The organism is Bradyrhizobium sp. Kon69, assembly GCF_055807515.1.
Window position 1 is genome coordinate 1 of sequence record NZ_JBVVOS010000004.1, and the last position, 56,048, is coordinate 56,048.

Here is a 56,048-nt window from a genome sequence, read left to right on the forward strand (position 1 = left end):
AATCGACCAGACCAGCCCATTTTGATGTGTCAGCTATGTCTCCGAACACCTGTCAGTGATCTGCCCGGTCTAAACATCAAGCCGGGCGATGACGGCGGAGTATGCGGCGACGACCGAGAAAGTCGCCCCTACCCCGCGGCGCCCGCGACCTTCGCCTGCTTCACTGGAGCCACCTCGGTGGTCGCAATCAGGCGCTTCAGCTCGGGGATGCAGGAGCCGCAATTGGTGCCGGCCTTGAGCTTTGCGCCGATCTCGGCGGCCGTGCGCGCGCCTGCGACGATGGTGTCGCAGATGGTGCCGCGGCCGACGCCGAAGCAGGCGCAGACCACCGGACCGGTCGAAGCCGCGCCCTCGCTCGACTTGCCCGACAGCAGCATACGCCGCTGCTCGTCGGTGACGTGGTCGGCGACGAACAGGCTCTTCACCACCTCCCAGTCGCCGGCATCATGCGCGGGGCCGACGAACAGGCAGGTTTCGATGCGGTCGCCGGCAAACGACGCCGCGCGATAAACGCCGCCGCCGAAGTCGCGATAGTCGGCGACGTCCTCGCCGGCAATGCCACCGAGCCAGGTCGGCCAGCGCGACAGGTCCGCATTGTCGGCGAAGAGATAGCCGAAGCCGCCGGTAACAGTGACGCGGGTCCACATCAGGTTCGGCGGCAGCTCCAGCTGCTTGCGCGACAACGCAAAGCCGCGGAAGACGTATTCATAAGGCACGATCGCGGCTGGTGTCGCCTTGGACTCCGGCTGCCCCGAGAACGGATCGGTGAACGGTGCAACCAGCGCCCCGACGCGACCATGCGAGGCGTTCATCGCACTCCAGTGGATCGGCGCGAACAGCGTGCCGCGCTGCTGGCGGTCGCTGACGACGGCCTTGAGAGTGCACTGGCCATAGTCGGTCGTGATGCGGGCATAGCCGTCATGGACAATGTTGTATTTGTTGGCATCGTCGGGATGAATCTCGACGAACGGCTCGGGCAGATGCGCGCCGAGCCGCTGGCTGAGGCCCGTGCGCGTCATTGTGTGCCACTGGTCGCGGATGCGCCCGGTATTCAGCCGCAGCGGCCGCGACGGTCCGGTCTCGCCACGCAGCGCCGGCACTTCCGGCGCGACGAAGCGGCCCTTGCCGTCGTTGGTGAAGAAGCCGCCGGCCGCGAAGAAGCGCTCGCCGGGCGCCTCGCCTTCGCGCGCGGGCCACTGCACGGGCTTCAAGGCGTCGAAGCCCTCGTCGGAGAGCGAGGTCAGCGCGCCGATATCGAAATCGCGGCTGGCATCGTTCTCGAACGCCGAGAGCGCGGCGTGCTCGCGAAAGATGTCGGCTGCGGATTTGTAATTAAAACTGTCGCCGAAGCCGAGGCGTTTTGCGGTTTCGCTCACGATCCACCAGTCCGGCCGCGCCTCGCCGGGCGCCGGCAGGAACGAGCGCTGGCGCGAGATGCGGCGCTCGGAATTGGTCACGGTGCCCGACTTCTCGCCCCAGGCCAGCGCGGGCAGCAGCACATGCGGGCCGGCATCGACCGTATCGTTGGAGAGCACGTTCTCGGAGACCACGAACAGCTCGAGCTTCTTCAGCGCCTCGCGCACGAAGTCCGCGTCGGGCAGCGACACCGCGGGGTTGGTGCCCATCACCCACAGCGCCTTGACCTCGCCGCGGTTGATGGCTTCGAATAGCTGCACCGCCTTCAACCCTTCATGGGTGGCGATGCGCGGCGCCTTCCAGAACCGCCGCACGCGATCGATGTCCGGCGGCGTGAAGTTCATGTGTGCGGCGAGCTGGTTGGCGAGGCCGCCGACCTCGCGACCGCCCATCGCGTTGGGCTGGCCGGTGAGCGAGAACGGCGAGGCGCCGGGCTTGCCGATGCGGCCCGTGGCAAGATGGCAGTTCAGGATTGCATTGACCTTGTCGGTGCCCTGCGCCGACTGGTTGACACCTTGCGAGTACAGCGTGACGACGCGGGGCGTGTCACGGAACATCTTGAAGAAGGTGGCAACGTCCTGCTCGGAGAGGCCGGTCGCCAGTGCGGTGGCGGTGACGCTGCCGGCGATGCTGCGTGCGCGCGCCAGCGCGTCGTCAAAGCCCGAGGTGTTTTGCGCGATATAGTCCTGATCGAGCGCACCATTGTCGGCGAGGTGGACGAACAGGCCGGAGAACAGCGCCGTGTCGGTGCCGGGCTTGAGGCCCAGGAACAGATCGACATCGGTCGCGGTGTCGGTGCGGCGCGGATCGATCACGATCATGCGCGCGCCGCGCTCCCCACGGTTCTTCAACATACGCTGGAACAGCACGGGATGGCACCAGGCGGCATTCGAGCCGACGAAGACGAGAAGATCAGCCTGATCGAGATCCTCGTAGCAGCCGGGCACGGTGTCGGAGCCGAAGGCGCGGCGATGACCGGCGACCGAGGACGACATGCAGAGCCGCGAATTGGTATCGACGTTGGCCGTGCCGACAAAGCCCTTCATCAGCTTGTTGGCGACGTAATAGTCCTCAGTCAGGAGCTGGCCGGAGAGATAGAATGCGACCGCGTCGGCGCCGTCGCGCGCGACGATGTGCTGCATCCGGTGAGCGACGTGATCGAGCGCATCGCTCCAGACCACGCGTTCGAGCACGCCCTTGCAGCGGATCATCGGATAGAGCAGCCGGCTTTCCAGCCCGACGGTCTCGCCGAGCGCCGAGCCCTTGGAGCACAGCCGGCCGAAATTGGCAGGATGATCGGGATCGCCCGCGATCGCCGCGCCGCCCTTGCCGTCCGGCGTCGCGAGCACGCCGCAGCCGACGCCGCAATACGGACAGGTCGTCTTGGTGGCACGGAGCGTGGGATCGATCGCCGTCATATCAAGCCGCCTCAATCAAGCCGCTTTGGAAGGACGCGCGAGCGCGCGGCCGAACATCATGTCGGCGCGGATCGTCGCCACCTTTTCGCGGTTGCGGATCAGTTCGAGATACCAGAGCGCATCAACGGTATCGCCGATCAGCAGGGCGCCGGTGAGCCGGCCCTCGGCGATGACGAGCTTCTTGTAAGTGCCGCGCCTGCGGTCCGACAGCACGAGGCTCTCGCTGCCCTCCCCGCCCATGAAGTCGCCGGCGGAGAACACGCTGACGCCCGACACCTTCAGATTGGTCGAGACCACACTGCCCTGATAGGCCGCGGGACGGCCGGCGAGATGTCGCGCCAGCACGCGCGCCTGCTCGTAAGCAGGCTCGACGAGGCCGTAGCAGGTGCCGCGATGCTCGGCGCATTCGCCGAGCGCGTAGATACCGGGTGACGCCGTCTGCATCTCGTCGTTGACGACGATGCCGCGGTTGACTGCGATGCCGGCGTCCTTTGCCAGCGCAATGTTGGGCCTGATGCCGGCGGCGAAGATCACGGCATCGGCCTCGATGCGGCTGCCGTCGGCAAGCTCGACCGCTTCGACATGGCCCTCGCCGTGGATGCGCGCTGTGGATGCATTGAGCAGGATGCGAATGCCCTTGCGCTCGACCAGCGCCTTGAGCAGGTCGGCAGCGGGCGCATCGAGCTGGCGCTCCATCAGCCGATCCATCAGGTGCAGCAGTGTCACGGGCGCTCCGGCCTTGGCGAGCCCGTAAGCCGCTTCGAGTCCGAGCAGACCGCCGCCGACCACGACGACGCGCTTCCTTGCGGCAGCGAGCGTCAGCAGCAGATCGACGTCGCGGGTGTCGCGGAAAGTGTGCACGCCGGCGAGATCGGCGCCCGGCACGTTGAGCCGCAGCGGCGTCGAGCCGACGGCGAGCACGAGCTTGGAATATTCCATGCTCTCTTCGCCTTCGATCTTGAGCTCGCGTCGGCCGGTGTCGATCTCGGTGACGCGATAGCCGTAGCGCACCGTGACGCCGCGATGGCGCCACCAGTCGGCAGGACGAAGCTCGATCTCGTGCGAACCGGTCTCGCCGGCCAGCACGGAGGAGAGCAGAACGCGGTTGTAAGCGAGCCGTGGCTCTTCGCCGATCACGGCGACCGCGTAGCGGCCGAGCGAAGTCTTGGCGAGCTCGTCGACCAGACGCGCGGCCGCCATACCGTTACCGACGATGACCAGCGGTTCACTCACAACGCATCTCCTATTCGGCGGCCTGCGACTGTGCGCCGTAGGCCTCGGACATCATGTAGCCGGACAACACGCCGTAGGCGTCAGTCCAGGCGGTGGCGAGTTCGGGCGTCCAGGCTTCGCCGAGGCCCTTCTCCAAGGTCCACAGCAAGGTCGCGCCGACCACGGGGTAGTGCTCGGCCTTGGCGCCGTAGCCGACGTGACGCTTCGCAAGCGCCGAGGCCGCGGGAAGAATCGAGTCCAGGTTCGACAGACCGCCGACGACGGCGGCGAGCATGCCCATCAGCTTCTTGCGCTGCTCGGTCATGTCTTCGGGAAACATCGCGCGCACGGATGGCGCGACCTCGAACAGGCGATCGTAGAACAGCACCGCGGCCTGCGCGGAAATCGGCGCGACTTTGGCAAAGCTCTGCTGGACGAGGGTGATCTGTTCTGGCGTCATGATGTTCTCCTGCCTGTTGGGTTTGCCTTGGTGCGCGCCATTGCGAACCAGGTTCATTGTCAAACTGTCGGGCAATGCTTCTCCCCGCGTACGGGGAGAAGCGAGATTCGTACCAAGTATTAGACACGCGCTCCCGCGAGGTTTGACGCGCCTTCACCCTGCGGGCTGCGACGCAGATAGAACCACCAGGTCAGCGCGAGGCAGGAGGCGTAGAAGCCGAGATAGATCGCAAGCGCGAGCTGCGGCCCACCGGTCAGGGCGATCGACTTGCCGAAGCCGGTCGGGATCAGATAGCCGCCGACGGCGCCGACCGCACCGATGAAGCCAACCGCAGCACCACTCTCGATGCTCCCGGTCTTCAAGGCGACCGCGCGCTCCGCATCGCCCTTGCCGCGCACCCTGAACAAGTTCTGCTCGCGGAAGATCGAGGGGATCATGCGATAGGTCGAGCCGTTGCCGATGCCCGTCGTCACGAACAGGACCAGGAACATCGACAGGAAGCCGATGAAATCCTTGTGCCCGACGAAGTAGAGCACGCCGATCGTCGCGCCTGCCATCACGATGAAATTCCAGAACGTGATGACCGAGCCGCCGATCCTGTCGGCGAGCCAGCCGCCGAGCGGCCGCGACAGCGAGCCGACCAGCGGTCCCAGGAAGGCGATCGCAATCGTGACTTGCGGGAACTGGGTCTTTATCAGCAGCGGAAATGCAGCCGAGTAGCCGATGAAGGAGCCAAACGTGCCGATATAGAGATACGCCATGATCCAGGTGTGCTTGCGCTTGACCACCGCGAGCTGGTTCTTGATCGACGACTTGGCCGTGGTCAGGTTGTTCATGAAGAACACTGCGCCGAACACCGCGATCGCGATCGGCAGCACCCACATCAGGCCGGCATTCTGAAGAAAGACACCATCGACCGGCGTTGCCTGGAACAGGTTGATGACGGCGAGCGTCATCAGGATCGGGGTCAGGAGCTGCACGCTGGAGACGCCGATATTGCCGCCGGCTGCATTCAGTCCCAGCGCCCACCCCTTCATCCGGTCGGGGAAGAAGAACGAGATGTTGGTCATGCTGGAGGCAAAATTGCCGCCGCCGAGACCGGCGGTCGAAGCAATCAGCAGCATCAACCAGAACGGCGTGTCGGGCTGGCCGACGAAATAGGCCAGCGAGAGCGTCGGAATGAACAGGATCGCCGCACTGAAGATGGTCCAGTTGCGACCGCCGAAGGTCGTCACCGCGAAGGTGTAGGGAAAGCGCATCAACGCGCCGATCAGCCCGGGCACCGCGACGAGCTGGAACAGCTGGTCGGTGGTGTAGTGGAAACCCGCCTGCGGCAGCTTGGTGGTGACGATGCTCCAGATCAGCCAGACCGAGAAGCCGATATGTTCGGCCACGATCGACCAGATCAGGTTGCGTCGCGCGATGGTCTTGCCGCCCGCATTCCAGAACGCCTCATCTTCGGGGCGCCAGTCTGAAATCCAAGTTGGATTCTTCGTCATTGAGTATCCCTTCCAGACTCACCGCTGCGTCGTTGCAGGCTCAGCCTCCGGCCACGGAGGCGCGCTCCGAGGCTTCACCCCGGTGGCGAGTTACGATGCTGATTGATGATGTTGAGGGACGTCGTCGTTGGCGTCGCAGTTGGTGTTTCAATTTCCGTGCCAACTGCGCGCATTCCGGAAACGCAAGAAATTCAGGAGCTTGTTCGGAGTGCTCCGAATTTTTGCAGGACTATTTCGCACGCAAATTTTGCGATTCGCTCAATCCCTGTGCGGCGCACAAGGATTGAGCTTGATGATTCAAAATTAGGCGTTGCGTCAGCACCCGTTAGTGACGCGTTTACGCGGCCTCGACGAAGCGATGACGCTCATAGAGGAATTCGAGCACGCGCTGCCGGCACTTCAGGTAAGTGGTGTTGGTCGCGAGCTCGAGCCGCTTTCGCGGGCGCGCCAGCGGCACCTCCAGCACCTCGCCGATGCGCGCGCTCGGCCCGTTCGTCATCATGACGATGCGATCGGACAGCAGCACCGCCTCGTCGACGTCATGGGTGATCATCAAAATGGTGTTGCCGAGCTTCTGATGCAGCGCCATCACCGAATCCTGCAAATGCGCGCGGGTCAGTGCGTCGAGCGCGCCGAAAGGCTCGTCGAGCAGCAACACTTTCGGCTCCATGGCCAGCGCGCGGGCAATGCCGACGCGCTGCTTCATGCCGCCGGAGATTTCCGAGGGCCGCTTGTCCTTGGCATGGGCCATCTGCACGAGGTTGAGATTGTGCATGACCCAGGCGTCGCGTTCGGCGCGTTTCTTGGTTTTGGCAAAGACCTTGTCAACGCCGAGCCGGACGTTCTCGTACACGGTCAGCCACGGCAACAGGCTGTGGTTCTGAAACACCACCGCGCGATCGGGCCCCGGCGAGTTCACCTCGCGGTTCTCCAGCAGCACGCCGCCGGTGGTGGCGTTGGTCAGGCCTGCGATGATGTTGAGCAGGGTCGACTTGCCGCAACCGGAATGGCCGATGATCGAGACGTATTCGCCCTTCTGGATGGTGAGATTGATATCCTTCAGCACCTCCGTGGAGGCAGCGCCGCGGGTAAAAATCTTGTCGATGTGGTCGAGCTTCAGATAAGCGGTCATGTGCTTCCCCTTCAGTTCAGCGCGGTGCCGCGGGTGACGATCTTGCCGGCGCCCGCGATCAGGCGGTCGAGCACGAAGCCGATGATGCCGACATAGAACAACGCCAGGATGATTTCGCTGATATGCGAGGAGTTCCAGGCGTCCCAGATGAAGAAGCCGATGCCGACGCCGCCGATCAGCATTTCCGCGGCGACGATGGCGAGCCAGGAAAGACCGATGCCGATGCGAAGTCCCGTGAAGATGTAGGGCGCGGCGGCCGGGATCATGATCTTGACGAAGAATTCGAGCGGGTTGAGCTGCACCACCGCCGCGACGTTGCGATAATCCTGCGGGATGTTGCGGACGCCGACCGCGGTGTTGATGATGATCGGCCAGATCGAGGTGATGAAGATGACGAAGATCGCGGACGGCTGGCCGTCGCGGAACGCGGCGAGCGACAGCGGCAGCCAAGCCAGCGGCGGGATCGTGCGCAGCACCTGGAATAGCGGATCGAGCCCGCGCATCGCCCAGACCGACTGTCCGACCAGGACGCCGAGCGCGATGCCGGCAATGGCGGAGAGCGAATAGCCGAAGGCGACGCGCTGGAGACTGGCGGAGAGGTGCCAGAACAGCCCCTTGTCGATGCCGCCATGGTCGAAGAACGGATCGAGGATCAGCTCCTTGGTATCCTTGAACACCTTCGACGGCGGCGGCAGTGCCGAGCCGGCGCGGCGGCAGACCAGCTCCCACACCAGAAGCAAGAGCGCGATCACGACCAGCGGCGGGATCACGCGCACGGCGGTCTCCCGCGCCATCCGCGCGTAAGTCTCCGAACGCGGCGGCCGCTTCGGCGTCATCGCGACGACCGGCGCGGCAGCGCTCGCGGGCTTCGCGGTCTCAACCTCGATCTTGGTGGCGGGCATGTTCATTGCAATATCTCTCCGGCTGCAAAAGGCGATGCGGCCGCCCGGAGGCGGCCGCTGGCTCCATCAGACTTCGACGCGCTTGATCGCGAGCGACTTCAGATAGGCAGCCGGATTTTCCGGATCGAACACCTTGCCGTCGAAGAAGGTCTCCTTGCCGCGCGAGGTGGAGGTCGGGATCTCCGCGCTTGCGATGCCGAGCGTCTTGGCCGCGTCGCGCCACATGTCTTCGCGGTTGACCTTGGCGATCAGCGCCTTGGTGTCGAAATTCGCCTCGTACTTGCCCCAGCGGATATCCTCGGTGAGGAACCAGAGATCGTGGCTCTGAAACGGATAAGAGGCGAAGTCGCGCCAGTACTTCATGATATGCGGCGAATTCTCGACCACCTTGCCCGGAAGGCCGTAGTCGAACTTGCCGGCGGTGCGGTCGAGCACGTCTTCGACCGGGCAGTTCATCCACTGCCGCTTACCCATGATGGCGGCAAGCTCGGCCTTGTTCTCGGCCTTGTCGGACCATTGCTGCGCTTCCATCACCGCCATCAGCAGCGCCTTCGCGGCCTTCGGATATTTGTCGACGAAGGCGGCGCGCATGCCGAAGGATTTTTCCGGGTGCTTGTTCCAGAGCTCGCCGGTCGTGATCGCGGTGTAGCCGATGTTCTGGTGGATCAGCTGCAGGTTCCAGGGCTCGCCGACGCAGAAGCAGTCCATCGTGCCGACCTTCATGTTGGCCACCATCTGCGCAGGCGGCACCACGATGGTCTCGATGTCCTTGTCCGGATCGATGCCGCCGGCGGCAAGCCAATAGCGGAGCCAGAGGTCGTGCGTGCCGCCGGGGAAGGTCATCGCGGCCTTCACGGCCTTGCCCGAGGCCTTCTTCTTCTCCAGCGCCGCCTTGAAGGGCGTGGCGTCGACGCCGAGCTTCAAGTCGGCATATTCACTGGCAACGGAGATGCACTGGCTGTCGAGATTGAGCCGCGCCAGGATGTACATCGGCGTCGGTTGGTTGTTCTGCGTCACCTTGCCGGCCGAGATCAGATACGGCATCGGGGTCAGGATATGCGCCCCGTCGATGCCGTTGCCTTCCGAGCCGAGCACGAGATTGTCCCGCGTGGTGCCCCAGGAGGCCTGCTTCTGCACGTCGGTGTCGGGCATGCCGTATTTGGCGAACAGGCCCTTGTCCTTGGCGACGAACAAGGGGCCGGCATCGCTCAGCGCGATGAAGCCAAGCTTTGCGCCCTTGACCTCCGGTCCGGCGTCCTGCGCGAAGGCGCCGGCTGGGAAATTCAGCTTCACGGCGGCCAGGAGTGCGGCGGTCGAACCGGCGGCCTTCAACAATTGACGGCGGCTGAGGCCAGTGTCCGACGGCCGGCGGGTGCGCTTGGTCATAGGCGGTATCGTCCTTTGCGTCGTTGCAGAATGATTGTGTCAGTGCACACGAGCAGCCCGTCCGTCCGGCGACGCCTGAAGCAGCGCATGCGAACGCGCGACGGGGAGACCCCCGTCTGGTGGCGTCGGCAATTCGGATGAGAAGTCTCGCGGGACGGCTTCAATGGCGTCGGCTTGGAACTATTCAAGCTTCATGCCAAGCGCGACGCAGCCGAAAACAAATCGATATCAATAGCTTATGTATGCCGCGCCAGTCTGTCGCAGGTCTGCTCCGCTCGTGAAATTTGCGACCTGCCCAACATTTGTGCGGCGCACAAGAGTTGTGCAGCCGCTTAAGCAACAGGCCACTCAGCCCGCAAAAGCCGGGTCAGGAAAAGTCGTATCTTATTGATATCGCTCAGTTCTTATGAGCCCAACGCGCGGCACGCAATTTGCATTAAATTTCGCGTCAACGAAGACTGCGGCTCGACCGCAATGCTGCAGCCTCAGGCGGCTGCAGCACGGAAGCTCATCTGCTTCGCGGCCCTCCCGGCTTCATCCTCGTGACGCGATTCCCAGAGCTTCCAAATCTCTCCGGCTTACGCGCGGCAACCCAGCCCGCACGGCCAATGATGTTCAGTCGCGCTCAAGCAGAGTGTGTCGATCTCACTAGGAAGCAAAAGGAACCATTGATGTCGTATCTCGCGCCTTCGGAATTCGTCACCAAGATGGTGGATGCGGGCGAGTCCAAAGTCTTCATGTCCACCCGCGATACCATCATCCGCGCCTATATGGCCGGCGCCATCCTCGCGCTCGCCGCCTGGTTTGCCGTCACCATCAACGTGAACACGGGGCAGCCGCTGATCGGCGCGCTGCTGTTCCCGGTCGGGTTCTCGATGCTCTATTTGTTGGGCTTCGACCTTTTGACCGGCGTGTTCGTGCTGGCGCCGCTGGCGCTGATCGACAAGCGCCCGGGCGTCACCTTCGGCGGCGTGCTGCGGAACTGGGGCCTCGTCTTCGTCGGCAATTTCGCAGGCGCCCTGACGGTAGCCTTCATGATGGCCTTCGTCACGACTTTCGGCTTCACGCAGGATCCGGACAAGGTCGGCACGGCGATCGGCAATATCGGCGAAGGCCGCACGCTCGGCTATGCCGCGCACGGCGCAGCCGGCATGGCGACGCTGTTCATCCGCGGAATGCTCTGCAACTGGATGGTCTCGACCGGCGTCGTCGGCGCCATGATCTCGACCTCGGTCCCCGGCAAGGTCATCGCGATGTGGATGCCGATCCTGGTGTTCTTCTACATGGTGTTCGAACATTCCGTCGTGAACATGTTCCTGTTCCCCTCCGGCCTGATGCTGCACGCGAAGTTTTCGATCATGGACTATTTGATCTGGAACGAGATCCCGACGGTGCTCGGCAATCTCGTCGGCGGCCTCGCCTTCACCGGCATGACCCTCTACGCCACGCACGTCTTGACCCAGCCGAAGCGCCAGGCGGGCAAGGCCACGTCGCCCCGCGTCGCGGCCTGATACGTCTCGACAGGAGAGCCTCGCCCGATCAGGGTGAGGCTCCCCTTTTGCCGGTGATGACGATGACCCGCGGACTTCAGATCTCGGTCGGCCAGCATTCCGACAAGGGTCGCAAGCCCATCAACCAGGATTTTCACGGCGTCCTCGTTCCGGACGAACCGATGCTGAGCCTGAAAGGCATTGCGGCCGTCCTCGCCGACGGCATCTCGAGCAGCACGGTGAGCCAGATCGCCAGCGAGTCGGCGGTCAAGAGCTTCCTGATGGACTATTACTGCACGTCGGAATCATGGACGGTCAAGACCTCCGCCCGTCGCGTGCTGGACGCGACCAATTCCTGGCTGCACGCGCAGACGCGCAAGAGCCAATATGCCTATGACCGCGACAAGGGTTATGTCTGCACGCTGAGCGCCATGGTCATCAAGGCGACCACCGCGCACATCTTTCACGTCGGCGACTGTCGCGTCTACCGCGTGGCGGGCAAGGCGCTCGAACAGCTGACCGATGATCACCGGATCATCGTGTCCTCGGAGCAGACCTATCTCGGCCGTGCGCTCGGCATCAATCCGCAGCTCGAAATCGACTATCAGAGTTTCGAGATCGAGACTGGCGACACCTTCCTGCTGGCGACCGACGGCGCCTATGAATTCGTCGACGCGCGTTTCATCACGAGTGCGCTCAGCGAGCATGCAGCCGAGCTCGACGGAGCGGCGAAGGCGATCGTCGAGGAAGCCTACCGGCGCGGCAGCGACGACAACATCACGGTCCAGATCCTCCGCATCGATGCGGTGCCGCAGCGCGAGCCGGCCGGCATCTTCAACCAGACCTCCCAGCTGCCGCTTCCCCCGCTGCCGGAGCCGCGGGCACTCTTCGACGGCTACAGGATCGTCCGCGAAATCCACGCCAGCAGCCGCAGCCACATCTACCTTGCGGTCGACGCGGTGACCGAGGAGCCGGTCGCACTCAAGCTGCCGTCGATCGATTTGCGCGACAATGCCGCATACCTCAAGCGCTTCCTGATGGAGGAGTGGATCGCGCGCCGGATCGACAGCCCGCATGTGCTGAAGCCGTTGTCGCAGTCGAAACGGCGTGGCTATCTCTATGTCGCGACCGAATTCGTCGAAGGTCAGACCTTGCGGCAATGGATGACGGACAACCCACGCCCTGATCTCGAAACCGTCCGCGGACTGGTCGAGCAGATCGCCGCGGGCCTGCGCGCCTTCCATCGCATGGAAATGCTGCATCAGGACCTCAGGCCCGACAACATCCTGATCGACAAGACCGGCACCGCGAAGATCATCGACTTCGGATCGGTCAAGGTGGCAGGCGTCGCGGAGGCGGCCCCGCAGGACGAGACCGACGAAATTCTGGGAACGGTCCAGTACACGGCGCCGGAATATTTTCTTGGGCAAGGCGGCTCGCCGCGCTCCGACATGTTTTCGCTGGCCGTGATCTGCTACCAGATGCTGACGGGAAAGCTGCCCTATGGCACCCAAATCGCGAGGATCCGGCGCAAGGCGGACGTGCGGAGGCTCAAATACCGCCCGGCCGAAGACGACAGCAACGTGCCTGCCTGGGTCGATGGCGCGCTCAGACGTGCGCTGCATCCGGATCCCTACAAGCGGCACGAGGATCTGTCCGAATTCGTGTTCGAGCTTCGCACGCCCAATCCGGCCTATCTCGACACGCGGATCACGCCGCTTTTGGAGCGCAGCCCGCTGATGTTCTGGAAATTGACCACGGCAGCGCTCGCCTGCGTCGTCGTGGTCCTGCTTGCGATGTTGCACGCTCGCTGATCAGGGGTGTCGCCACGCAAGCGTCACCACGTGATGAGCGGAGAGCGATGCAGCCAGGTATCGGCGCGCACCTGATCGAGCACGAACGTCGCAACGTCTTCGCGCGCGATGCTGCCGCCATGGAAGCCCGAAAGATCCGTCAGGGCCCGGACCGAGCCGCGGCCGGGCTTGTTATTCAGGATCGAGGGGCGAACCAGGACCCAGTCCAGCCCGCTGTCTCTGACGATGGCTTCCTGCCGGTTCTTGTCCGCGTACACCTTCTTCAGGAGAAGCGGAAAGATCACATTGTCGGCGACAAAGCCGCCGTGCCCGGCACTGTCGCCGGCGCCCATCCCCGTGATGCAAACCAGCCGCGAGACCTGCTCGGCCTTCATCGCGCTCACGAGCGCGCGCGTCGCGGTCGAGAGAAGCGTCACCTCGCGGAACGGGCTCACCGGTGTACCCAGCGCGCTGACCACGGCATCACGGCCTTTGAGGGCTTCGCGCAGGGCTGTTTCATCGCGGGCGTCTCCGACGATGAGCTTCGCCCCCGTGATGTCACGTGCCTTCTCGGCGGAACGCACCAGCACGGTGACGTCGTAGCCTCGCGCCACCGCCTGGTTGACGATCAGGCGACCGGTGGCACCGGTCGCTCCAAGCACCAATATCTTCGTTGCGCCTTCCGGATCCGCCGGAGAAGTGGCGGTTGAAGAGATCATGATAGCATTCCTCGTTGTCGTGATTGGGACGTGCCCGTGCCGTCAGGCAGTGACCGTGATCTCGGAGACGAAGTCGCGATAGGAGCGCAGCGGACGGCCCAACAGCGCGGTCAACCGCTCGACGTCGCCGGCCTCGGGGACCATTCCCTCGGTGAGGAAACGCTCGCTCATCAACCGCATGTCGAAAGCCATCCAGCTCGGCATGAACTGCCTGAGGTTCTTCTCGAAGCCGGCGGTATCGTCACCGGGATAGGCGATCGTGCGGCCCAGCACCTCCGACCAGACGGCGGCGGCTTTCGCGCCGGTCAGCGTATCAGGGCCGACGAGATTGATGCGCGTGAGCGGAAGCGGTGTTGCGGCGCGCTCACGACGGATGAGCTCGATGGCCGCGATCTCGCCGATGTCGCGCGCATCGATCATGGCGAGCCCCCTGCTCCCGATCGGCATCGGGTAGATGCCGTATCCGGTCACCACGTCCTTGATCGTGACATCGTTGTTCATGAAGTACGCCGGGCGCAGGATGGTGGCGTTGAAGCCCATCTGCTCGATCATCCGCTCGACGCCGAACTTGCCGGCAAAGTGTGGAACGTTGACGTAGCGATCGCTGTGGATCACCGAGAGGTAGACGACCCGCTCGACGCCAGCCTCGCGGGCCACGTTGAGCGCGATCAGCGCCTGCGTGAATTCATCCGGCACCACCGCGTTGAGCAGGAACAGGGTCGAGACGCCCTTGAACGCGCTGCGGAGCGCGTCGACGTCGAGCAGGTCGCCCTGCACGACGGTGACGCCTGCCGGGAGGTTTGCCTTGGCAGGCTCGCGGGCGAGAGCACGGACATCGGCGCCGCGCTTGACGAGCTGTTCGACGACGTGGCGGCCGATGGTGCCGGTTGCACCGGTAACGAGGATGGTCATGGGGATCACTCCGGGTTGGGTCAGAAGACATCCGGGAAATTAGTGATCCACAAAAGAACCGATAGCCGCTATATTTGGACAGGCTGTCTCACTGGTGGAACAATGGACCTGCTCGCACTCGCCGATTTCAATCTCGTCGCCCGGCACGGCGGGTTCGGACGGGCCGCACGGGCCGCCGGCCGCCCGAAAGCCACCCTGTCCCGGCGGGTCGCCGAGCTGGAGGCCGCCCTCGACCTCCGCCTGTTCGAGCGCGGCGCGCGCACCCTGAAACTCACGCAAGAAGGGCGCGCCCTTTACGAGCGGACGGGAGCCTTGCTCACCGAGCTCGACGAGACCGCCACAGCAATCGCGTCGGGTGGGGACAGGCCGCGGGGGCTCTTGCGGATCAGCGCGCCTATGCTGTTCTCGCAGACTGCGATGGGAAACCTCGCGGCCGGGTTCGCGCTCAGATACCCGGAGGTCCGTCTTGAGGTCACGACGGAAGATCGCGCCGTCGACATGGTGGAGGAAGGCTATGACCTCGTCATTCGGGTCAATCCCGATCCGGATGACAGCCTTGTCGGACGAATTTTTCTGCGCGATCGGCTGGTGGTGGTGGCGAGCCCGGACCTGAAACGGCCGAGGGACGGTATCGCTGTGCCGGCTGTCATGCGCGGCACGGGCGATCAGCTGACAAGCTGGGAAGTCACCGTGCCAAGCGGACAATCGCGCATCGCGATTGATCCGGTCCTTCGCCTGTCATCGCTCGTCATGGTCCGCGATGCGGTCCGGGCGGGCGTCGGCGCCGCCCGCCTTCCGGTATCACTGGTCAGTCACGACCTGGCTGCCGGCACGCTGGTGCATTGGGGCGACATCGACGGACCGGAGATCGCATTGTGGACGCTCTATCCATCGCGCCGGCTGTTGAGCGCGCGCGTCTCCGCCTTCCTCGACTTCATGAAAGAAGCCTTTCCGATGGGGACGCCTGACGAGCTGGCGGCCTTTATCGGGAGATGAGAGGGCGGCGCGCGCTGCTCGCGCCTGACGGTCAGGCGTGCTCCTCCGCCTTTGTCCCCAGCGGCTTCGGCGCCATGCCGCCGCCGGGCTTGAGGTGAAATTCGTAGCTCATCAGATGCCACTGCCCGTTCGCCTTGCTGCCGTCGGGCATCGCCGCATCCTTGCGCGGCTCGACCTTGGCGACGAGGTCGTCCTTCACGCCGAACACCACGTCGGAATCCAGATATTTGTCGCCGTCCATGAAGACGTGGGTGATCAGCGGCTCGTAGCCCTTGGCATTGACCAGGAAGTGCACATGCGCCGGGCGCATCGGGTGGCGATTGGTCTGCACGATCATCTCGCCGACCGGGCCGTCGGTCGGGATCGGATAGCTGCACGGCAGGATGGTGCGGAAGAAGAAGCGGCCATCGTTATCGGTGATGAAGCGCGCCCGCGCCGAGGCGCCGACCTCGTCATAGTTGGGCTTCTGCGAGTCGTAGAAGCCGTCATCGTCAGCGTGCCAGACGTCGACGGGGACATTCGCGAGCGGCTTGCCCTTGAGATCGGTGACACGGCTCTGCACGAACATCCGTTCGCCGGTTTGATTGTTCGGAGAGATGTCGGTGCCGTGCGCCGTCACCTTGTGCTCGCCGACATAGAACGGCCCGAGCACGGTGGTCTGGGTGGCGCCCTCGCGCTCGCGATGGTTGACCGCGTCGACCAGCATGGAGACGCCGAGCACGTCGGACAGGAGGATGAATTCCTGTCGTGTGTCCGTACATTTCTGGCCGGTGCGGGTCAGGAAATCGATGGCGTATTCCCACTCCGCGAAGGTGAGGCCTGCCTTGCTCACGTAATCGTGCAGCGACTTCACCAATTCCTGGAGCAGGAATTTCGCGCGCGGGTCAGGTGTCTGGTCAAAGCTCCGGACGACGGCTTCGGTGAGTTCGGTTTCGTTGAACTGGGTCATGGTGCGTTTGCCTGCGTTTTCTCATTGGCCCGTTGGGGATCTTTTGGGCTGCTTGGAGGCGTTCCAAAGTGAAGCCTACACCAAACAGCCGGCCGGCGTTAAGCGCGACCGGCTTGGAATGAGACCGCCTTTTCGGCTATCAACGGCGGACAAAACTGCTCGGAGGAACTGATGCTCGCCCCCACCCCCGCCTCGCCCGAATCCGTGGGCATGTCCAAGGCCGCGCTCGACCGCGTCGATGCGCATCTGAAGAGCCGGTACATCGATGCCGGCCGCTTCCCGGGCACGCATCTCCTGGTCTATCGCCGTGGCAAGATCGCCCACAGTACGGTGCAGGGTTTTGCCGACGTCGAGCGCAAGCTGCCCGTCAAGGACGACACGATCTATCGCATCTATTCCATGACCAAGCCGCTCACCAGCGTCGCCTTCATGATGCTGGTCGAGCAAGGCCTCGTCGCGATCGATGAGCCCGTCGCCAAGTACATTCCGGAATGGAAGGATCTCGGTGTGTTCGTCGCCGGCACTGCGCCTTCCTTCCTGACCCGGCCGCCGTCGCGGCCGATGCTGATCGTCGACCTCCTGCGCCACACCTCCGGCCTCACCTACGGTTTCCAGCAGCGCTCGAACGTCGATGCCGCCTACCGCGCCGAAAAGATCGGCGAGGTCGAGAAATCCGGCACGCTCCAGACCATGATCGAGAGCCTCGCCAAAATCCCGCTGGAGTTCTCGCCGGGCGAGGCCTGGAATTACTCGGTTTCGACCGACGTGCTCGGCTACCTCATCGGCAAGATCTCCGGCATACCCTTCGAGCAGTTCCTGAAACAACGCATCCTCGATCCACTCGGCATGTCCGACACTGATTTCCACGTGCCGGCTTCCAAGGCCCACCGGTTCGCCGCCTGTTACTCGGCCGACCCGGGTGGCGGGATGACGTTCCATGCCGGCCAGCGGCGCGAGGGCCTGACATTGCAGGATGATCCAACCAAGAGCTCGTTCCTGTCGCCGCCGTCCCTGATCTCGGGCGGCGGCGGGCTGTGCTCGACGACGGCCGACTACCTCACCTTCTGCCGCGCGCTGCTCAACGGCGGCGAGCTCGGCGGCGTCAGGCTGATCGGGCCGAAGACGCTGGCGCTGATGACGACCAACCACATTCCGGGTGGACGCGCGCTGCCGGAAGTGTCGCGCTCGTTGTTTGCGGAAGCTGCCTATAACGGCATCGGCTTCGGCCTCGGCTTCGCCGTGACCATGCGCCCGGCCGAGACGCTGGTCGCCGGCAGCCCCGGTGAATACAATTGGGGCGGCGCGGCCACGACGTCGTTCTGGATCGATCCAGCCGAAGAGCTGATCACCATCTTCATGACCCAGGTGCTGCCGTCGAGCGCCTATCCGCTCCGGCGCGAGCTGCGCAGCATGGTCTACGCCGCGATCACCGAAAGCAATCTCTAGACAAACTGCACCGATCCCGCGACATCAGAGCCGCGGGATCAAGCCCCGCTCATTTCAACATCTCCGGCACGATCAGGCGCGGCAGGAACAGCGACACGCTGGGCCAAATGATGAGTGCCGCCAGCACGAGCAGCATGGGAATCAGCATGATCACCGTGTCCTTCAGCGCATAGCGCAGCCGCACCCCGGCGATCGAGCAGGCGATCATCAAGCACAGGCCATAAGGCGGCGTCACCAACCCGAAGGCCAGCGAGACGATCGAGATGATCGCAAACTGCACCGGATGAAGGTCGACCGATTTCGCCAGCGGTTCGAGAACGGTACCGACGATGATGATCGCCGGAATGGCGTCGAGGAAGCAGCCCACCACCAGAAAGCAGAGCGCAATGAAGAAGCCGGCCCCGATCGCGCCCATGCCCCAGGTCGAGACGTTGGCCAGCAGCTCCTGCGGGATCCTGTAGTAGGCCAGCAGCCAACCGAACGCGCTGGCGGTGCCCACGCAGAACAGCGCGACACCCGCGAGACGGCCGGTGTCGAGCAAAGCCTTGTAGAGTTCGCGCGCGCCGGTTTCACGGTAAAAGAATGTCGATAGCGCCACGGAATAAAGCACCGCGACGCAGGCGGATTCGGTCGCGGTGAACCATCCGAGCAGAATGCCGCCGACAATGATGAACGGCGTCAGCAGCGCCGGTATCGAGCGCCAGATGGCGCAGCACATCTCCCTCCAGGTGTCCTTCGGATAGGTCGGGTAACCTCGTCGCACGGCATAGATATGCACTGTGGCCATCTGCGCTCCGGCGATCAGCAATCCCGGCACGATGCCCGCGAGATACATCGCGGCGATCGAGGTCGAGATCAGTCCACCCCACACGATCATCAGGATCGAGGGCGGGATGATGACGGCGAGCACGGCCGAGACCGCGGTAATGGCGATCGAGAACGAGAGGTCGTAACCCTCCTTGGTCTGGGCATCGATGAAGATCTTGGACTGGCTCGCCGCATCCGCGGTGGAGGAGCCGGAGATGCCGGCAAAAAAGACCGACAGCACGACGTTGATCTGCGCCAGCGACCCCGGCCAGTGCCCGACCATCGAGCGCGACAGCGCGACCAGCCGGTCGGTGATGCCGCCGATGCTCATCAAATTGGCGGTGAGCAGGAAGAACGGCACCGCCAGCAGGATGAACGAATTGTAGGCGTTGAAGGTTTCCTGCGCGAGCGTCATCAGCGATAGATGCGGCTCGATCAGCAGGATCGGCACGCAGGCAAGGCCAAGCGCGAAGGCGACCGGTACACGTATGATGAGCAGGCCAACGAAAGTCCCGAACAGGACCATCGCGGCCTGTCCGGCAGAAAGAACATTGCCGCTCATTGATTGGCCCCAACCAGAATCCGCATCTCGTCGACAATCTGTTCACCGGCGAACACGATCCAGGTCACGCCGGCAACCGGCCAGGCGACGTGGATCAGCCAAAGCGGCAGATCGGCCAGCTCCGACGTCCTGTTCCAGGCAAAGCGGGTGAACTCGATGCCGGCGGACACGAACACAAGCGCCAGCGCCAGCACGCCGAGCCGCGCGAGAATCCGCACCATGGCTTCGCTTCGGCGTGACAGGTCAGGCCAGACGTCAACTTCAAAATGCTGCGACTCCCTGATGCCGACCATGGCGCCGATCATGATTGTCCAGATGAACATGAACCGTGCCATTTCCTCGGTCCAGATGTAGGACGGAATCAAAGGCGTGTAGCGCGAGATGATCTGCAACGTCACCGGAATGACCAGAAGGCCGACAGAGGCAGCGAGCAGGATCTCCAGCAGTTTTCCATAGGCCGCCGTTGCTCGGCGCCATAGCGACGGGTTCGGTGGCATCGATATTTCGGTCATTACGACTCCGGGGGATCACAATCACGCAATGGGGCAAGCCGTCCGGCTTGCCCCGACGTCCTGTCGCGAGGGCGGCGACAGTTCTCAGACGACGTTGATCTTCTCGAAAATGCCTTCCGCGCCGATTTCCTTGGCGTAGGTGGCCATCACGGGGTCGGCGAGCTTCTTCATGGCGTCCCGCTCCTCGAACGGAACGCGCTTGAGCTTGCCGGCCTTCTCCAGCGTGTCGAGCTTGACGACCTCTTCGCTCGACTCCAGCTGACGGCCGTAGTCGCCGGCCTCCTTGCCGGCCTTCATGATCGCGTCCTGCAACTCCTTCGGCAGGGTCTTCAGCGTCTTCACCGAAAAGCAGATCGGCCGGATCGACACGGCGTGTTGGGTCAGGTTGAGATGCGGGGCCACTTCGTAGAACTTCATCGCCTCGACGCCGGCCGCCTCGTTCTCGCCGGCCGCTATCACGCCGTTCTGGATCGCGTTGTAGATTTCGTTATAGGCGATCACCGTCGGGCTCATGCCCACGGCCGCAAAGGTCTTCGACCAGATCGGCGCGCCCTGCACGCGCACCTTGAGTCCCTTAAGGTCGGCGAGAGTTTTGAGCGGCTTGTTGGCGAAGATGTTGCGGATGCCACCGCCGGAATAGCCGATCAGAACAACCTCGGCCTTGGCCGCGACTTCGTCGGCGATCGGCGCCAGGATATTGGCTTCGACGACCTTGTTCATGTGCTCGATGCCCTTGAACACGAAGGGCGCGTCGATGAACGGGGCTGCCTTGGCGAAGGTCGACATGTGAGCCGGCGAGACGATGCCGTAATCGACGGCTTTGCCCTGCGACATGTACTCGAAATACTGCTTTTCCAGGCCGAGCGAGGAGTTCCTGTGCAGCGTGAAGTTGACGGGCTTGCCGTAGTACTTCTTCACCAGCTCTTCGAACCGGAGCAGTGCCCGGTTGAAGGCGTGGTCGTCGTTGAACTGGACCGCGCCGTTCAGCGTGATCGGCGACTGCGCCCTGACGATTGACGGCATGCCAATCGCGGCCGCCGCAGTGGTCGCACTGATCCCAGCGAGAAATGATCTTCGCTTCATCGTCTCCCCTCCCTTTGATGCTCCGGCCCTGTCGCCGGGCCGTGAGCGCAGCCGGTATGCGGCTTGCGAGAGGGAAGCGTATGAAAAACGTCGGCTGGACGGAAGTCATTTCGCGTGCGCGGGAGGTCCTCTTCGTCGCAGGGCGCCCCTTTCGCGAACTGTTGCACTGCAACTTGCTCCTGCCGGCGCGTGGCAGGCCGAGGGGCGCCCTCCTCCTCTCGTAGCAGACGGCTTGCGGACCTGTGCGCTGCACGCACAGACCCGCTCGCCTTCCACTGCTCTTTAATGCAAATGGCCGATCAGATAGATGCCGCCGCCGATCACCAACACGGCCGGCACGGCCCAGAGAATCAGAACTGGCATTTGTCATCCTCCTCAGTTGGACGTGCAGACCTTGACGGTCTTCATGCCGCTTTCAGCCTCGGTGCGCGACTTGTAGATCGTGCCTGACGGGCTGACGACGGTCATGGACGTGTCCGTCGGCTTCTTGTCGACGATCGTGCACTTCTTGGTCTTGACGTCCTGCACGACGTAGAACTCGTCGGCCGCGAACGCCGGCAGGGATATTGCGGCAAGCATCAGTGCTGCAGTTACTATCTTCAACTTCATTTGTCGTCCTCCTCCAGAGCCCGAGCCGTTCAGCCCGGTCAGCTACAAACGGGAAAAAGCGGCAATTTGTTCCCTGAGCCGGGAACGCAGTCAGTGATGAGGGGTTGTTGCGGCGCATATTCAAACGAGGAGAACGAGATGAAGAAGTTGTTCCTGCTTTCCGCCGCCGCGGTCCTGATGTCGACCGGTGCTTTCGCGCAATCGACCGTCGTGACGACGACCGGGACCGGCCACGCGGCGGCCGTTCAGATCGAGCCGCAATACCGAACCAAGATCAAATCCTACGTTACCGAGCACCGCATTCGCCCGGTGACGACGAAGGAAAAGATCGTTGTCGGCGCGGCCGTGCCGAGCGATGTCGAGCTCGAGGCCGTTCCCGCAGACTGGGGTCCGTCGCTGACCAAGTATCGCTACGTCTACTCCGGCGATCGCGTGATGCTCGTCGATCCCGGCTCGCGCACGGTCGTTCAGGAAATTGATTGATCCAGGTGTAAGGGGGGCCGCCTCGAAGGCGGCCTCCCTCTCTGGGAGTTGACGTCATGAAATCGTATCGAGAGGCCCGGATCGCCGGGCTCAGCCTGGCGGCCGTCTACGCCATGTGCCTGCTGCTGACCGCAATCAGCATGAGCTGAGGCGCAGCCGCCGACTGCGCTGCAAATCTTGTCCCTGGGCGGGCTCGTCCGGACGCGAAAATTATGGCGCGCCGCAAATCCCGCCCCTATGGTCTCCCAAAATCATAAATCCGGCGCTCCCCTGCGCTGGAACCGGGACGCCTGCGTTTGTCAAAGCTCACTTTGCCGGTCCGGCTCGCTCTTCTGGTCACGGGAACGATGTTGCCGCTGATCGTCTTCGCGGTCGGTATTGCCGTTTACAATTACAAGCAGGACCGCAACGACGCGACCCGCCGCGTGCTGGAGAACGTGCGCAGCATGCGCCTCGTGCTGGACTCCGAGGTGCAGCGGATGACCGGCGGCCTGCAAGTGCTTGCGCTGACGAATTCGCTGCGCGACAACGACTTCCAGAACTTCCGCCGCATCGCCCTCGGCTTCGTCGATCAGTATGGCAAGGGCGGCCTGGTGCTGATCTCTGATCGTAAGGGCCGACTGCTGTTCTCCTCCGCGACGGAGGACACCGCAAGCCTGCCGCCACGCGGCCACCTGGAGATCATCGAAAAGGTGTTTGCGACCAGATCGCCGCAATATTCCGACCTGTTCACCGGCGCGATCAACGGCCGGCAGGTGCTTACGGTCGAGGTTCCGGTGCTCCGCGACGGCGAAGTGATCTACGACCTCTGCTTCAGCCCGCCGGTCAGCATCTTTCAGGACCTGGTCGAGAAGCAACGGCCCGACCGGGATTGGACGGTCTCCCTCCTCGACACCAGGGCCATCGTGTTCGCGCGCACGCCGAACCCTACGGAGATCTTCGGCAAGCGGGCTACCGGCACGCTGTACGAGAGTATGTTGCGCACGCCGGAAGCCGCACTCTCGACGGTTTCGCTCGACGGTGTTGCGTTGTCCACCGTCTATACGAGGTCGCGGCTGACCGGCTGGACCATCGTGGCCGGCGTCGCCGAGAGCTCGCTGATCGCTCCGCTCTGGCGCAACATCGCGATCACCAGTTTTATCGGCGGCATCCTGCTGCTGACCGGCCTGACCTTCGCGGTCAGGATGGCGACCACGATCGCGCGCGGCGAGATGCTGCACGATCTCCTGATCGACGAGCTCAACCATCGCGTCAAGAACACGCTCGCCCTGATGCAGGCGATCGCGGTGCAGACCTTCCGCAGCGCCAGCCGGGACGAGCGGACGAAGTTCGAGGGTCGGCTCGGCGCGCTGGCCGAGGCGCATAATTTGTTGAGCCAAGAAAAATGGGCAGGCTCCGAGCTGCGGGACGTGATCACCCGCGCGCTCCAGCCGTTCCTACTGAACAATCCAGAGCGCATCCGCATGGCCGGACCCGCGGTGCCGCTGTCGCCGCGGCTCGCCGTGGTGCTGTCTATGATCGTGCACGAGATCGCCACCAACGCTGCAAAATACGGTGCGCTGTCCAACGAGACCGGCCGGGTGACGCTGGAGTGGGAGGTCCTTGCCGAGGCGCCGAAGCCGCGGCTGCGCCTGATCTGGACCGAGATCGGCGGACCGCCGGTGACGGCGCCGGTGCAACGCGGCTTCGGCTCGCGCCTGATCGAGCGCAGCGCGCGCGACCAGCTCGGCGGCGAGGCAACGGTCGACTTCCTGCCGCGCGGCGTGGTCTGCACGGTGATTTGCGCGCTGGATGAGGCGCGATGAACGGAGGCCGGCCATGAAGATGACAAGGGTTCGCACGCACATTCTCGAAGCAAAGCTGTCACAGCCTTTTGCGTATTCACGCGCCTGGTACGACACGCGCACCGCGATGCTGGTCGAGATCGAGACCGACAATGGACTTGTCGGATGGGGCGAATGCTATGGGCCGGCACGGATGACGGCGACGGTGGTGCAGAGTATCGCTCCGTGGCTGATCGGCGAGGATCCATTGCGCACCGACGTGCTGTGGCAGATGGTCTACGCGCGCCTGCGCGATCACGGCCAGAAGGGCGTCGTGATCCAGGGGATGAGCGGCATCGACATCGCGTTATGGGACATCAAGGGCAAGCATTTTGGCGTACCCGTGCATCAGCTTCTCGGCGGCGCCGCGCGCAAGGAGGTTCCAGCCTATGCGACCGGTCTCTACCGGCGCAAGTCAGGCGATCCGCTGACCTATCTACCAGAGGAAGCGGCGGGTTATGCCGCCGAAGGATTCCGCGCCGTGAAGCTGAAGGTCGGTTTCGGCATCGCCGAGGATGCCGCGGTCACCCGCGCGGTGCGCGAGGCGATCGGCCCCGATGTCGCGCTGATGGTCGATGCGAACCACGCCTATGACGCGGTCGCGGCGATCCGGCTCGGCCGCCTGATCGAGCGCCATGACATCGGATGGTTCGAGGAGCCGGTGCCGCCGGAGGATATCGCGGGCTATCGCGCGGTGAAATCCGCGCTCACGATTCCGGTCGCCGGCGGCGAGTGCGAATTCACGCGCTTCGGCTTCCGTGAGCTGTTCGTCTCGCATGCGCTCGACATCGCCCAGCCCGACACCTGCGCGGCAGGTGGTCTCTCCGAATGCAAGAAGATCGCCGACATGAGCGAGGCGTTCGGCATCCGCTACAATCCGCATGTCTGGGGCACCGGCATTGCGATCGCCGCCTCGCTCCAGCTGCTCGCCGTGCTGCCCTCGCACACGCCGACTTCGCTGTCACCGCTCGAGCCGATGCTTGAATTCGACCGCACCGAACATCCGATCCGGCAGGCCATCCTCAAACAACCGATCGAGCATGAGAGAGGCGTCGTGCGGGTGCCCGAGGGACCTGGCCTCGGCATCGAGGTCGACCGCGAGGCGCTGGCGCGCTTTGCGGCGGACGCCTAACCGATCGTCTGCAACGCCGGGAACGTCTCGAGCAGCCAGATGCTCACATTCGACACCGCGCCGGTGAGGAATCCAATGCCGGTGATCACCATCAGGACGCCCATGGCGCGCTCGACATTGACGAGATGGCCCTTCATGCGTGCGAACAGGTTCGAAAATTGCTCGATCATCAGGGCGGCGATCAGGAAGGGAATGCCAAGGCCGGCCGAATAGACCGCGAGCAGGCCGGCGCCCTTCGTCACCGTCGCTTCGGCGGCGGCGACCGAGAGGATCGCAGCAAGGATCGGGCCGATGCAGGGCGTCCAGCCAAAGGCAAAGGCGAGCCCCATCACATAAGCACCCCAGAGGCCGACGGGCTTGGGCGCGGTCAAACGTCCCTCGCGCATCAAGAGGCCGATACGCGTCAGGCCGAGGAAATGCAGGCCCATGATGATGATGACGATGCCGGCGAGGATCGAGAGTTCGGCCGACCAGGCGCGGATCAGCCCGCCGATCAGCGAGGCGCTGGCGCCGAGCGCCACGAACACCGTGGAGAAGCCGAGCACGAACAGGAGCGCCGACATCATGATCGCGCGTTTCGAGACTGATGCGGGCTCGTTGCTTTCGACATGCTCGATCGTCGCGCCCGTCAGATAGATCAGGTAGGGCGGGACCAGCGGCAGGACGCAAGGGGAGAGGAAGCTGACGAGGCCGGCAATCAGCGCCGCCGGGATCGAAACATTTTGCATGATGCAGTCGGAGCCATCTCAGGCGCCGGCGCGGCGCGCGGGGAGTGCGCGCGGCCCGGAGCCGAACCGGCTCTGGTGTAGCCGATGCCAGCGAATGCGCAACAGAGGCGCACAAAACCAGGGCTCCTCCCGATGCCGTCTGTGATCACAGATGCGGCATCGGGACACGCACAAATCTCGCCAAAAAGCGAGACTTGGCGGCGCGGCTACTTCACCACGCGGAGCAGCGGACGCCGGGGCTGGTCCTGCGTCTGCTTGGAGGGGGGCTGCGGTTCGTTGGTCGCGCTCCGCAGCATTTCGTCGCACAGTGCCTTGAGGTCGGCACTGTCAATTCCTTTGAGTTTCATCCGCACGTCCAGGATGACAATGGACAGCAGCTCGGCCGACTCGCGGCTGTTGCTCTCGTTGAGCACCCTGCGGCACTCTTCGAGCGTTTCCAGCACCGACTGCAACTGTTCGTCTGAATGCGACACCGACGTTCTTCCCGCTAATTCGGCCTGTGAGACGTGGTTGTGACGACCTCTTTGGCCCCCATGGAGCGTCGAGGATAACACGAGGCCGCTGCGCCCCCGAATATGATTTCAGCGTGTTGGTGCCTAGAAACCGCGGTTCCGGCGAGTACTGCTTCGCGCCGCGGGCCAGCGTCGACTCGCTCAGTCGCAAAACGCTCAATCTTAAAACGCTCAATCTTAAAACGCCTGGCGTGCAGCAATTGATCCATCGCGGAAGGCGGCACCGGCTCTTGCGCAAGGACGTTCATTGCGGACAGCGCCGACGATCCCGCAGCCATGTCACGGCCCACAACGGAACTCACGCCACACCCCTCATACGGGCGATGGTTTGCCCGATTCCCAGCCCTTGTTCCCGCCCTGGCAGCACCCGAATACCACCTGCGGCGTAGTAAGGATGACGTTCAAAACTCGTCGTTCCCCAACCCGCCGTGGTTGTGGTTTGCCCCAGATTCTGCCAGTTTAGCGACCCGAAGGGACTTGTATGCACTCCTTGGCGGAAAGGGGCGTTCCTCTGGAGGAACGCCCAAAGACAAACATCAGCGGCCTGTCGGACTGGGATGCGGCGCGCATTTTCCTGGAAGTTGTCCGATGCGGAAGTTTCCGCTCGGCGGCCGAGCGCCTGTCGCTGTCGATCAACGCCGTCCGCCGCCGGATCGATGATTTCGAACGCCAGACCGGCACCACCCTGTTCACCCGCGACGTCCACGGAACCCGCCTGACCGACGAAGGCGCGCTGGTGGTCTCCGCCGTCGAGCGAATGGAGGCAGCCGCCTTCGACGTGTTGCGCACCAGCGATTCGACGACGAACGCCCTGGCCGGCGAGGTCCGCGTCGCCATCACCGAGGGACTTGGCACATTCTGGCTTGCCCCGCGACTGGTCGAATTCCAGCAGGCGTATCCGAAGATCCTGGTCGATTTGCATTGCGCGATGCGCTCGGCCGACGTCTCTCGCCACGAGGCCGACGTCGCCATTCACCTGTCGCGGCCTGCGGCGCTCGACGTCAAGCTGGTGCGGCTCGGCCGCATGCATCTGATGTTCTGGGCCTCCGAGAAATACATTTCGAAACATGGCGCGCCGCGTTCGGCGATGGAGTTGATCAAGCACCGGCTGGTGCTGCAGTTCGCCGACCAGCTCGATGCTAAGCAAACTTTCGAGAGCTTCTTCCCCGGCGTTCCGGAGCGTGACCTTCTGGTCATGAAGACCAACGTCTCGAGCGCCAATTACTGGGCGGTCGCGAATGGTGCCGGAATCGGCGTATTCCCGAGCTACGCCGTTGCGCTTGGCGGGAAGTTGATTCCACTGGAAGTCGAGCTGAACAGATCGCTGGATATCTGGTTGTCCTACCATCCTGGTAGCGGCCGGATTCCGCGCGTGCGGCACATGATTGACTGGCTGATCGAAGCCTTCAATCCGGCGCGTTTCCCGTGGTTTAAGGAAGAGTTCGTGCACCCGCATGAATTCAAGGACGAGTATATGGGCGAACCCCTGACCCAGCTCTTCGGGGGGTTTTCAACCGAAGACCGATGAGAAAAAAGATGAAGACAGCGGCGAAGAGAATGAAGCAGCGCAGTGCCGGCAAGCCGGACATTGAGCTGGGCAAGCGAATCCGTCTGCGGCGCGTCGAGATGAAGGTCTCGCAGGCCGAGCTCGGCGAGAAGCTCGGCGTCAGTTTCCAGCAGGTCCAGAAGTACGAGAAGGGCGTCAATCGCGTCGGCGCGGCCCGGCTTCAGCAGATCGCCACCGCCCTCGATGTGCCCGTGACCTTCTTCTATGACGGCGACAACAAGGCGCGCGAAGTCGAGAGCCTGCTCTTCCTGGACTCGGCCTTCAGCCTCCGCCTGCTGCGCGCCTACAGCAAGATCAAGGACCAGACGGTGCAGCGTCAGCTCGTCTCGCTGATGGAATCGATCGCAGCGAACGAAGCCTGAGCCGATCGGCGTTCGCGCCTTTCCGCCCGATGTTCAATCCGCCGCGTCACGGGGCGCGGCTGGATTGGACGAGCCCGGACGAGATATATCCGGCCCGCGCTTGCGCGGACTTCTCGGGGCGGCATGACCGCCCCTTTTTGTTGACCATTTTTCCCGCACTCGCCCGCGGTTTTCGCGAACCCATTCCGGCCCTGTCGCGACCCAATCCAGAGACCGCCGTCCGGCGTGCCGGGCTCGCGATGCGCCGTGCTTAAGGGAGCCGCAACCGGGAGGCGCTAGCCTGCCGCCGATTTCTCGAATCAGCACGACGAACCGGGGAATTGCCGATGCGAGCGCCCGCCCGGGCCTCGCTCTCATGGGAAGATGGGACACATGTCGAAACGCCATGCGATGATCATTGCCGTCGGCATGCTTGCGAGCGCCTCTGCGCTTGCCCAGACCGAGACGATTGGACAGGCCGGGCCCAAGCCGGCGACTGCGGCTGGCACGGTACCGGCCACCGCCAATCCGGCCCACGCAGCCGCACCGAAAACGGCCGCGCCAGCGTCCGCTTCGACGGCAGAGAGCCGCTCGGCCGCGGCGCTCGCGCTGACGCACGAGCCGACCTATGACGAGGGCTCCGCCCAGCGCATCAAGGATGCGGCGCTGAGCTATTCCGATCTTGCCGTGCGCGGCGGCTGGCCGGCGATCCCGGCAGACTCCAAATTCGCGCCCGGCGCCCAGGGCGCCAACGACGATATCCTGCGCAAGCGGCTGATCGTCTCCGGCGATCTTGCCGCCGACAAGGCGAGCGGCGCCTTCGACCAGGATCTCGCCGACGCCGTGAAACGCTTCCAGGCCCGCCACGGCCTCGCGCCGACCGGAACGATGACGCCGCGCACGATTGCGGCGATGAACGTGCCGGTGCAGAAGCGCATCCGGCAGCTGGAGGCTTCGCTGCAGCGACTCGAGAACATGAATTTCGGCTTCGGCCAACGCTATGTCGTGGTCAACATCCCCGCCGCCTTCGCCGAAGCGGTCGAGAACGACGTCGTGGTAAGGCGTTATCGCGTGATCGTCGGCAAGACCGAAAAACCCTCGCCGACGCTGACGGCCCAGATCAGCAGCGTCGTCCTCAATCCGACCTGGACGGTGCCCTCCTCGATCGCCAAGACCGAGATCTCCGCGCATATGCGCAAGGATCCCGGCTATCTGTCGCGCATGCACATGGAGGTGCTCGACGCCCACGACAATCCGATCGACCCGAATTCTGTCGACTGGTCGGGCACGCACACGCCGAATTTCACCGTGCGCCAGCACAACGGCACGTTCAACGCGCTTGGCGCGGTCAAGATCGACATGCCGAATTCCTATTCGGTCTACATGCACGACACCAACCAGCGCAATCTGTTCAGCGATGATTACCGCTTCGATTCCCATGGCTGCTCGCGCGTCGACAATGTGCGCGATCTCGCCGCCTGGCTCTTGAAGGACCAGCCGAAATGGAGTCGCGCCGCGATCGATGCGGAAATCGCCAGCGGCCAGCATCTCGAGGTCGCCATGGCGAAGAAGGTGCCGGTGGCCTGGATCTATCTCACGGCATGGATGACCAAGGACCAGACCGTCCAGTTCCGCAACGACGTCTATCACCAGGACGAGCAGCTGCTGGAGGCGACCGCCGAAGAGGCGGCCTTCTTCAGCAATGCCGGCAGCCATCCGCTGACCGCGCACATGACGAGATAGACCGCGCCATGCAATCGCGGCACAGGTGACTGCAAAGCCACGTCCGTTGCCGCGGTTGACCCTGGCCTCGCCGCGGCCGAACATTGCGCCTCGCCAACGAAAATGAGCGCGATGTCCGATATGTCCAGCACGACCGAAATTCCCTACGCCGACGGCAAGATCCTCAAGCACACAGCCGGTGGCGTCGGCGTGATCACCTTCAACAATCCCGACAAGCGCAACGCGATGTCGCTGGAGATGTGGGAGGGATTTGGCGAGGCGCTGACGGCCTTGCGCGACGACGCTGCCGTGCGCGTCGTGATCCTGCGCGGCGCCGGCGGCAAGGCCTTCGTGTCGGGCGCCGACATCAGCCAGTTCGAGAAGACGCGCCATAACGCCGCCGCTTCCGAGGAATATGGCAAGCGCAGCGCCGCCCAGCGCGCGCTGCTCGCCGATTATCCCAAGCCGACGATTGCCTGCATCCAGGGCTTTTGTCTCGGCGGCGGCATGCAGGTGGCGATGCTGGCCGACATCCGCATCGCGTCCCATGGCAGCCAGTTCGGCATTCCCGCGGCGAAACTCGGCATCGCCTACGGTTATGATGGCTTGAAGCACCTGGTGTCGCTGGTCGGGCCGTCCTGGGCACGGCTCCTGATGTATACGGGCATGCGCATCGATTCCACCGAAGCACTGCGCATCGGGCTGGTCGAGCGCGTGGTTCCGGAAGATCAGCTCTGGGGCGAGACCATGGCCATCGCCGAGACGATCTCGCAAAATGCACCACTCGCGATCAAGGCCGCCAAGCTCACCATTGCTCAGGTGCTGAAGGACGAAAGCGCGCGCGACATGGAGGCAATCAGCGCCGTCGGCACGGCATGCATGGACAGCGCCGACTTTCGCGAGGGCCGTCAGGCCTTCATGGAGAAGCGCAAGCCGCAGTTCCAGGGACGGTGATTCCGTTATTGCCACGAAGCGCAGCAACGACGGCAGCCAACGTGAACATGCATTCAGGAAGATTAAATTCCCACGCCCCTGCAACACCATAGCAACCAGCTGATTTGCTGGAAGTTCTCTCGCCATCAAACGAGGGAGATTGCGATGAAACTCAAATTAGCTGTTGTTGGTCTGGCTGCCCTGGGCGGCGCAGCGCTCATATCGGGACAGGCGCTCGCAGCGATGCCGAACGGCATTCCGCAGGCCGACCGTATCGCGAGCGGCCCGGCAGCCAACGTCGATCAGGTGCGCTGGGTGTGTAACCCGTGGGGTCGCTGCTTCTGGCGTCCGAACTATTATGGCGCCTACGGCTTTTACGGCGGCCCGCGACGCTTCTACGGCGGGCGTCCGTGGGGCTGGGGCGGCCACCGCCACTGGCGTCGCTGGTGAATTGCGAGGGGCCGCGAGGCCCCTCTTCCTTGACTACAGCGCCGCGAGCACCGCCTTCGTAATATCGGCGGTGCCGTTGCTGCCGCCGAACTCCATCGGCTTCAGGCCGCCGGCGTAGACCTTGTCCACAGCGCGCTCGATTTGCTCGCCGGCCTCGGCCGCGCCCTCGACACCGTGCTTGTCGGCGAGCCAGTCCAGCATCATTGCAGCCGACAAGATCATCCCGGTGGGATTGGCCTTGCCCTGCCCCATGATGTCGGGCGCGGTGCCGTGGCACGGCTGGAACACGGCGTACTTGTCACCGATGTCGGCCGACGGCGCCATGCCGAGGCCGCCGATCAGGCTCGCGGTGATGTCGGAGACGATGTCGCCGAACATGTTCTCCATCACCATCACGTCGAAATCCCAAGGACGCTTCACCAGCATCGCCGAGCAGGCATCGACATAGAGTCGGTCGGTCTTCACCTCGGGATGACGCTTGGCGATCTCGTCGAAGATGCCACGGAAGAACGCAAAGGCCTTGAACACGTTCGCCTTGTCGACGCAGGCCAGCATCCCCGGCTTGCCGCGCGCCTTGCGCCGCTCGGCGAGGCGAAACGAGAACTCGAACAGGCGCTCGGACGTCTTGCGCGTGATCACCATGGTCTCGCGCGCCTCCTCATGGGTGACGACGCCCTTTCCCATCGAGGCGAACAGGCCTTCGGTGGACTCCCTGATCACGACGAGATCGATGCCGCGCTGGTCGGCGCCGACGATCGGGCTCGGCACGCCCGGAATGAGCCGCGCCGGGCGCACACCGGCATAGAGATCGAAGATGAAGCGCAGCTCGATCTGCGGCGCGATCTCGGTATTGTCGGGATAGCGCACCGACGGCAGGCCGCAGGCGCCGAGCAGGATCGCGTCCGCATCCTCGCACAGCTTGATGGTGGTATCGGGCATCGACTTGCCGGCGGCGAGATAGTGATTGGCGCCCGCCGGCGCCTCGGTAAAGCGGAAGCTCAAGCCGGATTTCGTCTCGATCTTGCGCAGGACTTCGATGGCCGGCGCCATGACTTCGGGACCGATGCCGTCACCGGCGAGCACGGCAATGTGGAAAGCGTTATTTGCGGACATGGGATTCCTAAATGACGAAAGGTGTGGCCTCGTCATTGCGAGGAGCTCTTGCGACAAAGCAATCCAGACTGTGTCCGCGGAGGGATTTCTGGATTGCTTCGCTACGCTCGCAATGACGGAGGATGGAGCGTTCGTTACGGCGTCAGCACCGTGCGGCCAACCACCGCGCCCTGCTGCAACTGCACCAGCGCGTCGTTGGCTTTGGAAAGCGGCTGCCGCGTCACCGGGATCGGCGCTATGTTCTTCGCTCGCACGAGATCGAGCAGCTCCTGCGTCTCGCGCAAATTGCCGACATAACTGCCCTGGATCGTCACCGCCTTGATCGGGATCAGCGGCAGCGCCCAGGTCGCACCGCCGCCGAACAGGCCGACGATGACGAGCTTGCCGCCCTTGGTCAGGCAGTCGAAGCCGAGTTGCGTGGTGGCGGCGTTGCCGACGAGATCGAGCACGGCGCGAATGGGACCACCGGCTTTCTTGGCAAGCTGCTCCATCGCGTCGGGCGCCTTGGGATCGACGGTCGCGAGCGCGCCGGCTTGCTCCGCGGCTTCGCGTTTCTTCGCGTCGATGTCGACCATGATCGCGCCCTTGCCGCCCATCGCCTTCAAGAGCGACAGCGCCATCAGGCCAAGTCCGCCGGCACCGAACATCACGATCGGCGTGTCGAAGTGCTGTTCGAGCTTCTTCAGCGCGCTGTAGGTCGTGACGCCCGAGCAGGCGTAGGGTGCAGCCGACGCGGGATCGAGGCCTCTCAGATTGAGCAAATAGCGCGGATGCGGCACCAGCATGTGGTCGGAATAGCCACCATCGCAATAGACGCCGAGCGAGCGCGGCGTCAGGCACATGTTCTCATCGCCGGCGAGACAGGTCGCGCATTTGCCGCAACCGATCCAGGGATAGACCAGCCCGACATCGCCGATCTTCACGTCGCCCTGGTCCGACGACATCACGTCCGGGCCGAAGGCGAGGACCTCGCCGACTGTCTCGTGCCCCATGGTCAGCGGCAAATTGATGCCGCGGTCCTTCAGCGACAGCGGCTTGCGGCCGTGGCCGAGATCGTAGCCGCCTTCCCAGATGTGGAGGTCGCTATGGCAGACGCCGGCGGCCTTCACCTTGATCAGCACCTGCGTGCCGGACGGCTGCGGCGTCGCCTCGTCGAACTCCTGCAGCGGCGCCTTGAAATCGGCGACCTTGAAACTTTTCATTGGGCGTCCTCCCGGATACTTTTCTTGTCGTCGCCACCATGCCATGGGCGGCAGGACGAGACAAACTCGACCTGTCTAGTTGAGGCTGACGGATGATGGCAAGCCGGCCACGCGCAAAGCCGCATTGCTCGCTGCACGAAGCTGTCCGTCAACCTTGCCGTCAGGTTTGCGCTGCTGTTTTGGCCAACGGAATTGGTCCACCGTCGGTGAGCCCGATTTCCGCGCGCAGTCCGTCCGTGTGCTCGCCAAGCACGGCCATCGTCTTGCCCGGTGTCGTATCGGCACCGGTCATCCGGAACGGCAGATTGAGGACCTGGAACGAGCCGCCTTCATCCTCGACAGACGAGAGCGCCTTACGGTGCGCGAGCTGCGGATCGGCCAGAGCCTCGGACACAGTGCGGTAGGCCGAGGCCGGCACGCCCGCCGCACCTAGCGCGACAAGACAGACATCGGTCGAGAGCTGCCGCGACCAGGCCTCGACACCGTCCATCAAGTCGGCCCAGTGGTCGCGACGCGCGGCGTAGGTGGAGAAGCGCGGATCGGAGATCCATTCAGGGCGGCCGATCACGCCCATCAGTCCCTGAAACGTCTTCTCGCTGGCAACCGTGATCATGACATAACCGCTCGCCGTCTCGGTCGGCCCGAACATCGGGCGCGGCGGCGGCTTCACGGTGAACTGCGAGTTCTGCAACTCGATCAATGTGAGCGTCAGCATCGATTCCAGCATGGAGACGTCGATGTGCTGGCCGAGCCCAGTCACCGTGCGCTGGTAGAGCGCCGACGCGATCGCGCCGAACCCGTAGGTGCCGGTGACGACGTCGGCATGGTAGATGCCGCAATAATCCGGGCGGCTGCGGCCGGGCTGGTAGGCGAGATGCGCCATGTCGTAGCCGGATGCCGCATGGATCACCGGCGCGTAGGCCGGCAGCTCGGCCGACGGGCCGCTCTGGCCGTAACCGGAGATCGAGCAGTAGATCAGCTTCGGGTTGACGGCGCGCATTCTGTCATAGTCGAGCCGCAGCCGGTGCATCACGCCGGGGCGAAAGTTCTCGACCAGGATGTCGGCGGTCGCGGCCAGCCGGCGGACCGCCTCCTTGCCCTCTTCGGACTTGAGGTCGAGCACGACGCTCTTCTTGCCGACGTTGAGCTGGCCGAACACGGTGCTGCAGCCCTTGCGCAGCGGTGGCCGGGTTCGCATCGTCTCGCCGCCGTCGGTCTCGATCTTGATGACCTCGGCGCCCATGTCCGCTAGCATTCGCGCACAATGGGGACCGGCAATGGTGGTCGAAAAATCCAGGACCCTGAGGCCGGCGAAGGCCTTTGTCGTCGTCCCCTCATGCTTATCTGATAGCTGCATGCCTGCTTGCGTCCTCGGGTCAGTTAGGAACTTATCGAAGTTCTCTGTTGTTCGTGCGCCGACCCTAGAGGGCGGCGGCTGAGTAGGAAAGTCTTTACCGAACGGACGCGTCTGGCGGGCGGCCTTGGGAATTCCAGGGGCAACTGGACCCGTTCTTGCATAGCAGCAATCGGGCTCCGGCAGAGGGCAGCAGTTCTTGAGGGTCTTGTTCGTTACGACAGAGATGGACGACTTTGTCCGCGTCGGCGGACTCGGAGCCGTTTCCGCTGCACTCCCCCGAGCGCTTCGTCCTTTCGCCGACATCCGGGTCATGCTGCCCGGCTATCGCGACATCATCGAACAACTCACGCATATTCAGATCGTTGGCCGCTGTCCGGCGTTCGCGGAGATGCCGGCCTGCTCGCTCGGCCGGGCCGCGACCAGGGACGGCCTGCCGGTCTATGTCCTGTTGTGCTCGCAACTCTACGACCGGCCCGGCAATCCCTATGGCGACGAGTCCGGGCGCGACTGGCCCGACAACGACATCCGTTTCGCGCGCTTTGCCTCGGCCGCCGCTGAGCTCGCGATGGGCACGCTGGACAAGGATTGGGCAGCAGACCTGATCCATGCCAATGACTGGCAGGCTTCGCTCGTGCCGGCCTACCTCGCCTGGCGCGGCTCCAAGCTGCCGTCGATCCTGACCATTCACAACCTCGCCTATCAGGGCCTCTTCCCGAAGGACTCGCTGCGGCGGATCGGCGTACCGGAGAGCTCCTTCCACATCGACGGCGTCGAGTTCTACGACCAGCTCTCCTTCCTCAAGGCCGGGCTGGTCTACGCATCGCATCTCACCACGGTCAGCGGCACCTATGCGCGGGAGATCACCACGGATGAATTCGGCTGCGGTCTCGAAGGCCTGCTTCGAGTCCGCTCCGACGCGGCCGAGCTCACCGGCATCCTCAACGGCATCGACGAGAGCTGGGATCCCCGTTCCTGCGCCCAGCTTGCCCAGCAATTCGGCGCCGGCGACTGGGTCGGCAAGAAGGCCAATGCGGACTATGTGCGCAAGCAGTTCGGGCTTGCGGTATCGCGCGGCCCGATGTTCGGCATCGTCGCCCGGCTGGTGCACCAGAAGGGCATCGACCTCGTGCTGGCGGCGGCCGATGAGATCGTCGATGCCGGCGGGCAGATCGTGGTCACCGGCTCCGGCGAGCCGGCGCTCGAGCAGGCGCTGATCGACGCGCATCGCCGGCGGCCTGACGCGATCGGGGTCGTGATCGGCTTCAACGAGGCCCAGGCGCGCCGCATCTTCGCCGGCAGCGACTTCACATTGATGCCGTCACGCTTCGAGCCCTGCGGGCTTAGCCAGATGTACGCCCAGCGCTTCGGCTCGCTGCCGATCGGCCACCAGACCGGCGGCCTCGCCGAGACCATTACCGACGGCGAAACCGGCTTCCTGTTCTCAAAACCCTCGCACGAATCCTTCCTCGGCGGCGTCCGCCGCGCCTTCTCCGCCTTCGTGGCGCAAGACCAGCTCGACACCATGCGTCGCAGCGCGATGGGACGCTCGTTCTCCTGGAGCATCCCGGCCGGCAGCTACAACGCGCTGTACCGGAAGCTGGCGACAGTGTGAGGCCTGCGTTTCCTCGTCATTGCGAGCGCAGCGAAGCAATCCAGACTGTTTCCGTGGCAGCAGCCTGGATTGCTTCGTCGCAAGAGCTCCTCGCAATGACGGTCGTTTGTGGCAACGGCGGAGGACTTCACCCCTTCCCGCGCTGATCCATCTGCGACCGTCCGATCCAGGCACGGTTGAGGCAGCGGGTCATCCAGTCGGGCTGCGGCTCGCCGCGCAGCCGCGCTTGCGCTTCCTGGTAGGGACCGACGTAGCGCAGCCGGTCTGGCAATCTTGGATAGACCCCCCGTATCCATCGCAGCGCGTTCTCGGCGGATATGGTGTCACGCTCGTCAAGCTCGAACCCAAACCCCACACGCAGGCGTTCCGGCAGCAGGCTCGCCGTGAGCGAACGATACCATCGCGGTGGCCGCAACCACGGACGGGCGCCGCTAAAAATCTGCCTCGCAATCTCGCGCGCGGCCGGACTGACAGTCAGCGTATCCGACTCGGCCATTGCCGCGGTGTAGGCCGCAAAGCCGGACCAGTCCGCGGGCAGGTCGTCCCCCGTCAATCCGAACAGAGCACCGAACAACCGACTCTCGGTCCAGTAGCGTTCGCGTTCCTCCGCCGAGAGCGGTGGCAAAACCAGATCATGCGCCATCAGCGCGGTCTCGACCAGCGTGGCATGAACCCAGCGCAGCGACGGGATGTCGTTGGCACAGTAGCGTGAGCCTGCCGCGAACGGACCGACGGTCGCCGGCATCTCGCCGACGATCATGCTGTGGCGCCGGTGCAATTGCCGCGACGACAACAGCGCGCGGTCAAGCGAGCCGAACACCATGGCAAAGACGATGTCGAAGGTGCGATGGAAGCGGCCGATCGGATCGGCAAAGGATTTCGAATGCTCGGCGATGGCGGCGGCGACCCAGGGATGCGCCAGCTGCAGCAACAGCGCACGACCGGCACCGAGAAAGATCACGGCCTCCCGGTCGATCTGCCAGGTCACCGTGTCAGGGCCGAACACGCCGGCAACCGGTCCTGCCATATCAGCACGAACCTGATCGAGGGCAGATTCCAGATCTCTCTCAGCGACCAATTGCAAGGCCTCGCGACGAAGACAGCGGGCGACAATAACCCGGACCGCCTTCCCCTGAAATCGTCACTGCGAGAAACAATGACGGACGAAGCCCTCACTCCGCCGCAATCGGCATGATGTCCATATGTTCGTGCAGCACCACGCCCGCGAGGGGATCGAACTCGCCAACCCACGGCCTTCGCTCCAGCACTGACTTGGTGTGCGAATAGCCGGCATCCCAGCGCCGCATGATGCCGGACGGACTGAAGTCGATATCCTTGGTGTGGTTCTCACGGTCGAGCTGCGGCGCAAGCAGGCGCACGACATGCATCCTGGTCGGGCAGCCATAGCCAGTCAATTCCCTCACCGCCGGATCGCTGCGCTCGCTCTCGGGCAGTCGCGCGGCGAGCTGGCTGATGACGTGGCGCAGGCGATGGGTTTGCTGCTGGCGCGTGATCTGGCTCGCGATCCGGCTGGAATATTGCACATCCTTGTGCCGGTTCAGCACCTCCGCCATCGTGGTCGGCTCGGCGCCGACGGGATTCCACAAATGCACGGCGAATATCAGCGAATTTTTGCGCGGATTATCATCAAAGACCGCCTCGGTCGGCGTGTTCGACAGAATACCGCCGTCCCAATAGAGCTCGCCATCGATGCGCACCGCCGGAAACGCCGGCGGCAGCGCGCCTGACGCCATGACATGCTTCACCGTCAGCTCGCCGTCGCGGCTGTCGAAATAGCGCATCTGGCTGCTGCGGACGTGGGCGGCACCGACAGTCAAGCGCGGCGCGCAGCGATTGATCCGGCCGAAATCGACGAGCTCGAGCAGCGTCCGCTCCAACGGCGCCGTCGAATAGAAGCCGGCGTGATCGGCTCCCAGCGGATAGGAATCGCCCGCATGCGCCAATGGATTGGGACGGAAGAAGCCGGGAATGCCGTGGGTCACGGTCGACCAATAGGCGAGCTTGTCGTTAAACCCGGGAAACGCGGTGCGCAGATTCCAGACCGGATTCTGCTCCATCCGTTTCCAGAACTCCTTCAGGCGCTGCAGCCGCTGGTCAGGCGCGTTGCCCGCAATGAGGCAGGCATTGATGGCGCCGATCGAGGTGCCGATGATCCAGTCCGGCTCGATGCCGGCCTCGTGCAGCGCCTGGTACACCCCGGCCTGATAGGACCCGAGCGCACCGCCGCCCTGAAGCACAAGCACTACCTGGCCGGGCAGATCCTTCGACACGCTGGTATCGCGCTTCACACCGTTCATATCCTGCTCCCTGAGAGCCCGTATCCTTGCCATGTTCGTTCCTCGCGATCGTTTGTTACGCACTCGCCTTCAATGCGCGGTCCAGCCTCCGTCCACGGGCAGCGCAATACCGGTGATCGTGGCCGCCGCATCGGTGGACAGAAATACACTGAGCGCACCGAGCTCCTCGACGGTCGAGAAGCGCTTGTTCGGCTGTTGCGCCAGCAGCACGTCACGGATCACCTGGTCGCGCGAGATTCCGTGCGCCTTGGCCTGTCCGTCGATCTGCGCCTCGACCAGCGGCGTATAGACATAGCCGGGACAGATCGCGTTGCAGGTAATGCCCTCTTCCGCCGTCTCCAGCGCGGTCACCTTGGTGAGCCCGACGATGCCGTGCTTGGCGGCGACGTAGGCCGCCTTGAACGGCGAGCCGACGAGACCATGCGCGGAAGCAATGTTGATGATCCGCCCGAACTTGTTCTGTCGCATTGCGGGCAGCGCGAGCCGAGTGGTGTGGAAGGCCGACGACAGATTGATCGCAAGGATCTGGTCCCATTTCTCGACCGGAAACTGCTCCAGCGGCAACGTGCTGGATGCCGGCATTATTGATCAGGATATCCAGCCGGCCGGCCTGCGCGACCGTCGCCGCGATCATCTCGGCGATCGAATTCGGCCTGGTCATGTCGGCCGGCGAAAAGCTTGCCTTGACGCCAAACTCTGCCGCGATCTGCTCGCGCGTCCGGTCGAGCTCGGCCGCCACACCAAGGCCGTTCAGCACGATGTCGGCGCCGGCTGCGGCAAGCGCCCGCGCGATACCGAGGCCGATGCCACTGGTCGAGCCCGTGACCAGGGCAACCTTGCCTGCGAGCGCCCGGGCGGCGGACGTCTGCGGCTTGACGGACATATTCACTGGCAAAACCCTCCGACATGACGACTGGTGTTGAGCCGACTGTGAAGCATCGCCCGGTTTGACGGAAATGCCCGTTGGCTTCCGAAACCATGCCCGGGCGCTATTGCGGCCGGGATGTCATTCTCCGCGCCGATCGGCTAGCCTCCGCCTGGTCTTGCTGGAGAGCCGATCCAATGGAAATGCACCAGGTCCGCTATTTCCTCGCGGTGGCGCAACTCTTGAACTTCACGCGTGCCGCCGAGGACTGCAACGTGACGCAGCCTTCGCTGACGCGCGCGATCAAGCAGCTCGAGGCCGAGCTCGGCGGCGATCTGTTTCGCCGCGAACGGCCCGCGGCGCAATTGACCGAGCTTGGCCAGCGCATGCATCCGCTTTTGAAGCAGTGTTTTGATGCGGCCATCGGCGCGCGCTCGCTGGCTTCCTCGTTCCGGAGCGGCGAGATCGGCGCGCTCCGCGTCGCGCTGACGCATGCGATCGATCTGTCGCTGCTCATTCCTCATCTCAACCAGATCAAACGGCAGTTCAACCGGCTCGAATTCCGCTTCCTGCGCGGCTCGAGTCGTGAAGTGGCCGAGTTCTTGAAGAAGGGCGAGGCCGAGCTCGGGATTGCCGCCGACATCGACGAGGCCTGGGAGCGGCTCGATGTCTGGCCGCTGTTCACCGAGAGCTTCGAGCTCGTGGTCAGCGACGGACACCGCCTGGCCGGCCGCAGCAGCATCGCACTGGACGATTTGCGCGCGGAGCAGCTGCTGAGCCGGACGTTTTGCGAGCATTCCGCCCGTATCTCGGCGAGCCTGCGCGAGCACGGCATCGCGGTCGAACAGGGTCACGAAATCTCGAACGAGCGCGACCTGATCGAGCTGGTCGAGGCCGACATCGGCGTCGCCATGCTGCCGCACACCTCGCCCGTTCCGGAGACGCTGACGCGCGCTGCGGTCGCCGGGCTGGACGCCCGCCGCACCGTCAGCCTCTACGGGGTGGCCGGCCGGCAGCGTACGGCGGTGGCCAATGCCGTGATGCGCATGCTGCGTGGTGCGGATTGGCGGGAGATTGCGGGTTAGCAGCGACGCTCGCTGCTGACCCTTTCAGGCTTCCCTGCTCGCGCCTTCCAACGCTTCAAGCAGATCATCGATCTCCATACGCTTGCGGAAGTCCGGATCGACGAAGCGGGCTTTCACCAGACCGTCGCGACCAACGACAAACACGGCCGGGATCGGCAGCATCCAGCCATCATTGCCGTGGAATTTCGCCATATCCTGGTAGGACAACAGGCTCTGGATCTCGACACCGAGCCAGATCGCGAGATTGAGCGACAGCGCATAGCCGTTGTCGAGATCGGTCAGGATCGGAAATGGCGCATCAGCTTCCGCCTTGAGCTGCTGGGTGTATTCCTGCGTCTCCGGCATGATCGCGACAATGCGCGCACCCATGGATTCGATGCGATCAAGCGCCTGGACCACCGCGCGGACATTGAGCCGACAATAGGGGCACCAATGGCCGCGGAAAAACATCACGGCGACCGGGCCGCTCTCCAGCAGTGAGGACAGCGCGACGAGACGCCCGCTCTCGTCCGGCAACATGAACGGCGGCATCGCCTCGCCCGGACGCGGCGCGGTCTCGCCGCCGCCGTTTCCATTCAATCTGGTCACCAGATGATCGACTGCCTCGCCATAGGCCGGGAACACGTCGCGGCTGGCGTCGGCATAGGCGCGAAGCTGCTCGTTCAGCGTGCCATCCATGTCACGGCAGCGCTGGAAGGCGAGTTTGAGCCGCTCGGCATCGGCCGGCGAGAGAGAGGTCATCTTGCGCTCCAGCGTTCAGGGGACGAATATTAGGGGCCCGATCCGGCCGCCCGCAAGGGGCGGCCGTCATGCGCGCGCGATCAGTTGACGTAGAAATTGCCGGTCGGATCCAGCCGCCCCGAGGTGGAATACAGCGATCCGTTGTTCATGAAGAAGACGGTGTTGTCGGGGACCTTCTTGGCGCTCTTCATCATGGCCTCGTGGTTCTTCTCCGCCGGGGCCATGGCCATCGCCGACATCTTGCCGGGTCCGCCATACATGTAGGCCATGCCGGCCTTGAAATCCCATGTGGCCTCCGAGAAGGCCGATGTGGCGATGACCGCGAACGCAGCCGTGGCAATCAAGGTCCTGGATAATTTCGTCATGAGATGCTCCTCCGGATTGACGTGAACGCCCGCCAATCGGGCGCGCCCTGCCATCGAACGCCAATCGCTCGGCAAGCGGAAATGCCGATCCCCAATCGGTACGATAGCGAGCGCGTATCGGGCCCGATAGCGCCGGTCTATCGCAGCGAGAGCGAAAGAGCATTTCAGAACGAGCGTCCTCTCGACGAAAGTCCCGACATAGCCGGCGACCATCGCGGTTGCGGCCAACACAGGAGACGTCCCGATGTTCAAGCATCACACATTGTCGCGCGCGGTCTGGCCCGGCCTGGCCATCCTCGGCGTACTGACACTCTCGGCGCAGCCAGTCTTCGCCGGCGAATGCCCGGTCGACAAGATCAAGCCGAACGCGCAGCAGATGGTCGACTACAAGCCGGTCGGCGTCACCGACGTCACGCTCGGCGCCATCGACCTCGGCAAGCAGCCGGCACACATTGAAGGTCGCGAGCTGCGCTTCCGCAAGCTGACCATCGAGCCCGGCGGCATCGTGCCCTGGCACAGCCATGACGACCGCCCCGCCCTGATCTTCGTGCAGCAGGGCGAGATCGTCGAACACGCTTCAAATTGCGTCGACCCGATCGTGCACAAGGCCGGCGACATCCGCCCCGAGGTGTCCGGCATCTCGCACTGGTGGAAGAACCTCGGCAAGGAAACGGTCATCCTCTACGTCGGCGATGTCCGCAAGGACCCGCATGACCACAACATGTAACGGGTGCGCGACCCCAGCGCACGCGTGACGGAATGTGGCGCCCGCGATCTCCATGCTGCCCCGCATGCGGGCGCCACATTCATCACAAGGGAGGCCCGCCATGACCGATCTTTCCGCGCCGATCAAACCGACCGCGATGACGATGGACGCGCATTCACCAGGTCTCGCGCTTCGCTCCCTCATCATCGGCCTCACCGCCTTCCTCACCGTCGTCGATCTGTTCGCGACGCAGGCGATCCTCCCTTCGCTGACACGTCACTACGGCGTCACGCCGGCGGCGATGAGCTTGGCCGTCAATGCCAGCACCTTCGGCATGGCCGTCGCGGGCCTCGTCGTCGGCTTTCTCAGCCCGCACATCGACAGGCGGACCGGCATCCTGCTCAGCCTGACCTTGCTCGCGATTCCGACGAGCCTCCTGGCGATTGCGCCCAACCTTGCCGTCTTCACCGGCCTGCGGGTGGCACAGGGCCTCTGCATGGCATCCGCCTTCGCATTGACATTGGCTCATCTCGGCGAGCAATGCAGCGCAATGGATTCCGGCGGCGCCTTTGCCGCCTACATCACGGGAAACGTCGCCAGCAATCTCGTCGGCCGGCTAGTCTCGGCCGCAATCGCCGATAGCCTTGGCCTGGCATGGAATTTCTACTTCTTCGCAGCCCTCAATCTGGCCGGCGCCGTACTGGTCTATTTCACCATTGCGCGCGTACAGCCGACGCGCGCAACGGCGCCGACGGCATCGGCGTTTGCCGCGACGATCGCGCAGTGGCGGGATTCACGGCTACGAGCCGCCTACGGCATCGGCTTCTGCATCCTGTTCGCATTCATCGGCACCTTCACATTCGTCAATTTCGTTCTGGTCCGGCCACCGCTGTCGCTGGGCATGATGGACCTCGGCTTCGTTTACTTCGTCTTCCTGCCGTCGGTGGTCACGACGTTGCTGGCCGGCAAAGTGGCGTCGCGCCTTGGAACTCGTCCGACGATCTGGGGCTCGCTCGCGATCGCCGGAATCGGTCTGCCGCTGATGCTGGCCCCCCACCTGGGCGCGGTCCTCGCCGGGATGGTTCTGGTCGGAATCGGCACCTTTTGCGCGCAAGCGGCTGCGACAGGATTCGTAGGACAGGCTGCGGCTGAAAACCGCGGCATCGCCAGCGGCACCTATCTCGCCTGCTATTTCTGCGGCGGGCTCATCGGCACCGCCGTCCTCGGCCGGCTGTTCGACGCGTATGGCTGGCATGCCTGCGTGGCCGGGGTGGGCCTGGCGCTCGCTGTCGCGGCCCTGCTGACGCTCGCCTTGAAGCGCTAGCGCTTGGCCGGCGCCTCCTGCGGCGGCTCGTCGTCGGCGATGGCGCGCCAGGCGGCGCCGTCGAGATCGTCATACTGGCCGCTCCGGAGCGACCAGAGGAAGGCGACGAGACCGGCGAGGCCGAGCATCAGCGCCAGCGGCACCAGGATGACCAGGATCTCCATCACACGATCTCCCGCGAGGCGCCGCGCGCGCGCAACGAATTCAGCATCACCAGGATCGACGATCCGCTCATGGCGGCAGCCGCGATCAGGGGCGTCACGACGCCGCTGATCGCGACCGGCACCGCCAGGACATTGTAGCCGATCGCAAGCCAGAGATTCTGCCGCATCAAATGCAGCGCCTTGCGCGACGCGTCGATGGCCGCGACGACCGGGGCCAGTGGTCGGCCGAGAAAGATGAGATCGGCGGTCGCCTGGCTCAAATGCGCGGCCGAGATCGGCGACATCGAGACGTGCGCTGCCGCCAGCGACGGCGCATCGTTCATTCCGTCGCCGACCATCAGGACCTTCATCCCCCGCTGCTTCAAGACCTCGATCCGCGCGATCTTGTCGGCCGGGGTCACCCCGGCGCGCCATTCGGAGATGCCCAGCGCGTGGGCCACGGCGATCACCGCCGGTTCACGGTCGCCGGAGAGAATCTCGATGCCGATATTGCGCGCCTTGAGCGCCGCGATCACAGCCTGCGCATCGGGGCGGAGGCCCTGGCGCACAGAAAGGATGAATTTTTCGCCGCCCTTGCTGAAAGCCACGACGGAGGCTTCGGGATCGAGATGTGTCACGTCGGAGACCAGCGTCTCGGCGCCGCAGAAAGACGGACGGCCGAGGCGAATCTCAATGCCATCGACCACAGCGCGCACGCCCTGGCCGGCCTCCTCGACCGCGCCGATGATCGGCGATCTGGCGTCGGAGGCCTGCGCGACCGCGGCCGCGACCGGATGATGGCTCGACAGCGCGAGCCGTCCGGCAAGCTCGAAGATATCAGCGGGGATGTCGGCGGCATTCATCACTTCGAGATCGGGCAGCGTCAGCGTTCCGGTCTTGTCGAAGATGACGTGATCGGCTTCCGCGAGACGCTCGATGGCATCGCCGGAATTCAGCAGGACCCCCGCCTTGAACATCGCGCCCGAGGCGATCGTCTGCACCGTTGGAATGGCGAGCCCGAGCGCGCAGGGACAGGTGATGATCAGCACCGCGACGCCGGTCACGATCGCATCATGCCAGCCGGCGCCCGCGATGACCCAGCCGAGGATGGTGACGAGCGCGGTGGCATGCACCACCGGCGCGTAGAGTCGCGAAGCGCGGTCGGCGAGCCGCATGTAGCGCGAGCGCGCCTGCAGCGCATTGTCGAGCAGCCGCGTGATCTCGGCGAGCAGCGTCGCCTCGGAGGCCGCGGAGACCCGTACCCGCAAGGTCCCTGAGATGTTCATCGAGCCCGCATAGACCGGCGTGCCCTGCTCGGCCGTGACGTAGAGCGTCTCGCCGGTGATCAGGCTCTGGTCGATTTCGGAACGACCTTCGATCACGGTGCCGTCGACCGCGCAGCGCTCGCCGGGTCGCAGCAGCACGATGTCGCCGGGATAGATCGCGGCCACCGGCACTTGAGATATCTCGCCAGGTCCGACGAACTTGGCCGCGGTCTCCGCCTTGAGCGCGGCGAGATTGCCCGCGACCGCGCGGGTCCGCCGCCGCATGTTCTGGTCGAGGAAGCGGCCGACCAGGAGGAAAGTGAGCAGCATGATCGCCGCGTCGAAATAGGCGTGCTCGGCGTGGTTGATGGTCTCGACCACCGACATGCCGAGCGCCAGCGTCACGCCGATCGAGATCGGCACGTCCATGTTGGTGGTCTTGGCCGACAGCGCGCGCCAGGCCGAGCGGAAGAACGGCTGGCCGGCATAGGCCGCCGCCGGCAGCGCGATCAGCGCCGACAGCCAGTGGAAGAAATCGCGCTGCTCCGGCAGCATGTCCGAGACGTTGCCGGACCACACCGGGATCGACAGCATCATCACGTTCATGGTGGCGAACGCGGCGACGCCGAGGCAGCGCAGCAGGAAGCGCGATTCGGCGACCTCGGTCGCCTCCGCGCTCTCGGTCTCGTAAGGATAGGCCTTGTAGCCGAGCTCTTCGAGGCGGTCGATAAAGCGGGCCGGATCGAGCGTGCCCGCCTTCCATTCCAGCGCAACGCGCCGGTCGGTGAGGTTCACGCGCGCCAGCGTGACGTCGGGAATCGCGGACAGGCCGCGCTCGATCTTGGCCATGCAGCCGGCGCAGTGAACACCCTCGACCGCGAGATCGATGTGCTGGACGCCCTCGCCCGCAGTCCGGACGTAATGCGAAAAATCCCGCGAGACGTGCATGGCAAAATCCTTCAGTTCAGGATCACGCGGTTGCGCGACATGAACACGCGCGTTCCCCGCGCCTCGCCCTCGATCACCAGGTCCCACTGGCCCGGCGCGACCGATGCGGCATTGCCGCGATAGAGGCCGATGCCGGCCTCCGAGAGCTCGATGGCGAGATCGGCGCGCTTGTCGGTCGGCCGCTCCAGGCGGCCGCCGAATTTCAGTCCGGCGATCGGCTGTCCGCTCGCATCGCGCGCCTCGACCTGAAGCACGGCGCCGCCATCGGCGCGGCGCTCGACATGGGCGTTGACCTTCCAATTTCGCGCGGCCTGGTCATGGGCCGCCGAAATTTCGCGATCATAGGTCAGCCCTGCGGCATAGGGACTGTCGACGTCCGTCCCTGGCAGCGTCGCGATCGCGAGCTTCATCATGGTCACGTTAACGCCGATCACGATGCCGAAGAAGGCGACCAGCATCAGAAACACCTTGGTTCCGGTCAGCGGCTTGGTTGCCATGGCGGGCTCCTGATCCTAGGGCGCGACGAAATTGTCGGTGGCGCTGGCGACTTCGCCGAGGCCGATATCGGTGACGTGAAAGCGAACCGGGATCGACTTTTCCGGATTGCCCTCGACCGGCGCGGTCACGAGCAGCCGCAGCTCGCTGGTGGAGTCGCGCGGAACCACGATCATCGGCCGGTCCGGCGTCACGGAATCGATCCCGATGACATGGATCGTCGCATTGACCGGACCGTTCGCGTCGATCGCAATGACGCGGTCGTAGCCGCTCTTGTTGAGCAGCCGCACCGTGTAGGCGTTGCGGATCGAGCCGTCACTGAGCCTGACCGCGACCGGGTTGCGGTCGTGCAGCACGTTGACGTCGAGCAGGCTGCGGGTCGCCAGCGTATAGATCATGATGCCGCCGACCGCCGCGATGATCGCGCTGTAGGCGACGGTGCGGGCCCGGACGATGCGATAGATCGGCGCCTTGCCTTCCTGGCGGCGCTGGATGTTGACGTCGTTGTCGTAGCCGATCAGCCGCTTCGGCCGGCCGATCTTGGTCATCACGTTGTCGCAGGCGTCGATGCAGAGCCCGCACTGGATGCATTCGAGCTGCGGTCCATTGCGGATGTCGATGCCGGTCGGACACACGGCGACGCATTGATAGCAGTCGACGCAGTCGCCGACCTGCTCGCCGAGCGCGCGCAGCTCGGCCGCCTTCTTCACCGACGTACGCTTCTCGCCGCGATCGTAGCGATAGGTCACGTTGAGCGCCCATTCGTCGGTGAGCGCGGCCTGGATCCGCGGCCACGGGCACATATAGGTGCAGACCTGCTCGCGCATGAAGCCGGCGAGCACGTAGGTCGTAGCCGTCAGGATGCCGATCCAGATATAGGCGATCATCGGCGCCTGGAAGGTGACGAGTTCCCTGACCAGCGTCGGTGCGTCGTTGAAATAGAGCACCCAGGCGCCGCCGGTCCACCACCCGATCAAGAGCCAGATCGAATGCTTGAGCACGATCTCGGAGATGCGCTCCAGCTTCATCGGGTCGGACGATTTGTCCTTCTTCATCCGCTCGCGCCGGTCGCCCTCGATCAGACGCTCGACCGCATAGAACAGGTCCGTCCACACCGTCTGCGGGCAGAGATAGCCGCACCAGATGCGGCCGCCGACCGAGTTCATCAGGAATAGCGCCACCGCGGCGACGATCAGCAGGCCGGTGAAGTAGTAGACCTCCTGCGGCCACAGCTCGATGAAGAAGAAATAGAAGCGACTGTTGGGAAGATCGATCAGCACCGCCTGGCTCGGAGCACCGAGGCCGCGGTTCCAGCGCACGAACGGCAGGAAGTAATAGACGCCGAGGCAGAACGCCATCAGGCCCCATTTGATCCGGCGGAAGGTGCCGGAGATGCTCTGGGGATAGACTTTCTTCTGGGCAACATAGAGCGGCCCGTTGTCATCGTCTAATGGGAGGTCTTTAGGGTTCGCGGTCCTGTTCATCGCCTGCAGCTTTTCGAGAGGTGCGATAAAACCTAGACCCGACGCCGCCGCGTCAGTTGATCCAGCGCAAGCGGGGGCGTTTTTTGTTCGCCCCCGCCTGTCCCGGATTGGCTATTTTCCGCCGCCCAGCGAGTGGACGTAAACTGCCATCGCCTTGATGGTGGCGGGATCGAGCCGCCCTTCCCAGGCCGGCATCACACCCGCGCGGCCCTGGCTGATGGTCTCGATCAGCGACGCCTCGTCCGAACCATAGAGCCAGATCTTGTCGGTCAAATTGGGAGCGCCCATCTCCGGGTTGCCCTTGCCGCCGTCGCCATGGCAGGCGACGCAATTCTCCGCGAAAAGCTTCTCGCCCTTGGCCGCGTCATAGCCCTTGCGGGTCGGAAGGCCCGACAGTGCCCGGACATAGTTGGCGGCCGTGACGATCTCATCCGGCTTCAGCACGCCGTCCTTGCCGAAGGCGAGCATCTGGCCTTCGTGCGCCTTGGCGTGGCCGGAACGTGCGCCGAACTGGATGGTCTGCATGATCTGGTCGAGCGATCCGCCCCACAGCCAGTCGTCGTCGTTCAGGTTCGGATAGCCCTTGGCACCGGCGCCGCCTGAGCCATGGCACGGCGCGCAATTGTCGCCGAACACGGTCTTGCCCTTGGCGCGCGCGAGCGCCAGCAGCGCCGGATCCTTCTCGATGTCGGCGAGCGAGGCCGCGCCCAGCGCAACCATCTTGGCTCCGCGGATCTTCTCGAGATTGGCGAGCTCGACCGCGACGTCGGCGCGCGTCGAGTAGCCGAACAGGCCCGTGGTATTGCTGGAGATCAGCGGCCAGGCCGGATAGACGATCCAGTAGCCGATCGCCCAGACGATGGTGAGGTAGAAGGTGATTACCCACCAGCGCGGCAGCGGCGTGTTGAGCTCCTTGATGCCGTCCCACTCATGGCCGGTCGTGGACCTGCCGGAGACGGGATCGATGTCGCTATGATGATCGGTCATGATCTCTTACTCCTCCCGCAACGGCAAATGTGCCGCTTCGTCGAAAGCTGCCTTGTTACGGGGCCAGAATGCGTAGGCGATGATCGCGACAAAGATCGCGACGAACACCGGCGTCCAGATCGTGGTCACGAGACCGGACGCGAGATTGTCGAGGGTCAGGATGGCTTTCATCGTGGGTGCCTTCTCAGCGAAGATTGGCTTTCTCGTTGTAGATCTTGAAGTCGACCAGCGTGCCGAGCATCTGGAGATAGGCGATCAGGGCGTCCATCTCGGTCGGCGTGCCGGCCTTGCCGTCGAAGTTGCGCACCACGGCCTTGGCATAACGCTTGGTGAAAGCGTCGGAGCCGGCATTATCAGGATCGGCCTGCGCCTTCATGTCGGCGCCCGCATTGGCGATCTGGTCGTCGGTGTAGGGCGTGCCGACGGTCCGCAGCGTGCGCATGTGGTCGGCGATCGTGTCCGGATCGACCTCGGTCTGGCTGAGGAACGGATAGCCGGGCATCACCGACTGCGGCACGATTGCGCGCGGGTTGGTCAGATGGGTGACGTGCCAGTCGTCGGAGTATTTGGCGCCGACGCGGGCAAGATCGGGACCGGTGCGCTTCGAGCCCCATTGGAACGGGTGGTCGTACATGCTCTCGGCGGCCAGCGAGAAATGGCCGTAGCGTTCGACCTCGTCGCGCAAGGGGCGGATCATCTGCGAATGGCAGAGATAGCAGCCTTCGCGGATGTAGACGTTGCGCCCGGCGAGCTCCAGCGGCGTATACGGCCTGATCCCGTCGACCGCTTCGATCGTGCTCTTGAGGTAGAACAGCGGGGTGATCTCGACGAGACCGCCGATCGCGATCACCAGCAGGATGCCAACGATCAGGATGATCGAGTTCTTTTCGAAGATTTGGTGGCGTGTCCAGAACGACATGGAAAACTCCTCATTCCGCCGGCTGGAGAGCGACGGGCATCTGGACTTCCTGTTCGCCGACGCGAACGGTCATCCAGAGATTATAGGCCATGATCAACGCGCCGATCAGGAACAGCCCGCCGCCGGCTGCGCGGATGATGTAGAAGGGATGCATCGCCTCGACGGTCTCGATGAAGGAATATTCGAGGAAGCCGAGCGAGGTGTAAGCGCGCCACATCAGACCCTGGAGGATGCCGGACACCCACATCGCCGAGATGTAGAGGACGATGCCGAGCGTCGCGATCCAGAAGTGCCAGTTGACGAGCTTGAGGCTGTAGAGGCCCTTGCGATTCCAGATCCAGGGCACGAGGCAGTAGAGCGCGCCAAAGGAGACGAAGCCGACCCAGCCGAGCGCGCCGGAGTGCACGTGGCCGATGGTCCAGTCGGTGTAGTGGCTGAGCGAGTTGACGACCTTGATCGACATCATCGGGCCTTCGAAGGTCGACATGCCGTAGAAGGCGACGGAGACCACGAGCATGCGCAGCACGGGATCGGTGCGCAGCTTGTCCCAGGCGCCCGACAGAGTCATCAGGCCGTTGATCATGCCGCCCCAGGAGGGCATCCACAGCATGATCGAGAAGGTCATGCCGAGCGTCTGGGTCCAATCCGGCAGCGCCGTGTAGTGCAGATGGTGCGGGCCGGCCCAGATGTAGAGGAAGATCAGCGCCCAGAAATGGATGATCGAGAGACGGTAGGAATAGATCGGCCGCTCGGCGCGCTTGGGGATGAAGTAGTACATGATGGCAAGGAAGCCGGCGGTCAGGAAGAAGCCGACCGCGTTGTGGCCGTACCACCACTGGAACATGGCATCCTGGATGCCGCCCCAGGCGATGTAGGATTTCGAGCCGAACACCGAGACCGGCAGCGCCGGGTTGTTGCCGAGATGCAAGACCGCAATCGTCACGATGAAAGCGAGATAGAACCAGTTCGCGACGAAGATGTGCGGCTCCTTGCGCTTGATGATCGTGGCAAGGAAGACCAGCAGATAGGTGACCCAGACGATGGTCAGCCACAGATCGGCGTACCATTCCGGCTCGGCATACTCCTTCGACTGGGTGACGCCGAGCAGATAGCCGGTGCCGGCGATCAGGATGAAGAAATTGTAGCCGACGACGACGAACCAGGGCGCGAGATCGCCTGCAAGGCGAACGCGGCAGCTCTTCTGGACGACGTAGAAGGAGGTCGCGATCAGGACGTTGCCGCCGAAGGCGAAGATCACTGCGGACGTGTGCAGCGGACGCAGGCGGCCGAAGCTGGTCCAGGGAAGATCGAAGTTCAGCGCCGGCCACGCCAGTTGCGAGGCTATGATGAGGCCGACGAGAAAGCCGGCAATGCCCCAGAACATCGCCATCACGGAGGAGAACTTGATCGGACCCATGTTGTAATTGGGGCGCCCGTTGATCTCCGCAGGCGGCAGCGCCGCCGGCCGGTCGAGGTAGCGGTTGATGATGCAGAAGACCGCCGCGACGCTCGCTGCCGCGCCCAGCGCGGCGTGGAAGGCGAAGGGCGCATCGAGCGCCTTGGCCGAGGCAATCACGCAGAGGAAGGCGGTGACCGCGAACACGACAGCCAGGCCGCTTTCACCTGACGTCATGGACTTGGAGATGGAGGGCTGGCTCATGCGGATTCTCTCTGAAAGAACACAGCGCCAGAAACCACATTCGCCCTCGCGGGGAATTGATTGAAATCAAGCTATGTGGATTTCTGTTAATGTGGGAGTTGCGGCGCCAGTTGCAGTGCCCTCTCCCCTTGCGGGAGAGGGCAGCGAGGACGGTACGGCAATCTCACTTGGGTGAGGGGTTGGTCCCGCACGAAGACTCTCTCGGTGGAGAAAACCCCTCATCCGGCGCCATAGCCGAAGCTTCGCTTCGGCCTTCTCAAGAACGGCGGCCGAAGGCCGCCTATGCCACCTTCTCCCACAAGGGGAGAAGGGGAAACGTCACTCCCGCGCCGTCGCCTTGAGCGCCGCGATGACGTCCTCGCGCGCGACGATGCCGACCAGCTTCTGCGCTCCGTCGAGCACGATGATGCTCCTGATGCGGTGCTCGACCATGATCTGGAGCACGCGCGTCAGCCGCGTGTCGGGGCTGACATAGATAAAGTCGGGCGTCATGACGTCGCCGATTTTGCGGCTCATCAGGTCGTGATAGCGCGGCAGCATCTGGCTCGGCGTGAAGGCGAAGCACTTCAGGATGTCGAACTTGGTGACGATGCCGACGACCTGCCCGTCGTCCTCGACGGGATAGGAATTGAAATCGTCGCGTTCGAACATCTCGCTGAGCGCGAGCAGGTCGAGGTCGCGCCTCACGGTCCTGACGTCGTGCGTCATGTAGCCGTCGACGGTCTGCTCAAGGAATCTGTACACGGCGCGTCCTCTTTGATTCGTCCCGCGTCAGTGCGACAGCAGCACGCAGCGGGCAGATTGAGTGACCAGATATTGGGTGACGCCGCCGAGGATCAGCTCGCGGAAGCGCGAATGACCGTAGGCACCGGCGACGATCAGGCTGGCGCCGACATCGCCGGCAATTTTCTCCAATTGCCCGGCGACGGTTTCGTTGCGGGCCGCTTCGGAAACGCGCGCGATCGCGGTCACGCCGTGGCGGGCAAGCCACGCCGTCACGTCGGTCACGCCAGCGACCGCGGCAGGGCGGTCGTCGTCGCCTTCGGGAATTGCAAGGACGGTGACATCCCTGGCCTTGCGCAGGATCGGCAGCGCATCGGCCAGCGCCCGCCGGGCTTCCGGCGTATCCTTCCACGCCACCAGGACGCTGCGCAGGTCGAGCCAGTTGACGCCGTCAGGCACGACCAGGATCGGCCGGCCGGCTTGCATCACCAGATCCTTTGGGCTCGCGAGCGCGAAGGCGTCGGAGAAGGCCGGGCTCTGCCCGCCGGTGACGATGATGTCGGCGCAACGCGCCTGGGTGAACGTAAAGCGCGCCGGGAAATCCATGGCGTTGCGCCATTCCACATGTCCGCCGCGATTCCTGATCGCGGCGCGGAATTGCGCCTCGAGCTCGCCCAGGCGTCGCTTGACCGAGGCTTCTCCCTCATCGATCAGTGCCTGCGCTGCAGTGCCATCGCTGAAGTAGAGTGGCGGGGCGAACTGCGCCGCGGCAACGCCGATGATCGACGCCCCAAATCGTTCGGCAAGCTCGCCCGCGACCTGAAGCCGCGCCTCGTTGGGCTGATCGAGCGCCAGGCTGACCATCACGGTCGCGTATGTCATCGGAGTCTCCGGGGCAATGAGCTTTGATCCGATCGTAAGCCGGCCGCCGGCTGGCAGGATGAGATAGATCAAAACCTTGGATCACCGCGCGGGCCCGAAATCTGCCAATGGTATAAGACATCGGAACTTGCCTCTGGCCCCTCCTTGGGTACATTGCCGACGATAACGCTGTGCGGTTCCCCGCATCAGAATGGGAGTGATCGTGTGGCGCCGACCCGTGTGATTCATCCGCAAGATGACGGCCGGGGCGAACATTTCCGCGTTCGAATCGAAGGATTTGGCGTCGGGACCTGGGATCTCGATCTCAAGACACTGGAATTGGAGTGGTCGGAGACGGCCAGAATCCTGTTCGGAATCGAATCCGGCCAATCGGTGAGTTACCCGCTGTTCCTGTCCCGGCTGGAGCCGAACGACCGCGAGCGGATCGAGAGTGCGATCCGGCGCGTCTCCGAACGGGGCGGCAGCTTCGACGTGTCGTTCAGGGTCACGGGGGCGTCGGGCAGAACGCAGTGGATCCGCGCCCGCGCGGGGCTGATTCGAGACGACGCCGGCGCCGCCCGACATCTCAGCGGCATCTTTCTCGATGTCGATGAGGAGAAGCAGGTCGAGGAAACCCTGCGCACCCGCGAGAGTCACCTCCGCTCGATCCTCCAGACGATTCCCGACGCCATGATCGTCATCGACGGCCATGGCGTCATCCAGCTCTTTAGCGCGGCGGCCGAGCGCCTGTTCGGGTGGGTCGAGTCGGAGGCGATCGGCCAGAACGTCCGCATCCTGATGCCGGAGCCCGACAGCTCACGTCACGACGGCTACATCGCGCGCTACCGCACCACCGGCGACCCGCACATCATCGGCATCGGCCGGATTGTGACCGGCAAGCGTCGCGACGGCACGACCTTTCCGATGCACCTGTCGATCGGCGAGATGCAGTCGGGCGGCGAGCCCTATTTTACCGGTTTCGTCCGCGATCTTACCGAGCATCAGAAAACCCAGGCGCGGCTCCAGGAACTGCAGTCCGAACTTGTCCACGTCTCGCGGCTGAGCGCGATGGGCGAAATGGCGTCCGCGCTCGCTCACGAGCTCAACCAGCCGCTGGCAGCGATCAGCAACTACATGAAGGGGTCGCGGCGGCTGCTCGCCGGAAGCCAGGATCCGAATACGCCGAAGATCGAGAGCGCGCTGGACCGCGCCGCCGAGCAGGCGCTGCGCGCCGGCCAGATCATCCGCCGCTTGCGCGACTTCGTCTCCCGCGGCGAATCGGAGAAAAGGATCGAGAGCCTGTCCAAGCTGATCGAAGAGGCCGGCGCCCTCGGGCTGGCAGGCGCGCGCGAGCAGGACGTGCAGCTTCGCTTCAGCCTCAATCCCAATGCCGATCTCGTGCTCGCCGACCGGGTGCAAATCCAGCAGGTGCTGGTCAATCTGTTCCGCAACGCGCTGGAAGCGATGGCGCAGTCGCCTCGGCGCGAGCTCGTCGTCACCAACACCCGCGCCGCCGACGACATGATCGAGATCGAGGTCTCCGATACCGGCTCCGGCTTCCAGGACGACGTCATGCCAAACCTGTTTCAGACTTTTTTCACCACCAAGGACACCGGCATGGGAGTGGGACTGTCCATCAGCCGCTCGATCATCGAGGCTCACGGCGGCCGGATGTGGGCCGAGAGCAACGCATCGGGTGGAGCGACATTCCGCTTCACGTTGCCGGCAGCCGACGAGAACTGATCCATGACGACCAAGGGAATCATCTACGTCATTGACGACGACGAGGCGATGCGGGATTCGCTGAATTTCCTGCTGGATTCAGCTGGCTTCGGCGTCACACTGTTCGACAACGCGCAGAGTTTTCTCGACGCCCTGCCCGGCCTCGTCTTCGGCTGCGTCGTCTCCGACGTGCGCATGCCCGGCATCGATGGCATCGAGCTTCTCAAGCGCCTGAAGGCGCAGCGCAGCCGGTTTCCGATCCTGATCATGACCGGCCATGGCGACGTGCCGCTCGCGGTCGAGGCGATGAAGCTCGGTGCCATGGATTTCCTGGAAAAGCCGTTCGAGGATGACCGCCTCGTCGCCATGATCGAATCCGCGATCCGCGAGGGCGAGCCGGCGGCCAAGAACGAGGCCATCGCCCAGGATGTCGCCGCCCGCGTTGCTTCCCTGAGTCCCAGGGAACGCCAGGTCATGGAGGGGCTGATCGCGGGCCTCTCCAACAAGCTGATCGCCCGCGAGTACGACATCAGCCCACGCACCATCGAGGTCTACCGGGCCAATGTGATGACCAAGATGCAGGCCAACAGCCTGTCGGAACTGGTGCGGCTGGCAATGCGGGCCGGAATGCTCAACGATTGAAGTCACCAGGATTGAGGCAAGTCAAAACCGTCCGCCCGCCCTGTGCTACCAGATCGGAATGATTGCGATCAGCTCCCATCCCGAGCGGCTCCCGATGTCGTCACCCGCGAAACCAACCGTCTATGTGGTGGATGACGACGCCGCCGTGCTGGGCTCCCTGCGCTTCCTGTTGGAAATCGACGGTTTTGCCGTGCGGACCTTCAGGAACGCCACGGCGCTGCTCAATGCAGCGAGCCCGTCCGGTGCAGATTGTTACGTGATCGACTACAAAATGCCCGACATCAACGGCATCGAGCTGGCCGGGCGACTGCGCCAGTCCGAGGGCGATACCCCGGTGATCCTGATCACCGGCTATCCCGACTCGAATATCTCGGCCCGGGCGGCGGCCGCAGGTGTGAATGAAGTGATTCTGAAGCCGCTTCTGGACGAAAACCTGGTCAAACGCATTCGCCACGCCATCCAGAACCGGGTCCATAGCTGACCTACGGGATTCTACGTAAGGCACCCCCCTTAAGAT

General features: G+C 64.0%; 52 protein-coding genes and 1 pseudogene. 19 read left to right on the forward strand and 34 right to left on the reverse strand.

The annotated features are described in order from the left end of the window. Positions 1–128: 128 nt before the first annotated feature. From AC0L3U_RS06450 to AC0L3U_RS06480, 7 genes are all read right to left on the reverse strand, one after another. On the reverse strand, positions 129–2,834 hold the full coding sequence (locus AC0L3U_RS06450) for a molybdopterin-dependent oxidoreductase (protein WP_473361113.1): 2,706 nt from the start codon (positions 2,832–2,834) through the stop codon (positions 129–131). Between the two features lie 15 nt (positions 2,835–2,849). Continuing rightward, entirely contained in the window at positions 2,850–4,067 is a 1,218-nt protein-coding gene (locus AC0L3U_RS06455; protein ID WP_473361114.1) for an NAD(P)/FAD-dependent oxidoreductase, read from the reverse strand. Positions 4,068–4,077: 10 nt separating this feature from the next. After that, the gene (locus AC0L3U_RS06460; RefSeq protein WP_026233298.1) at positions 4,078–4,506 is read right to left on the reverse strand and encodes a globin family protein; all 429 of its coding nucleotides are present in this window, start codon (positions 4,504–4,506) and stop codon (positions 4,078–4,080) included. 119 nt (positions 4,507–4,625) lie between these two features. Next, positions 4,626–6,005 (reverse strand): MFS transporter, encoded by a 1,380-nt coding sequence (locus tag AC0L3U_RS06465; protein ID WP_473361115.1) that lies wholly within the window; start codon positions 6,003–6,005, stop codon positions 4,626–4,628. Positions 6,006–6,342: 337 nt separating this feature from the next. Next, complete coding sequence (locus AC0L3U_RS06470) at positions 6,343–7,137, reverse strand: ABC transporter ATP-binding protein (RefSeq protein ID WP_473361116.1); 795 nt, start codon at positions 7,135–7,137, stop codon at positions 6,343–6,345. An 11-nt stretch (positions 7,138–7,148) separates the two neighbouring features. Next, positions 7,149–8,045 carry a nitrate ABC transporter permease gene (ntrB, locus tag AC0L3U_RS06475; RefSeq protein WP_473288956.1) on the reverse strand — a complete coding sequence of 299 codons (897 nt, stop codon included), beginning with the start codon at positions 8,043–8,045 and terminating at the stop codon, positions 7,149–7,151. A gap of 60 nt (positions 8,046–8,105) precedes the next feature. Continuing rightward, on the reverse strand, positions 8,106–9,425 hold the full coding sequence (locus tag AC0L3U_RS06480; RefSeq protein ID WP_456765368.1) for a CmpA/NrtA family ABC transporter substrate-binding protein: 1,320 nt from the start codon (positions 9,423–9,425) through the stop codon (positions 8,106–8,108). Between the two features lie 671 nt (positions 9,426–10,096). Here AC0L3U_RS06480 and AC0L3U_RS06485 point away from each other — a divergent pair. Both AC0L3U_RS06485 and AC0L3U_RS06490 read left to right on the forward strand, forming a co-directional pair. Beyond that, on the forward strand, positions 10,097–10,936 hold the full coding sequence (locus AC0L3U_RS06485; protein ID WP_456765369.1) for a formate/nitrite transporter family protein: 840 nt from the start codon (positions 10,097–10,099) through the stop codon (positions 10,934–10,936). Positions 10,937–10,992: 56 nt separating this feature from the next. Then, positions 10,993–12,729, forward strand: coding sequence for a bifunctional protein-serine/threonine kinase/phosphatase (locus AC0L3U_RS06490; protein WP_473361117.1), 1,737 nt, complete (start codon positions 10,993–10,995; stop codon positions 12,727–12,729). Between the two features lie 23 nt (positions 12,730–12,752). On the opposite strand, the gene AC0L3U_RS06495 is transcribed toward AC0L3U_RS06490, so the two are convergent. Both AC0L3U_RS06495 and AC0L3U_RS06500 read right to left on the reverse strand, forming a co-directional pair. Next, the gene (locus AC0L3U_RS06495) at positions 12,753–13,427 is read right to left on the reverse strand and encodes an NAD(P)-dependent oxidoreductase (protein ID WP_473361118.1); all 675 of its coding nucleotides are present in this window, start codon (positions 13,425–13,427) and stop codon (positions 12,753–12,755) included. A gap of 42 nt (positions 13,428–13,469) precedes the next feature. Beyond that, positions 13,470–14,339 (reverse strand): SDR family oxidoreductase, encoded by an 870-nt coding sequence (locus AC0L3U_RS06500; protein ID WP_473361119.1) that lies wholly within the window; start codon positions 14,337–14,339, stop codon positions 13,470–13,472. Positions 14,340–14,441: 102 nt separating this feature from the next. On the opposite strand from AC0L3U_RS06500, the gene AC0L3U_RS06505 reads away from it, so the two are divergent. After that, complete coding sequence (locus AC0L3U_RS06505; protein WP_473361120.1) at positions 14,442–15,335, forward strand: LysR family transcriptional regulator; 894 nt, start codon at positions 14,442–14,444, stop codon at positions 15,333–15,335. A gap of 31 nt (positions 15,336–15,366) precedes the next feature. On the opposite strand, the gene AC0L3U_RS06510 is transcribed toward AC0L3U_RS06505, so the two are convergent. Further along, a complete protein-coding gene (locus tag AC0L3U_RS06510; protein WP_473361121.1) occupies positions 15,367–16,284 on the reverse strand; it encodes an intradiol ring-cleavage dioxygenase in 918 nt (305 codons plus the stop codon). Between the two features lie 171 nt (positions 16,285–16,455). Between AC0L3U_RS06510 and AC0L3U_RS06515 the strand changes: the two genes are divergently transcribed. Next, positions 16,456–17,730 carry a serine hydrolase domain-containing protein gene (locus AC0L3U_RS06515; RefSeq protein ID WP_473361122.1) on the forward strand — a complete coding sequence of 425 codons (1,275 nt, stop codon included), beginning with the start codon at positions 16,456–16,458 and terminating at the stop codon, positions 17,728–17,730. A 49-nt stretch (positions 17,731–17,779) separates the two neighbouring features. On the opposite strand, the gene AC0L3U_RS06520 is transcribed toward AC0L3U_RS06515, so the two are convergent. From AC0L3U_RS06520 to AC0L3U_RS06535, 4 genes are all read right to left on the reverse strand, one after another. Next, complete coding sequence (locus AC0L3U_RS06520) at positions 17,780–19,099, reverse strand: TRAP transporter large permease (RefSeq protein ID WP_473346825.1); 1,320 nt, start codon at positions 19,097–19,099, stop codon at positions 17,780–17,782. Beyond that, complete coding sequence (locus tag AC0L3U_RS06525) at positions 19,096–19,611, reverse strand: TRAP transporter small permease (RefSeq protein WP_473361123.1); 516 nt, start codon at positions 19,609–19,611, stop codon at positions 19,096–19,098. The genes AC0L3U_RS06520 and AC0L3U_RS06525 overlap by 4 nt, the downstream gene beginning before the upstream one ends. 84 nt (positions 19,612–19,695) lie before the next feature. Then, positions 19,696–20,694 carry a TRAP transporter substrate-binding protein gene (locus AC0L3U_RS06530; protein ID WP_473361124.1) on the reverse strand — a complete coding sequence of 333 codons (999 nt, stop codon included), beginning with the start codon at positions 20,692–20,694 and terminating at the stop codon, positions 19,696–19,698. 375 nt (positions 20,695–21,069) lie between these two features. Next, positions 21,070–21,303: a hypothetical protein gene (locus AC0L3U_RS06535; protein WP_007607722.1), complete on the reverse strand. Its 234-nt coding sequence runs from the start codon at positions 21,301–21,303 to the stop codon at positions 21,070–21,072. Positions 21,304–21,441: 138 nt separating this feature from the next. On the opposite strand from AC0L3U_RS06535, the gene AC0L3U_RS06540 reads away from it, so the two are divergent. The 3 genes from AC0L3U_RS06540 to AC0L3U_RS06550 all read left to right on the forward strand — a co-directional run bounded on the left by AC0L3U_RS06540 (position 21,442) and on the right by AC0L3U_RS06550 (position 24,741). Beyond that, positions 21,442–21,786, forward strand: coding sequence for a DUF1236 domain-containing protein (locus tag AC0L3U_RS06540; RefSeq protein WP_027568825.1), 345 nt, complete (start codon positions 21,442–21,444; stop codon positions 21,784–21,786). Between the two features lie 347 nt (positions 21,787–22,133). Continuing rightward, complete coding sequence (locus tag AC0L3U_RS06545) at positions 22,134–23,591, forward strand: sensor histidine kinase (RefSeq protein ID WP_473361360.1); 1,458 nt, start codon at positions 22,134–22,136, stop codon at positions 23,589–23,591. Between the two features lie 13 nt (positions 23,592–23,604). Further along, the gene (locus AC0L3U_RS06550; RefSeq protein WP_473361125.1) at positions 23,605–24,741 is read left to right on the forward strand and encodes a mandelate racemase/muconate lactonizing enzyme family protein; all 1,137 of its coding nucleotides are present in this window, start codon (positions 23,605–23,607) and stop codon (positions 24,739–24,741) included. Here AC0L3U_RS06550 and AC0L3U_RS06555 read toward each other — a convergent pair. Next, complete coding sequence (locus AC0L3U_RS06555; RefSeq protein ID WP_473361126.1) at positions 24,738–25,469, reverse strand: cytochrome c biogenesis CcdA family protein; 732 nt, start codon at positions 25,467–25,469, stop codon at positions 24,738–24,740. The two genes, AC0L3U_RS06550 and AC0L3U_RS06555, sit on opposite strands and share 4 nt — an antisense overlap. A 206-nt stretch (positions 25,470–25,675) precedes the next feature. Then, on the reverse strand, positions 25,676–25,942 hold the full coding sequence (locus tag AC0L3U_RS06560; RefSeq protein ID WP_473361127.1) for a hypothetical protein: 267 nt from the start codon (positions 25,940–25,942) through the stop codon (positions 25,676–25,678). Positions 25,943–26,462: 520 nt separating this feature from the next. Here AC0L3U_RS06560 and AC0L3U_RS06565 point away from each other — a divergent pair. The 5 genes from AC0L3U_RS06565 (at position 26,463) to AC0L3U_RS06585 (ending at position 30,994) form a co-directional block, all read left to right on the forward strand. After that, positions 26,463–27,509, forward strand: coding sequence for a LysR family transcriptional regulator (locus AC0L3U_RS06565; RefSeq protein ID WP_473361128.1), 1,047 nt, complete (start codon positions 26,463–26,465; stop codon positions 27,507–27,509). A gap of 29 nt (positions 27,510–27,538) precedes the next feature. Continuing rightward, positions 27,539–27,910 (forward strand): helix-turn-helix domain-containing protein, encoded by a 372-nt coding sequence (locus AC0L3U_RS06570; protein ID WP_026233304.1) that lies wholly within the window; start codon positions 27,539–27,541, stop codon positions 27,908–27,910. A gap of 372 nt (positions 27,911–28,282) precedes the next feature. Continuing rightward, entirely contained in the window at positions 28,283–29,632 is a 1,350-nt protein-coding gene (locus AC0L3U_RS06575) for a L,D-transpeptidase family protein (RefSeq protein WP_473361129.1), read from the forward strand. Positions 29,633–29,743: 111 nt separating this feature from the next. Continuing rightward, positions 29,744–30,565, forward strand: coding sequence for an enoyl-CoA hydratase (locus AC0L3U_RS06580; RefSeq protein WP_473361130.1), 822 nt, complete (start codon positions 29,744–29,746; stop codon positions 30,563–30,565). Between the two features lie 144 nt (positions 30,566–30,709). Then, the gene (locus AC0L3U_RS06585) at positions 30,710–30,994 is read left to right on the forward strand and encodes a hypothetical protein (protein ID WP_456765382.1); all 285 of its coding nucleotides are present in this window, start codon (positions 30,710–30,712) and stop codon (positions 30,992–30,994) included. 33 nt (positions 30,995–31,027) lie between these two features. Here AC0L3U_RS06585 and AC0L3U_RS06590 read toward each other — a convergent pair whose 3' ends face one another. From AC0L3U_RS06590 to AC0L3U_RS06600, 3 genes are all read right to left on the reverse strand, one after another. Then, positions 31,028–32,107 carry an isocitrate/isopropylmalate dehydrogenase family protein gene (locus tag AC0L3U_RS06590; RefSeq protein WP_456765383.1) on the reverse strand — a complete coding sequence of 360 codons (1,080 nt, stop codon included), beginning with the start codon at positions 32,105–32,107 and terminating at the stop codon, positions 31,028–31,030. A gap of 134 nt (positions 32,108–32,241) precedes the next feature. After that, positions 32,242–33,309, reverse strand: a complete 1,068-nt coding sequence (locus AC0L3U_RS06595; RefSeq protein ID WP_473361131.1) for an alcohol dehydrogenase — start codon at positions 33,307–33,309, stop codon at positions 32,242–32,244. A gap of 160 nt (positions 33,310–33,469) precedes the next feature. Then, entirely contained in the window at positions 33,470–34,666 is a 1,197-nt protein-coding gene (locus AC0L3U_RS06600) for a CaiB/BaiF CoA transferase family protein (RefSeq protein ID WP_473361132.1), read from the reverse strand. A 196-nt stretch (positions 34,667–34,862) separates the two neighbouring features. Here AC0L3U_RS06600 and glgA point away from each other — a divergent pair, with 196 nt between their 5' ends. Then, on the forward strand, positions 34,863–36,278 hold the full coding sequence (gene glgA, locus AC0L3U_RS06605; RefSeq protein ID WP_473361133.1) for a glycogen synthase GlgA: 1,416 nt from the start codon (positions 34,863–34,865) through the stop codon (positions 36,276–36,278). A 127-nt stretch (positions 36,279–36,405) separates the two neighbouring features. Here glgA and AC0L3U_RS06610 read toward each other — a convergent pair whose 3' ends face one another. From AC0L3U_RS06610 to AC0L3U_RS06620, 3 genes and pseudogenes are all read right to left on the reverse strand, one after another. Beyond that, a complete protein-coding gene (locus tag AC0L3U_RS06610) occupies positions 36,406–37,356 on the reverse strand; it encodes an oxygenase MpaB family protein (protein WP_473361134.1) in 951 nt (316 codons plus the stop codon). Positions 37,357–37,450: 94 nt separating this feature from the next. Next, positions 37,451–38,596: a patatin-like phospholipase family protein gene (locus AC0L3U_RS06615; protein ID WP_456765387.1), complete on the reverse strand. Its 1,146-nt coding sequence runs from the start codon at positions 38,594–38,596 to the stop codon at positions 37,451–37,453. Between the two features lie 69 nt (positions 38,597–38,665). Then, positions 38,666–39,479 (reverse strand): annotated as a pseudogene (locus tag AC0L3U_RS06620) (3-hydroxybutyrate dehydrogenase). A 179-nt stretch (positions 39,480–39,658) separates the two neighbouring features. Here AC0L3U_RS06620 and AC0L3U_RS06625 point away from each other — a divergent pair. After that, entirely contained in the window at positions 39,659–40,546 is an 888-nt protein-coding gene (locus tag AC0L3U_RS06625) for a LysR family transcriptional regulator (RefSeq protein ID WP_473361135.1), read from the forward strand. Between the two features lie 24 nt (positions 40,547–40,570). Here AC0L3U_RS06625 and AC0L3U_RS06630 read toward each other — a convergent pair whose 3' ends face one another. Then, a complete protein-coding gene (locus AC0L3U_RS06630) occupies positions 40,571–41,287 on the reverse strand; it encodes a peroxiredoxin-like family protein (RefSeq protein WP_473361136.1) in 717 nt (238 codons plus the stop codon). 80 nt (positions 41,288–41,367) lie between these two features. Beyond that, complete coding sequence (locus AC0L3U_RS06635; RefSeq protein WP_473361137.1) at positions 41,368–41,652, reverse strand: hypothetical protein; 285 nt, start codon at positions 41,650–41,652, stop codon at positions 41,368–41,370. 244 nt (positions 41,653–41,896) lie between these two features. On the opposite strand from AC0L3U_RS06635, the gene AC0L3U_RS06640 reads away from it, so the two are divergent. After that, entirely contained in the window at positions 41,897–42,379 is a 483-nt protein-coding gene (locus tag AC0L3U_RS06640; RefSeq protein WP_456765391.1) for a cupin domain-containing protein, read from the forward strand. Positions 42,380–42,479: 100 nt separating this feature from the next. After that, positions 42,480–43,682, forward strand: coding sequence for an MFS transporter (locus tag AC0L3U_RS06645; protein ID WP_456765392.1), 1,203 nt, complete (start codon positions 42,480–42,482; stop codon positions 43,680–43,682). Here AC0L3U_RS06645 and ccoS read toward each other — a convergent pair. The 10 genes from ccoS to AC0L3U_RS06695 form a co-directional block, all read right to left on the reverse strand. Further along, positions 43,679–43,846, reverse strand: coding sequence for a cbb3-type cytochrome oxidase assembly protein CcoS (gene ccoS, locus AC0L3U_RS06650; RefSeq protein WP_007607689.1), 168 nt, complete (start codon positions 43,844–43,846; stop codon positions 43,679–43,681). The genes AC0L3U_RS06645 and ccoS overlap by 4 nt on opposite strands. Beyond that, a complete protein-coding gene (locus AC0L3U_RS06655) occupies positions 43,846–46,038 on the reverse strand; it encodes a cation-translocating P-type ATPase (protein ID WP_473361138.1) in 2,193 nt (730 codons plus the stop codon). Before AC0L3U_RS06655 ends, ccoS begins: the two co-directional genes overlap by 1 nt. Positions 46,039–46,049: 11 nt before the next feature. After that, on the reverse strand, positions 46,050–46,535 hold the full coding sequence (locus AC0L3U_RS06660; protein ID WP_473361139.1) for a FixH family protein: 486 nt from the start codon (positions 46,533–46,535) through the stop codon (positions 46,050–46,052). Between the two features lie 15 nt (positions 46,536–46,550). Further along, positions 46,551–48,017 (reverse strand): cytochrome c oxidase accessory protein CcoG, encoded by a 1,467-nt coding sequence (gene ccoG / locus AC0L3U_RS06665; RefSeq protein WP_473361140.1) that lies wholly within the window; start codon positions 48,015–48,017, stop codon positions 46,551–46,553. A 111-nt stretch (positions 48,018–48,128) separates the two neighbouring features. Continuing rightward, positions 48,129–49,004, reverse strand: coding sequence for a cytochrome-c oxidase, cbb3-type subunit III (gene ccoP, locus AC0L3U_RS06670; protein WP_473361141.1), 876 nt, complete (start codon positions 49,002–49,004; stop codon positions 48,129–48,131). Between the two features lie 6 nt (positions 49,005–49,010). Then, positions 49,011–49,175, reverse strand: coding sequence for a CcoQ/FixQ family Cbb3-type cytochrome c oxidase assembly chaperone (locus AC0L3U_RS06675; protein WP_007594016.1), 165 nt, complete (start codon positions 49,173–49,175; stop codon positions 49,011–49,013). 13 nt (positions 49,176–49,188) lie between these two features. Then, positions 49,189–49,923 carry a cytochrome-c oxidase, cbb3-type subunit II gene (gene ccoO / locus AC0L3U_RS06680; protein ID WP_007594017.1) on the reverse strand — a complete coding sequence of 245 codons (735 nt, stop codon included), beginning with the start codon at positions 49,921–49,923 and terminating at the stop codon, positions 49,189–49,191. Between the two features lie 10 nt (positions 49,924–49,933). Next, positions 49,934–51,583, reverse strand: a complete 1,650-nt coding sequence (gene ccoN / locus AC0L3U_RS06685; protein WP_473288983.1) for a cytochrome-c oxidase, cbb3-type subunit I — start codon at positions 51,581–51,583, stop codon at positions 49,934–49,936. 318 nt (positions 51,584–51,901) lie between these two features. After that, complete coding sequence (locus AC0L3U_RS06690) at positions 51,902–52,327, reverse strand: CBS domain-containing protein (RefSeq protein WP_456765398.1); 426 nt, start codon at positions 52,325–52,327, stop codon at positions 51,902–51,904. A gap of 27 nt (positions 52,328–52,354) precedes the next feature. Continuing rightward, positions 52,355–53,188: a universal stress protein gene (locus AC0L3U_RS06695; RefSeq protein ID WP_473361142.1), complete on the reverse strand. Its 834-nt coding sequence runs from the start codon at positions 53,186–53,188 to the stop codon at positions 52,355–52,357. Positions 53,189–53,392: 204 nt separating this feature from the next. On the opposite strand from AC0L3U_RS06695, the gene fixL reads away from it, so the two are divergent. The 3 genes from fixL to AC0L3U_RS06710 are packed head-to-tail and all read left to right on the forward strand — an operon-like array spanning position 53,393 to position 56,012. Beyond that, positions 53,393–54,910, forward strand: coding sequence for a sensor protein FixL (gene fixL, locus AC0L3U_RS06700; RefSeq protein ID WP_473361143.1), 1,518 nt, complete (start codon positions 53,393–53,395; stop codon positions 54,908–54,910). Between the two features lie 3 nt (positions 54,911–54,913). Next, a complete protein-coding gene (gene fixJ / locus AC0L3U_RS06705; protein WP_473288987.1) occupies positions 54,914–55,531 on the forward strand; it encodes a response regulator FixJ in 618 nt (205 codons plus the stop codon). Positions 55,532–55,589: 58 nt separating this feature from the next. Continuing rightward, on the forward strand, positions 55,590–56,012 hold the full coding sequence (locus AC0L3U_RS06710) for a response regulator (protein WP_456765401.1): 423 nt from the start codon (positions 55,590–55,592) through the stop codon (positions 56,010–56,012). Positions 56,013–56,048: the final 36 nt, after the last annotated feature.

Bases quoted from the DNA above. Each gene is read 5' to 3' on its own strand.
- AC0L3U_RS06450 (WP_473361113.1), bottom strand. From the start codon at position 2,834: ATGACGGCGATCGATCCCACGCTCCGTGCCACCAAGACGACCTGTCCG.
- AC0L3U_RS06460 (WP_026233298.1), bottom strand. From the start codon at position 4,506: ATGACGCCAGAACAGATCACCCTCGTCCAGCAGAGCTTTGCCAAAGTC.
- AC0L3U_RS06465 (WP_473361115.1), bottom strand. From the start codon at position 6,005: ATGACGAAGAATCCAACTTGGATTTCAGACTGGCGCCCCGAAGATGAG.
- AC0L3U_RS06470 (WP_473361116.1), bottom strand. From the start codon at position 7,137: ATGACCGCTTATCTGAAGCTCGACCACATCGACAAGATTTTTACCCGC.
- ntrB (WP_473288956.1), bottom strand. From the start codon at position 8,045: ATGAACATGCCCGCCACCAAGATCGAGGTTGAGACCGCGAAGCCCGCG.
- AC0L3U_RS06480 (WP_456765368.1), bottom strand. From the start codon at position 9,425: ATGACCAAGCGCACCCGCCGGCCGTCGGACACTGGCCTCAGCCGCCGT.
- AC0L3U_RS06485 (WP_456765369.1), top strand. From the start codon at position 10,097: ATGTCGTATCTCGCGCCTTCGGAATTCGTCACCAAGATGGTGGATGCG.
- AC0L3U_RS06490 (WP_473361117.1), top strand. From the start codon at position 10,993: ATGACGATGACCCGCGGACTTCAGATCTCGGTCGGCCAGCATTCCGAC.
- AC0L3U_RS06495 (WP_473361118.1), bottom strand. From the start codon at position 13,427: ATGATCTCTTCAACCGCCACTTCTCCGGCGGATCCGGAAGGCGCAACG.
- AC0L3U_RS06500 (WP_473361119.1), bottom strand. From the start codon at position 14,339: ATGACCATCCTCGTTACCGGTGCAACCGGCACCATCGGCCGCCACGTC.
- AC0L3U_RS06505 (WP_473361120.1), top strand. From the start codon at position 14,442: ATGGACCTGCTCGCACTCGCCGATTTCAATCTCGTCGCCCGGCACGGC.
- AC0L3U_RS06510 (WP_473361121.1), bottom strand. From the start codon at position 16,284: ATGACCCAGTTCAACGAAACCGAACTCACCGAAGCCGTCGTCCGGAGC.
- AC0L3U_RS06515 (WP_473361122.1), top strand. From the start codon at position 16,456: ATGCTCGCCCCCACCCCCGCCTCGCCCGAATCCGTGGGCATGTCCAAG.
- AC0L3U_RS06520 (WP_473346825.1), bottom strand. From the start codon at position 19,099: ATGAGCGGCAATGTTCTTTCTGCCGGACAGGCCGCGATGGTCCTGTTC.
- AC0L3U_RS06525 (WP_473361123.1), bottom strand. From the start codon at position 19,611: ATGACCGAAATATCGATGCCACCGAACCCGTCGCTATGGCGCCGAGCA.
- AC0L3U_RS06530 (WP_473361124.1), bottom strand. From the start codon at position 20,694: ATGAAGCGAAGATCATTTCTCGCTGGGATCAGTGCGACCACTGCGGCG.
- AC0L3U_RS06535 (WP_007607722.1), bottom strand. From the start codon at position 21,303: ATGAAGTTGAAGATAGTAACTGCAGCACTGATGCTTGCCGCAATATCC.
- AC0L3U_RS06540 (WP_027568825.1), top strand. From the start codon at position 21,442: ATGAAGAAGTTGTTCCTGCTTTCCGCCGCCGCGGTCCTGATGTCGACC.
- AC0L3U_RS06545 (WP_473361360.1), top strand. From the start codon at position 22,134: ATGTTGCCGCTGATCGTCTTCGCGGTCGGTATTGCCGTTTACAATTAC.
- AC0L3U_RS06550 (WP_473361125.1), top strand. From the start codon at position 23,605: ATGAAGATGACAAGGGTTCGCACGCACATTCTCGAAGCAAAGCTGTCA.
- AC0L3U_RS06555 (WP_473361126.1), bottom strand. From the start codon at position 25,469: ATGCAAAATGTTTCGATCCCGGCGGCGCTGATTGCCGGCCTCGTCAGC.
- AC0L3U_RS06565 (WP_473361128.1), top strand. From the start codon at position 26,463: ATGCACTCCTTGGCGGAAAGGGGCGTTCCTCTGGAGGAACGCCCAAAG.
- AC0L3U_RS06570 (WP_026233304.1), top strand. From the start codon at position 27,539: ATGAAGCAGCGCAGTGCCGGCAAGCCGGACATTGAGCTGGGCAAGCGA.
- AC0L3U_RS06575 (WP_473361129.1), top strand. From the start codon at position 28,283: ATGTCGAAACGCCATGCGATGATCATTGCCGTCGGCATGCTTGCGAGC.
- AC0L3U_RS06580 (WP_473361130.1), top strand. From the start codon at position 29,744: ATGTCCGATATGTCCAGCACGACCGAAATTCCCTACGCCGACGGCAAG.
- AC0L3U_RS06585 (WP_456765382.1), top strand. From the start codon at position 30,710: ATGAAACTCAAATTAGCTGTTGTTGGTCTGGCTGCCCTGGGCGGCGCA.
- AC0L3U_RS06590 (WP_456765383.1), bottom strand. From the start codon at position 32,107: ATGTCCGCAAATAACGCTTTCCACATTGCCGTGCTCGCCGGTGACGGC.
- AC0L3U_RS06595 (WP_473361131.1), bottom strand. From the start codon at position 33,309: ATGAAAAGTTTCAAGGTCGCCGATTTCAAGGCGCCGCTGCAGGAGTTC.
- AC0L3U_RS06600 (WP_473361132.1), bottom strand. From the start codon at position 34,666: ATGCAGCTATCAGATAAGCATGAGGGGACGACGACAAAGGCCTTCGCC.
- AC0L3U_RS06615 (WP_456765387.1), bottom strand. From the start codon at position 38,596: ATGAACGGTGTGAAGCGCGATACCAGCGTGTCGAAGGATCTGCCCGGC.
- AC0L3U_RS06625 (WP_473361135.1), top strand. From the start codon at position 39,659: ATGGAAATGCACCAGGTCCGCTATTTCCTCGCGGTGGCGCAACTCTTG.
- AC0L3U_RS06630 (WP_473361136.1), bottom strand. From the start codon at position 41,287: ATGACCTCTCTCTCGCCGGCCGATGCCGAGCGGCTCAAACTCGCCTTC.
- AC0L3U_RS06635 (WP_473361137.1), bottom strand. From the start codon at position 41,652: ATGACGAAATTATCCAGGACCTTGATTGCCACGGCTGCGTTCGCGGTC.
- AC0L3U_RS06640 (WP_456765391.1), top strand. From the start codon at position 41,897: ATGTTCAAGCATCACACATTGTCGCGCGCGGTCTGGCCCGGCCTGGCC.
- AC0L3U_RS06645 (WP_456765392.1), top strand. From the start codon at position 42,480: ATGACCGATCTTTCCGCGCCGATCAAACCGACCGCGATGACGATGGAC.
- ccoS (WP_007607689.1), bottom strand. From the start codon at position 43,846: ATGGAGATCCTGGTCATCCTGGTGCCGCTGGCGCTGATGCTCGGCCTC.
- AC0L3U_RS06655 (WP_473361138.1), bottom strand. From the start codon at position 46,038: ATGCACGTCTCGCGGGATTTTTCGCATTACGTCCGGACTGCGGGCGAG.
- AC0L3U_RS06660 (WP_473361139.1), bottom strand. From the start codon at position 46,535: ATGGCAACCAAGCCGCTGACCGGAACCAAGGTGTTTCTGATGCTGGTC.
- ccoG (WP_473361140.1), bottom strand. From the start codon at position 48,017: ATGAACAGGACCGCGAACCCTAAAGACCTCCCATTAGACGATGACAAC.
- ccoP (WP_473361141.1), bottom strand. From the start codon at position 49,004: ATGACCGATCATCATAGCGACATCGATCCCGTCTCCGGCAGGTCCACG.
- AC0L3U_RS06675 (WP_007594016.1), bottom strand. From the start codon at position 49,175: ATGAAAGCCATCCTGACCCTCGACAATCTCGCGTCCGGTCTCGTGACC.
- ccoO (WP_007594017.1), bottom strand. From the start codon at position 49,923: ATGTCGTTCTGGACACGCCACCAAATCTTCGAAAAGAACTCGATCATC.
- ccoN (WP_473288983.1), bottom strand. From the start codon at position 51,583: ATGAGCCAGCCCTCCATCTCCAAGTCCATGACGTCAGGTGAAAGCGGC.
- AC0L3U_RS06695 (WP_473361142.1), bottom strand. From the start codon at position 53,188: ATGACATACGCGACCGTGATGGTCAGCCTGGCGCTCGATCAGCCCAAC.
- fixJ (WP_473288987.1), top strand. From the start codon at position 54,914: ATGACGACCAAGGGAATCATCTACGTCATTGACGACGACGAGGCGATG.
- AC0L3U_RS06710 (WP_456765401.1), top strand. From the start codon at position 55,590: ATGATTGCGATCAGCTCCCATCCCGAGCGGCTCCCGATGTCGTCACCC.